General features: G+C 59.6%; 42 protein-coding genes. 24 read left to right on the top strand and 18 right to left on the bottom strand.

The window, feature by feature from the left end:
* Positions 1-1,445 (bottom strand): DUF5979 domain-containing protein (locus ACFVSI_RS15055; RefSeq protein ID WP_387825131.1); only part of this gene is annotated, 1,445 nt, incomplete at its 3' end.
* A 559-nt stretch (positions 1,446-2,004) separates the two neighbouring features.
* Here ACFVSI_RS15055 and ACFVSI_RS15050 point away from each other — a divergent pair.
* A complete protein-coding gene (locus tag ACFVSI_RS15050) occupies positions 2,005-3,417 on the top strand; it encodes an MFS transporter (RefSeq protein WP_387825128.1) in 1,413 nt (470 codons plus the stop codon).
* A gap of 117 nt (positions 3,418-3,534) precedes the next feature.
* Here ACFVSI_RS15050 and ACFVSI_RS15045 read toward each other — a convergent pair whose 3' ends face one another.
* From ACFVSI_RS15045 to pdhA, 3 genes are read right to left on the bottom strand one after another with little or no spacing between them, the layout of a single operon-like run.
* Positions 3,535-4,983 carry a dihydrolipoamide acetyltransferase family protein gene (locus ACFVSI_RS15045; protein WP_387825125.1) on the bottom strand — a complete coding sequence of 483 codons (1,449 nt, stop codon included), beginning with the start codon at positions 4,981-4,983 and terminating at the stop codon, positions 3,535-3,537.
* A gap of 2 nt (positions 4,984-4,985) precedes the next feature.
* Positions 4,986-6,074 (bottom strand): alpha-ketoacid dehydrogenase subunit beta, encoded by a 1,089-nt coding sequence (locus tag ACFVSI_RS15040; protein WP_387825122.1) that lies wholly within the window; start codon positions 6,072-6,074, stop codon positions 4,986-4,988.
* Entirely contained in the window at positions 6,071-7,264 is a 1,194-nt protein-coding gene (gene pdhA / locus ACFVSI_RS15035; protein ID WP_387825119.1) for a pyruvate dehydrogenase (acetyl-transferring) E1 component subunit alpha, read from the bottom strand. Before pdhA ends, ACFVSI_RS15040 begins: the two co-directional genes overlap by 4 nt.
* Positions 7,265-7,436: 172 nt before the next feature.
* On the opposite strand from pdhA, the gene ACFVSI_RS15030 reads away from it, so the two are divergent.
* The 5 genes from ACFVSI_RS15030 to ACFVSI_RS15010 all read left to right on the top strand — a co-directional run bounded on the left by ACFVSI_RS15030 (position 7,437) and on the right by ACFVSI_RS15010 (position 12,940).
* A complete protein-coding gene (locus tag ACFVSI_RS15030; RefSeq protein ID WP_144659252.1) occupies positions 7,437-7,901 on the top strand; it encodes an Lrp/AsnC family transcriptional regulator in 465 nt (154 codons plus the stop codon).
* A complete protein-coding gene (locus ACFVSI_RS15025) occupies positions 7,898-8,446 on the top strand; it encodes a YdcF family protein (protein ID WP_387825116.1) in 549 nt (182 codons plus the stop codon). Before ACFVSI_RS15030 ends, ACFVSI_RS15025 begins: the two co-directional genes overlap by 4 nt.
* Positions 8,447-8,545: 99 nt before the next feature.
* On the top strand, positions 8,546-9,688 hold the full coding sequence (gene wecB / locus ACFVSI_RS15020) for a non-hydrolyzing UDP-N-acetylglucosamine 2-epimerase (protein WP_387825206.1): 1,143 nt from the start codon (positions 8,546-8,548) through the stop codon (positions 9,686-9,688).
* Positions 9,689-9,948: 260 nt separating this feature from the next.
* Complete coding sequence (locus tag ACFVSI_RS15015) at positions 9,949-11,433, top strand: polysaccharide biosynthesis tyrosine autokinase (RefSeq protein ID WP_387825113.1); 1,485 nt, start codon at positions 9,949-9,951, stop codon at positions 11,431-11,433.
* Positions 11,434-11,611: 178 nt separating this feature from the next.
* A complete protein-coding gene (locus ACFVSI_RS15010; protein WP_387825202.1) occupies positions 11,612-12,940 on the top strand; it encodes an oligosaccharide flippase family protein in 1,329 nt (442 codons plus the stop codon).
* 340 nt (positions 12,941-13,280) lie between these two features.
* Here ACFVSI_RS15010 and ACFVSI_RS15005 read toward each other — a convergent pair whose 3' ends face one another.
* The 3 genes from ACFVSI_RS15005 to ACFVSI_RS14995 are packed head-to-tail and all read right to left on the bottom strand — an operon-like array spanning position 13,281 to position 16,751.
* Complete coding sequence (locus ACFVSI_RS15005) at positions 13,281-14,624, bottom strand: O-antigen ligase family protein (RefSeq protein WP_387825110.1); 1,344 nt, start codon at positions 14,622-14,624, stop codon at positions 13,281-13,283.
* A 34-nt stretch (positions 14,625-14,658) separates the two neighbouring features.
* Positions 14,659-15,750 (bottom strand): glycosyltransferase family 4 protein, encoded by a 1,092-nt coding sequence (locus ACFVSI_RS15000; protein ID WP_387825107.1) that lies wholly within the window; start codon positions 15,748-15,750, stop codon positions 14,659-14,661.
* A 50-nt stretch (positions 15,751-15,800) separates the two neighbouring features.
* Positions 15,801-16,751: a glycosyltransferase family 2 protein gene (locus tag ACFVSI_RS14995; protein ID WP_387825104.1), complete on the bottom strand. Its 951-nt coding sequence runs from the start codon at positions 16,749-16,751 to the stop codon at positions 15,801-15,803.
* 508 nt (positions 16,752-17,259) lie between these two features.
* Here ACFVSI_RS14995 and ACFVSI_RS14990 point away from each other — a divergent pair.
* The 5 genes from ACFVSI_RS14990 (at position 17,260) to ACFVSI_RS14970 (ending at position 23,385) form a co-directional block, all read left to right on the top strand.
* Complete coding sequence (locus ACFVSI_RS14990; RefSeq protein WP_387825199.1) at positions 17,260-18,648, top strand: sugar transferase; 1,389 nt, start codon at positions 17,260-17,262, stop codon at positions 18,646-18,648.
* A 64-nt stretch (positions 18,649-18,712) separates the two neighbouring features.
* On the top strand, positions 18,713-20,026 hold the full coding sequence (locus ACFVSI_RS14985) for a UDP-glucose dehydrogenase family protein (RefSeq protein WP_387825101.1): 1,314 nt from the start codon (positions 18,713-18,715) through the stop codon (positions 20,024-20,026).
* Between the two features lie 12 nt (positions 20,027-20,038).
* A complete protein-coding gene (locus ACFVSI_RS14980) occupies positions 20,039-21,889 on the top strand; it encodes a DUF4012 domain-containing protein (RefSeq protein WP_387825098.1) in 1,851 nt (616 codons plus the stop codon).
* Between the two features lie 175 nt (positions 21,890-22,064).
* Complete coding sequence (locus ACFVSI_RS14975; RefSeq protein WP_387825095.1) at positions 22,065-22,691, top strand: LPXTG cell wall anchor domain-containing protein; 627 nt, start codon at positions 22,065-22,067, stop codon at positions 22,689-22,691.
* Between the two features lie 55 nt (positions 22,692-22,746).
* On the top strand, positions 22,747-23,385 hold the full coding sequence (locus tag ACFVSI_RS14970) for a VanZ family protein (RefSeq protein ID WP_387825092.1): 639 nt from the start codon (positions 22,747-22,749) through the stop codon (positions 23,383-23,385).
* A 252-nt stretch (positions 23,386-23,637) separates the two neighbouring features.
* Here the strand turns inward: ACFVSI_RS14970 and ACFVSI_RS14965 are convergent, their stop codons facing one another.
* Positions 23,638-24,243 carry a glycosyltransferase family 4 protein gene (locus tag ACFVSI_RS14965; protein ID WP_387825196.1) on the bottom strand — a complete coding sequence of 202 codons (606 nt, stop codon included), beginning with the start codon at positions 24,241-24,243 and terminating at the stop codon, positions 23,638-23,640.
* Positions 24,244-25,404: 1,161 nt separating this feature from the next.
* Here ACFVSI_RS14965 and ACFVSI_RS14960 point away from each other — a divergent pair.
* Positions 25,405-26,505: an acyltransferase family protein gene (locus ACFVSI_RS14960; protein ID WP_387825089.1), complete on the top strand. Its 1,101-nt coding sequence runs from the start codon at positions 25,405-25,407 to the stop codon at positions 26,503-26,505.
* A 642-nt stretch (positions 26,506-27,147) separates the two neighbouring features.
* Here the strand turns inward: ACFVSI_RS14960 and ACFVSI_RS14955 are convergent.
* Positions 27,148-27,969 carry an alpha/beta fold hydrolase gene (locus ACFVSI_RS14955; RefSeq protein WP_387825086.1) on the bottom strand — a complete coding sequence of 274 codons (822 nt, stop codon included), beginning with the start codon at positions 27,967-27,969 and terminating at the stop codon, positions 27,148-27,150.
* A gap of 44 nt (positions 27,970-28,013) precedes the next feature.
* Positions 28,014-28,925, bottom strand: coding sequence for an alpha/beta hydrolase (locus ACFVSI_RS14950; protein ID WP_387825083.1), 912 nt, complete (start codon positions 28,923-28,925; stop codon positions 28,014-28,016).
* 273 nt (positions 28,926-29,198) lie between these two features.
* On the opposite strand from ACFVSI_RS14950, the gene ACFVSI_RS14945 reads away from it, so the two are divergent.
* Positions 29,199-30,644, top strand: coding sequence for a hypothetical protein (locus ACFVSI_RS14945; RefSeq protein WP_387825080.1), 1,446 nt, complete (start codon positions 29,199-29,201; stop codon positions 30,642-30,644).
* Positions 30,645-30,708: 64 nt separating this feature from the next.
* Here ACFVSI_RS14945 and ACFVSI_RS14940 read toward each other — a convergent pair whose 3' ends face one another.
* Complete coding sequence (locus tag ACFVSI_RS14940) at positions 30,709-31,161, bottom strand: SRPBCC domain-containing protein (RefSeq protein WP_387825077.1); 453 nt, start codon at positions 31,159-31,161, stop codon at positions 30,709-30,711.
* Between the two features lie 72 nt (positions 31,162-31,233).
* Here ACFVSI_RS14940 and ACFVSI_RS14935 point away from each other — a divergent pair, with 72 nt between their 5' ends.
* On the top strand, positions 31,234-32,433 hold the full coding sequence (locus ACFVSI_RS14935; protein WP_387825074.1) for a glycoside hydrolase family 26 protein: 1,200 nt from the start codon (positions 31,234-31,236) through the stop codon (positions 32,431-32,433).
* 76 nt (positions 32,434-32,509) lie between these two features.
* A complete protein-coding gene (locus ACFVSI_RS14930; RefSeq protein ID WP_387825071.1) occupies positions 32,510-33,247 on the top strand; it encodes a GAF and ANTAR domain-containing protein in 738 nt (245 codons plus the stop codon).
* On the opposite strand, the gene ACFVSI_RS14925 is transcribed toward ACFVSI_RS14930, so the two are convergent.
* The 3 genes from ACFVSI_RS14925 to ACFVSI_RS14915 form a co-directional block, all read right to left on the bottom strand.
* Complete coding sequence (locus tag ACFVSI_RS14925; RefSeq protein WP_387825068.1) at positions 33,244-33,624, bottom strand: STAS/SEC14 domain-containing protein; 381 nt, start codon at positions 33,622-33,624, stop codon at positions 33,244-33,246. The genes ACFVSI_RS14930 and ACFVSI_RS14925 overlap by 4 nt on opposite strands.
* A 151-nt stretch (positions 33,625-33,775) precedes the next feature.
* Positions 33,776-34,153 (bottom strand): ArsR/SmtB family transcription factor, encoded by a 378-nt coding sequence (locus ACFVSI_RS14920; protein ID WP_387825065.1) that lies wholly within the window; start codon positions 34,151-34,153, stop codon positions 33,776-33,778.
* The gene (locus tag ACFVSI_RS14915; RefSeq protein WP_387825194.1) at positions 34,113-35,396 is read right to left on the bottom strand and encodes an MFS transporter; all 1,284 of its coding nucleotides are present in this window, start codon (positions 35,394-35,396) and stop codon (positions 34,113-34,115) included. Before ACFVSI_RS14915 ends, ACFVSI_RS14920 begins: the two co-directional genes overlap by 41 nt.
* Before the next feature lie 329 nt (positions 35,397-35,725).
* Between ACFVSI_RS14915 and ACFVSI_RS14910 the strand changes: the two genes are divergently transcribed.
* A complete protein-coding gene (locus ACFVSI_RS14910) occupies positions 35,726-36,193 on the top strand; it encodes a hypothetical protein (protein WP_387825062.1) in 468 nt (155 codons plus the stop codon).
* Positions 36,194-36,209: 16 nt separating this feature from the next.
* Here ACFVSI_RS14910 and ACFVSI_RS14905 read toward each other — a convergent pair whose 3' ends face one another.
* Positions 36,210-36,848: a hypothetical protein gene (locus ACFVSI_RS14905; RefSeq protein ID WP_387825059.1), complete on the bottom strand. Its 639-nt coding sequence runs from the start codon at positions 36,846-36,848 to the stop codon at positions 36,210-36,212.
* 209 nt (positions 36,849-37,057) lie between these two features.
* On the opposite strand from ACFVSI_RS14905, the gene ACFVSI_RS14900 reads away from it, so the two are divergent.
* Together ACFVSI_RS14900 and ACFVSI_RS14895 are read left to right on the top strand one after the other, a co-directional pair.
* Positions 37,058-37,462 (top strand): VOC family protein, encoded by a 405-nt coding sequence (locus ACFVSI_RS14900; RefSeq protein ID WP_387825056.1) that lies wholly within the window; start codon positions 37,058-37,060, stop codon positions 37,460-37,462.
* Entirely contained in the window at positions 37,459-37,737 is a 279-nt protein-coding gene (locus ACFVSI_RS14895) for a winged helix-turn-helix transcriptional regulator (RefSeq protein ID WP_387825053.1), read from the top strand. The genes ACFVSI_RS14900 and ACFVSI_RS14895 overlap by 4 nt, the downstream gene beginning before the upstream one ends.
* Positions 37,738-37,755: 18 nt before the next feature.
* Here the strand turns inward: ACFVSI_RS14895 and ACFVSI_RS14890 are convergent, their stop codons facing one another.
* The gene (locus ACFVSI_RS14890) at positions 37,756-38,370 is read right to left on the bottom strand and encodes a hypothetical protein (protein ID WP_387825051.1); all 615 of its coding nucleotides are present in this window, start codon (positions 38,368-38,370) and stop codon (positions 37,756-37,758) included.
* Positions 38,371-38,492: 122 nt separating this feature from the next.
* Here ACFVSI_RS14890 and ACFVSI_RS14885 point away from each other — a divergent pair, with 122 nt between their 5' ends.
* Both ACFVSI_RS14885 and ACFVSI_RS14880 read left to right on the top strand, forming a co-directional pair.
* Positions 38,493-38,900, top strand: coding sequence for a MarR family winged helix-turn-helix transcriptional regulator (locus ACFVSI_RS14885; RefSeq protein ID WP_387825048.1), 408 nt, complete (start codon positions 38,493-38,495; stop codon positions 38,898-38,900).
* A gap of 142 nt (positions 38,901-39,042) precedes the next feature.
* A complete protein-coding gene (locus ACFVSI_RS14880; protein WP_144659223.1) occupies positions 39,043-39,222 on the top strand; it encodes a hypothetical protein in 180 nt (59 codons plus the stop codon).
* A gap of 61 nt (positions 39,223-39,283) precedes the next feature.
* Here ACFVSI_RS14880 and ACFVSI_RS14875 read toward each other — a convergent pair whose 3' ends face one another.
* Positions 39,284-40,747 (bottom strand): YdiU family protein, encoded by a 1,464-nt coding sequence (locus tag ACFVSI_RS14875; RefSeq protein WP_387825043.1) that lies wholly within the window; start codon positions 40,745-40,747, stop codon positions 39,284-39,286.
* A 121-nt stretch (positions 40,748-40,868) separates the two neighbouring features.
* On the opposite strand from ACFVSI_RS14875, the gene ACFVSI_RS14870 reads away from it, so the two are divergent.
* Positions 40,869-41,120 carry a hypothetical protein gene (locus ACFVSI_RS14870; protein ID WP_387825040.1) on the top strand — a complete coding sequence of 84 codons (252 nt, stop codon included), beginning with the start codon at positions 40,869-40,871 and terminating at the stop codon, positions 41,118-41,120.
* A 116-nt stretch (positions 41,121-41,236) separates the two neighbouring features.
* Here the strand turns inward: ACFVSI_RS14870 and ACFVSI_RS14865 are convergent, their stop codons facing one another.
* Positions 41,237-43,093, bottom strand: a complete 1,857-nt coding sequence (locus tag ACFVSI_RS14865) for an FG-GAP-like repeat-containing protein (protein WP_387825037.1) — start codon at positions 43,091-43,093, stop codon at positions 41,237-41,239.
* A gap of 525 nt (positions 43,094-43,618) precedes the next feature.
* On the opposite strand from ACFVSI_RS14865, the gene ACFVSI_RS14860 reads away from it, so the two are divergent.
* The 3 genes from ACFVSI_RS14860 to ACFVSI_RS14850 form a co-directional block, all read left to right on the top strand.
* Positions 43,619-44,068 (top strand): hypothetical protein, encoded by a 450-nt coding sequence (locus tag ACFVSI_RS14860; protein WP_387825034.1) that lies wholly within the window; start codon positions 43,619-43,621, stop codon positions 44,066-44,068.
* Between the two features lie 126 nt (positions 44,069-44,194).
* Complete coding sequence (locus ACFVSI_RS14855; protein ID WP_387825031.1) at positions 44,195-45,985, top strand: NAD(P)-binding domain-containing protein; 1,791 nt, start codon at positions 44,195-44,197, stop codon at positions 45,983-45,985.
* A gap of 291 nt (positions 45,986-46,276) precedes the next feature.
* On the top strand, positions 46,277-47,760 hold a 1,484-nt coding region (locus tag ACFVSI_RS14850; protein ID WP_387825028.1), incomplete at its 3' end, for an FG-GAP-like repeat-containing protein.

The raw sequence follows: 47,760 nt of genomic DNA, 5'->3' as shown, positions 1-47,760 counted from the left end.
TCCGTCGGAGTCGGGGTCGGCGTCGGCGTCGGGCTGGGCGGGTTCTTCACTGCGGTGTTCGTCAGCGACACAGCAACCGGAGTGGTCACAGCAGCGTCAGTAATCGCAACCGTGAACTTATCCCCGGTGACATCACCCGGAGTCCACACCGGAGCAGACCAGGTACCGTCAGCCGGAGCAGTCAAAGCCTGCTCGGTCAGCTCACACGAGGTACCCACCGGCAAATCAGTGACTTCCTGGGAAGTACCCGGAACCAGAACCAGCGAACCCGTCGAACCGTTGGTGCAGTCATAACCGACCGTGTAATCCGAAGGAACCGTCAGACCACCATCATTGACAACAGTCTTCGTGACATTGAACGAACCCTTCGGTGGAGCGGGCGCGTCAAAGGTGATCTCGGCTGAGGCCGTGATCGTCTGAGCGTCGACTCGGGCGAATACCGCGAACACCTGGCAACCTGCGTCGCCATTGCTGTACCAGTTCAGGCTGTCTTCCGTTACGGGAAGGACCGAAGCATCAATGGACACTGTTCCGGCAGTCAGACTGGTGGTGCAGAGGTCGACGTCCACAGAAGATCCAGCTGTTGACGGAGTATTGACCGTCAGGACATTGCCGTTCAAACTGCCGTCAGACTCTCCTGAGCAGAGCGCAAAGGTTCCGTTCGTTGCTGTGAGATCGATCGGTGTTTGTGCGATGTTCGTCGACACCGTAACACGGGCTTCCTGACCTGCCACCTGCGATTGGGAAGCTGGCGAGACGGTCAGCTGCGGCACGAATGGCTGCTTTAGGAAGGCGAACGTGGCGTCGATCTTGTCCGGGCTCAGACCACCATTGATGCAGGCGGCTTGATAGTTGGCCGGCATGTCGTCGTAGTCTTTGACGCACCATGCCAGTTCCTGCAGTTTGAATCGATCATTTGTAGTCGAGTCTGCCGTGACAAAGCGGTTGGTTGTGCCATCGTTGAACTGATAGCCGTTCTGAACCAGGTACGCGAACACGCGACGCTGGAAATCGGTCATGCCGGCGTTCTTCTCAGGGTCCTCGTCCAACGGACGCCCGTCGAAGCAAGAGTGCAAGGTGAAGTCTGTGCAGAACATCCATGCACTGACGGCGCCGCCACCCACGGGTCCACCCTCCGCTTCGGTTTCGTAGCGGGTTCCGCACAGCGGCGGCAATGTGGAAGTACCATCCGTTCCTTGGCCGCTTACGTTATAGAGCTCCACCACCAAGCCCTTGTTGTAGTTATCAAGATTCGCACCTGTCACCGTGGTCTTGGGGTTGGCCACAAGATCAGTCGTGCCCGGGCACGCAGGAGCTACAAAAGTGGTAGCAGCCACCGGGGGTGTCGAGGCCACCGCAGATGGTGGCAGTGCGAGCTGTGCCGCGAACACCCCCGCGGCTAATGTCGTGGTCGCGGCGAAGGCCGCGACAAATCTCTTCAGCATTTTGTTTCCTTCATCGATGAGTTGCGAAACGAATGGACGAAGCACCCTCACCAAGTCCATGTGCTGAGTCCGGGCAGCGGGGACCCTGGCGTTGACGCTTCAACCAGTTATGAAGAGTGGGCCGAGGCCCTAACGTGTCGCGAAAAGTACGAATTATGACCAAGGTCACAGCTGAGTCGCTGTCGGTGGCGAGGACGCCGACGGGCCGAGTCGTGCCGGCGGTGGCGCTTGGCGGGCTTGGGTGGGCCCGGCGGTGAGAACTAATTAACGCGCAGGCTATTGACCGAGACCGATCGCACCTCTAGAGTTCTGATATATGAGTCGTATGTCACATTTTTGATGCGCCCGGGTTCGAGGCGCTGATCTCAATGGGTCTGCGCGGGAGTGCTGGGCATCAAAGCGTGGCTCCGGCGTCGGGGGCCCAGCGCGGCATCTGCTGGCATCAAGCCAGCCGGCCTCGTCCACGGGTCGCTAAGGTCTGCGACTGTCCGCACGTCTAGAAAACGGCGCTCTGGTGCCGTCAGCGTTTTTCGCTGAAGCCAGAAGGGAACACACCTCCATGATCCACCCGACCAAGACGACGGCCGCCGTCGACGCCCCCGTACCAAAAGAGACCAGCTCGACATTCAAACGCCGCTTCATGTTTCGGCTGGTCGCAGTGTTCATCGGCGGGATGTTCCTCGACGGTTACATCCTGGGAATCATCGGCCCCGTCACCGGACTCATGCGCTCAGATCTCCAGCTCGACGCGCTGTCCCTGGGTTTGATCGCTGCCGGACCGCTGGTTGGCATCTTCGTCGGCTCCCCGATTGCCGGGTGGGCTGCTGACAAGTTCGGACGTAAGCCCATGTTCCTCGTGGACATGGGCTTGTTCCTGGCGGCCTCAGCTGCCCAGTTCTTTGTAACCTCCGGGGACGGCGCAGTGATCCAGCTGGCCATCATCCGGTTCTTCATGGGCGTCGCGATCGGTGGCGAGTACTCAATCGGCGGGCCGTTGCTGTCAGAGTTCTCCCCTCCCAAGCTGCGCGGGCGGTTGCTCGGGCTGACTCTGATCGCTTGGTATGTCGGCTTCATGATGGCATTCATCATCGGCACGGTCCTGCACGACGCCGGCGCCCCGTGGCGCATCGTCATAGGCACGAGCACGATACTCGCCGCGGTCCTGTTCGTAGCCCGAATCGGCCTCCCCGAGTCGCCGAGCTGGCTCATCACAAAGGGGCGGCGCGATGAAGCACTGGCGATCGCACGCAAGTACGTCGAATCACCGCAGATGCATGACAGCATCACCGAAGAGATCAACCTGAGGATGGTCCAGGAGGCGCAGGCCGCAAAGGACAGAAGCACCATCAAGAATCCGTCCTTCTCAATGCTGTTCTCGAAGCAGTACTGGCGAACCACCCTCTTCACCGCAGGTTTCTGGTTCTGCGCGGTCACCCCCTACTTCGCGATCGCGACGTTCGCCGACGAGGTGCTCAACCAATTCGGCTTCGGCGGAGGCTGGGCTGGCGGAGTCGGCCTGTCCGCACTCGCGGCCGCTGGTGTTGTCACAACTGTGCTGCTGATCGACAGGCTCGGCCGCCGGATCCTCACCGTCCCGGGGCAGTGGCTCTGTGCGGGAATCCTGCTGGTCATTGGGGTCTGGGCGGACGCACCGGCCATCCTGGTTCTGGCCCTGTTCCTGGCTTTCTCCTTCTTCAACGCCGGCTACACCACAATGACCCAGGTCTATCCGGCCGAAGTCTTCCCTGGTCACCTGCGCGGCGTCGGCATGGGCTTCGCCGCGGCCTTCAGCCGCATCGGAGCCGCGCTCGGCACCTTCGCCCTGCCGTGGGCGATCGCCAACATCGGCATGGGCCCCAGCATGGTGGTGGCCGCCGTCGTCGCATTCCTTGGGGCAATCCTTTCGCAATGGCTCGCACCTGAGACCAAGGGCCGCACCCTCGCCGAGATCTCTGCAGACTTCAAGCACTGACACTGAGCTCAAACGGAGAAGGACCCCGACTTTTCAAGTCGGGGTCCTTTTCACATGTTCAGCCACACGTTAGTAAGCGAGCGTGCGGCTCAAACCCTTGGGATGTGAGCGAGGGTGCTACATGTCCGCGAGGGCGCCGCCGGGGTTTTCGATGGCGTCGGCGACGTAGCGGAGGAAGCCCGCGGCGGTTTCGCCGTCGCACACGCGGTGGTCGAACGCCAGGGTCAGCTCGGTCACCTTGCGGACGGCCAGCTCGCCGTTGACCACCCAGGGCTTGTCGATAATGCGGCCCACTCCGAGCATCGCGACCTCGGGATAGTTGATGATCGCCGCGGAACCGTCGACGCCGAACACGCCATAGTTGTTCAGCGTGAAGGTGCCGGAGCCCAGTTCGGTCGGGGTCGCCTTTCCGTCACGCGCGACGGCGGTGAGTCGCCGGATCTCTGCGTCCAGTTCGCGGGCACTCATCGCGTGCGCGTTCCGTACGGACGGGACCACGAGCCCCCGGTCGGTCTGGGCAGCGAAGCCGAGGTTGATTCCGTCGAATCCTATGATCTGCTGCGAGCCATCGGCAGCGGTCTCAAAGCGCGTGTTCAAGGCCGGATACTTTTTTAACCCAGCCGTGACAAAACGCGCGATGAAGGCCAGCAGACCGGGGGTATCGTGCGGCGCGCGCTTCTTCAGTTCGGCGCGCATCTCGAGCAACGCCGTTGCATCGACGTCCACCCACACGGTCGCTTCGGGGATCTCGGAGCGACTCCTCGTCATGTTCGCCGCCACGGCCTTGCGCACTCCACGAACGGGCGTCCGCTCCGACACAGCCAAGCCGGTCCGGCCATCAACGGAGCCCTCGGCAGCGGAGGCAGCAGCGGGAACAACAGCCGGAGCCACCGGCGCAGAAATAGCAGCCTCAACGTCCCTGCGCATGATCAGCCCACTGGCACCGGAACCCTCGATCGAGTCCAGCGAAACTCCGTGGTCGCGCGCCATCTTCCGCACCAGCGGGGAGATGACGGCACTGAGCTTGCCCGGGATGCGCGTCCCGGCCACAGCCGGCTCAAACGACACCTCAGGAACGGCAGGAGGCTCGACGACGGCGACACTCGCCTTCCGCGGCCGGGTCCGGCCACCCGTGGCTCCCCCAGGGGTGCCGTAGCCGATGAGCACGTTCCCCGAGCCCGCCTTCTCCTCGGTCCGGTACGTCTCCGCAGCTGCGGAAACCTCGGCCGAGGCCACCACACCAATAGACACAGCATCATCCGCAGCCGCGGCAGCAGCCGGCACCGAGTCAGCTACCGGACCAGGACCCGAACCCGCACCAACGCGAGCAATCGAGATCAGTGGCTTGCCGACGTCGAGCGTTTGGCCGGCCTCCCCGTGCAGTTCGGCGACGGTACCGGCGTACGGCGAGGGCACCTCCACCATGGACTTGGCGGTTTCGACCTCGGCGATGGGCTGGTCGACCTTGACCTCGTCCCCCACGGCCACGAGCCAGTTGACGAGTTCGGCTTCGGTGAGTCCTTCGCCGAGGTCGGGCAGACGGAATACCTGCAGATCTGAGCTCATGGTTAGTCCTCCCACTGAAGGTCGTCGACGGCGTCGAGAATGCGGTCGACGCTCGGCAGGTAGTAGTGCTCCAACTTGGGAGACGGGAACGGGACGTCGAAGCCGGTCACGCGGCGGATCGGTGCGGCCAGATAGTGGAACGCTCGTTCCTGGACGCGGGCCACGATTTCGGAGGACACGGACGCGAAGCCGTGGGCCTCGGCAATCACGACGGCGCGTCCCGTCTTGCGTACGGACGCGCAGAGGGTTTCGTCGTCGAAGGGGACGATGGTGCGGACGTCGATGACTTCGAGCGAGCGCCCCTCCTCAGCGGCGGCAGCTGCGGCGGCGAGCGCCGTGGGAACGGACGGGCCGTAGGCGATGAGCGTCGCGTCCGTGCCGGGACGGGCGACAGCCGCGCGGCCCTCGGTGGAGGTTCCGGCGTCGTGCTCTGCGCGCAAGGCACCCAGGTCCACCTGGTCCTTGGACCAGTAGAGCTTCTTGGGTTCCATGAACATCACGGGGTCATCGGAGTCGATGGCTTCGCGGAGCATACGGTAGCCGTCGGCGACGGTGGCCGGGGTGTAGACCTTCAGGCCAGCGGTGTGCGCGTAGTAGGACTCGGAGGAGTCGCAGTGGTGCTCCACTCCCCCGATGCCGCCGGCGTAAGGAACACGGATGACCATGGGCATTTTGAGCTTGCCCTTGGTGCGGTTGTGCATCTTGGCGACGTGGCTGACGATCTGTTCGAAGGCCGGGTAAGCGAAGGCGTCGAACTGCATTTCGATGACGGGCCGCATGCCGTTGATGGCCATGCCCACGGCCATGCCGACGATGCCGGACTCGGCCAGCGGGGTGTCGAAGCAGCGCTGTTCGCCGAATTCGGCCATGAGGCCGTCGGTGATGCGGAAGACGCCGCCGAGCATGCCGACGTCTTCGCCGAAGACCAGGACTGAAGAGTCGGCGCGCATGGCGTCGGCCATCGCCGTGTTGAGTGCCTTGGCCATGGTGAGGCTCTGGGGCCCGCTCGCCTCGGCGGTCGCTGCGGCTGATGCGGCGGCGCTGGCGGTGGCGGCGCTGACGTTTCCGTTTACGGACGTGGTGATGGTCATTTTGCACCCTCCTCGCGGGCGAGTTCGTCAGCCAGCAGCTCAGACTGTTCTTTCAACTGCGGGGTTTGCTTGTCGAAGACGTACTTAAAGAGGTCCAGCGGCTGCACCGGCACGTCCTCCCCGAGGCCTTCGCGGAGCTGCGTGGCAACGTCTTCCGCATGCTCGGCGATGCGCGAGGATGCTGCGTCATCCAACAGACCCTTGTCCGTCAGGTACGACTTCATGCGGGTCAGCGGGTCCTTGGCCTGCCACTCGGCGACTTCGCTGTCCGGGCGGTAGCGGGTGGCGTCGTCGGCGTTGGTGTGGGCCTGCATGCGGTAGGTGTGGGCCTCGATCAGCAGCGGTCCGGATCCTTCGCGCGCCAGCTTCACGGCGCGGTCCATGACGGCGAGCAGGGCGACGAGGTCGTTGCCGTCAACGCGCTCACCGGCCATGCCGTAGCCGACAGCCTTGTGGGCGAGCGACGGCGCTACGGACTGGTGGCTGAGCGGAACCGAAATGGCGTACTTGTTGTTCTGCACGAAGAAGATCACCGGCAGATGGAAGACGGCGGCGAAGTTCAGTGCCTCGTGGAAGTCGCCTTCGCTGGTGGCGCCGTCGCCGCACATGGCCATGACCACGGTGTCTTCACCGCGCAGCTTGGCGGCATGGGCGACGCCGACGGCGTGCAGCAGCTGGGTGGTGAGCGGCGTGCACTGGATGCCGACATTGTGCTGTTTGGGGTCGTACCCGCCGTGCCAGTCGCCGCGGAAGATGGTCATCACCTCTACCGGGTCCACGCCGCGGGTCATGACCGCGACGGCGTCACGGTAGGTGGGGAACAGCCAGTCGCCTTCCTTGAGGCACATGGCAGCTGCCACCTGGCAGGCTTCCTGGCCGTGGCTTGAGGGGTAGACGGCCATGCGGCCCTGCCGGACCAGCGCTGAGTTCTGGTCGTTGACGCGACGTCCGACGACGAGCTGCTCGTAAGCGGCCATCAATTCAGCATCGCTGGGCGTGGGGTACTCGTGGCCGGGTTCGGTGCCTTGCTCGTCGTGCGGGCGGAGGGTGCCGTCCGGGTTCACCATTTGGATCTGGTGCCGGGCGGGGAGCATGTAGTCCTCAACGCTGATGCCGAATTTTGTCCGAACGTCAGCAGCCTGGTCCTCTACAACCGTTTCGGGCGCAGAGTGGTCTGCGTGGATCGTCATTGGTCCGTCCTTCTCTAGCCACTATGTGCTTCCAGTATGTTCCCCGGCGAAGTTTCGTATCCAGCTTTCCGCCAAATCATGGAAGCCCTTGCCTAAACTAGGTACTCTGAAAGACAGATTGTAATTGTGAGCTGGGTTACGCGCCCGTGCTGTAGACGAATTGGAGCCTGCTTTGAGTGAGACGGAGGCGGAGCAGACCGCCGTACCGCTGGACAGTGTGGATCGGGACATCATCCGCGAGCTCACCACCGACGGGCGCATGTCCATCACCCAGGTGGCGGAGAACGTGCACATCAGCCGCGCGCACGCCTATACCCGGATTGCCCGGCTCACTGGCGAGGGCGTCCTGACCAAGTTCACGGCGCTGGTGGATCCCATCAAAGCCGGCCTGCGCTCCTCCGCGTACGTGACGTTGAAGGTCCAGCAGCATTCGTGGCGTGAGCTGAAGGAGCAGCTGCGGGCCATCCCGGAGATCCACCACATTGCCTTGGTGGGCGGCGACTTCGACGTCATCCTCCTGGTCCGCGCCACCGACAACATCCATCTGCGCCGCGTCATCTTCGACCAGCTGCAGTCCATGGAGGGCATCCTGGATACGCAGACGTTCCTGGTGTTCGAAGACGTCGATACCCGGTGACGTTCCGACGGAAGGTTGTCTGGACCCTTATAGCCGGCGCGCTCGCCGGGCTGCTGTGGTTGATTGGGGCGTACCAGCTCTTCCATAACCCGCCCCATGCCACACCCCAGCGGACCGACGCGATTGTGGTGCTGGGCGGGATGAGCGACGAGCGGCTCCCGGTGGGGTTGTCATTGCGGGAGCAGTTGGACATTCCGGACCTGGTGGTGGTCACCACGGGCCTGCCCGCCAACGCCGGTTCGGATGAGTACTGCCAAACGCACGACGGCGACGCTCACCTTGACTGCTTCCGTCCGGATCCGCTGAACACCCGTGGTGAAGCTGCCCGCCTCAGGGAGCTGGCAGCGGAGCGCGGCTGGAAGTCGGTGACTGTGGTGACGTCCGATTATCACCTGCTCAGAGCCGGCACTTTGATGAAGCAATGCATCCCTGCCGACGTGCAGATGGTGGGCACCGAACCGCGGCTCTCCCCCGCCGGTTGGCTGTGGCGGTTCGTGGTGGAAACCGGTGGGCTTTTTGATGTCTGGATTCGCCCGGAATGCTAAGGGTTCTGGTGAATTTCCGGGGTTTTTGAGCGGTTAGGATTGCACTAGTTTCTGGTGCCTTCGGGCCGGTCTTTATGGGGGTAATACGTGCACACCATCATGCCTATTTTTGGGACGCGGCCGGAAGCCATCAAAATGGCGCCAATTGTGCGCGCATTGATGGAGTCGGAGCTGTTCGAGTGCGTAGTTACGGTCACCGGACAACACCGTGAAATGCTTGACCAGGTCAATGAGCTCTTCGGGATTACCCCGGACCACGACCTCAACATTCTACAGCCCGGCCAATCCCTCACGGACATCATGACCCGCACGATGAGTGGGCTCGACACCCTGTTTGCTTCCGGCCGGCCGGCCGCGGTGATTGTCCAGGGCGACACCACTACCTCTACTGCCGGTGCCATCGCGGCCTTCTATCACAGCATTCCCGTGGTCCACGTGGAAGCCGGCCTCCGCAGCGGGAACCTTCTGTCCCCCTTCCCCGAGGAAGCGAACCGCAAGATCACCAGCCAGATCGCCTCCTTGCACCTGGCACCGACCACCACCAGCCGGGCGAACCTGCTGGCCGAAGGTGTGTCAGCGGCGGACATCGTGGTGACGGGCAACTCGGTGATCGACGCGTTGCTGACCACGGTGGACAAGCAGGTGCCGTTCTCTGATCCTGCGTTGGAGTCGCTTGCTGAGAGTGGGCGCCGTATCTTGTTGGTGACGACGCACCGCCGCGAGAACCAGGGTGATGCCATGCGCGGGGTCGGCCGGGCGCTGGCCCGCATTGCCGACGCCGAGCCTGAGCTGACGATCGTCCTGCCGGCGCACAAGAACCCCGTGGTCCGCGAGGCTGTGCTTCCTGCTTTGTCCGGGAAGCCGAATGTCCTGGTCACGGAGCCCTTGGCCTACGGCGAGTTCACGCGGATGCTCTCCCTCGCCCATGTTGTCCTGACCGACTCGGGCGGTGTCCAGGAAGAAGCACCGAGCCTGGGCAAGCCCGTCCTGGTAATGCGCGACAACACCGAGCGCCCCGAAGCCGTTGAGGCTGGGACCGTGGCGTTGATTGGCACGGATGAGGAGCGGATCGTGGCCGAGGTGACCCGGCTGCTTCACGACACTTCCCACTTTGAGGCCATGGCGAACGCGGTGAACCCGTACGGGGATGGCCTGGCTGCGGAGCGGACTATTGCCGCTATTGCTGAGCTGCTGGGTGTGGGCAGGCGCGTGGAGGAGTTCGGGATGGAGCGGGTTTACTGAGCGACGCTACCGACACGTGAAATGACGTTCCCCTAGGTTCGTCCGCTGTATTTCATTTCGGTGAGCTACGAACAGAAGTCAAGCGCTCAGAACTTCTAAGGCAAAGCAGGTAGACGGCTGCACACAATTGCTCCTGAAGGCACTCCTGGTGAGTGAGACCACCGCCAACCCGCTATGATTGCGTAGTCCGCACGAATACCGAAGTTCTGGGGCGTGCCTCTGCTGGCAGGTCTCTGACGACAGCCACAGGGGGGCCAGCTTTGGACATAAGAGACTATCTGCGCATTTTGCGCCGCAATTGGATGATTGTCGCCATCCTGACTTTGACCGGTTTGCTAGTCGGCGGAGCCGCTTCAATTATAGTCCCACCCACTTATACTGCGGGAACTCAATTATTTGTAGCAATTCAGAATTCTGGATCTGCACAGGAATTGCAACAGGGAAATACGTTCACTCAGGCTCGCGTGCAGTCCTATGTGAAAACGGTGACAACCCCAATCGTACTCCAGCCAGCCATTGATGAACTCGGACTCGGCATCACACCAACAAAGCTGGCTGAAAAAGTGAAGGTTAGTACCGACCTAAATACTGTTTTGATAAAGATCGACGTCTCAGATCATTCTCCAGTTCAGGCAGCAGCGGTCGCCCAGGCCATCTCCAACAGCCTCATAAGAGCAGTCGAATCGCTTGAGCGACCGAAGAACGGCGGGTCTTCGCCTGTCAGCTTGTCCATAATTGCGCCGGCGGAGGCCCCCACCGAACCGTCAGCCCCCAACACAAAGCTCAATCTTGCACTCGGCTTCCTCCTAGGTCTTGCTGGTGGTTTAGGCGCCGCACTTATCCGCGGCACTTTTGACACGCGAATCCGAGGAGAAGCCGACCTTCGTCAGATTACGGATGCCCCTGTTTTGGGAGGCATCGCTTATGACGCAGATTCCTCCAAACAACCGTTGCTGACTGAAGCTCACCATCAAACTCCCAGAGCGGAATCGTTCAGGACACTTCGAACCAATCTTCGATTTGCCAATGTGTCCGTTCGTGCAGACTCCTTCATCGTCACGTCCGCACTTCCGGGTGAGGGAAAGAGCACAACGGCCACAAACCTAGCAATCTCCTTGGCGCAGGCTGGACAGAGGGTCTGCTTGGTCGACGCAGACCTGCGTCGACCAATGGTGGACCAGTATTTGGGTCTCGAACGCAGCGTCGGACTAACCACAGCCCTTGTGGGGGTCGCCGACCTCGAAGATCTGCTCCAGCCTTGGGGTAACGAACAACTGTCCGTGCTTACTTCTGGATCAATTCCTCCCAACCCCAGTGAATTGTTGGGCTCAACGGAAATGCAACGTCTGATTCAGCGGCTGGAAGCGCAATTCGACACCGTCGTGATTGATGCACCACCCCTCCTCCCCGTAACTGACGCGGCCGTCCTGTCCCAGCACGTGGGAGGTGTTGTGGTGGTGGTCAGTGCACAGAAGACCCGGCAGCCGTCCCTAGAGAAGGCATTGCAAGCACTTAGCCTGGTGAAGGCTAACGTCCTGGGCGTCGTACTGAATCGCCTTCCCACAAAAGGTCCGGACGCCTACGCATACGGATACTACAGCTATGACAGGCATGAAAAGTCTGCTTCCGCCAACGCCGATGTCCAGAGGCCCGCCCGGACGTTTGGAGAGCGCCGGCGCCGCTCTGGCGCCGAAGATACTCAATCGGATAGTGAATTTATGCGCGTGCTTGAAGGAAAAAAGTAGCAACGGCAGTCCTGCTGAATTCAGACGACTGGTGATCCCGGCTCCCTGGTGAAGCTGCGTCGCGGGCAGTCATAAGGCACTTCACAGCCGCTCAGCTTCTATCGCCAAGACAGCTGCACAACTATGCGTGCACACCTCCCTATACCAGCCCGACCGAGGACAATCTTTGTCGACAAACATGCCCGCTTTTCGCAGGAGCATTGCAGGCCTTCTGGCAGGACAACTGTCCCGACTAGCATTGCAAGCTGCATACTTTGTGATCTTGGCACGAATGCTCGGAGCATCAGGGTATGGAGCTTTCGCCTCCGCGCTCGCGCTGGCCGCCCTTGTGACACCCTTCACAAGCTTAGGGACTAATACCTTGATGCTGAAGAATGTGGCTCGAAACAATGCTTCGGCAAGCGAAGAATGGAAACGGGCGCTAGCCTACTCCGTAGGCGGCGGGCTGATCCTTGCACTGGCTCTCACCGTCATATCAGGCATAATTGCCCCTCCTGAGCTGTCCAGGATAGCGCTTTTCCAAATTGCAGGCGCAGAACTAGTGGGCATGCGGCTTATTGAGCTGACGGGAAGCCTCTGGCAAGGAATGGGTAAAAGCAAACCCCTGGTTATCCTACCTTCACTTGTGAATCTGGTCAGGTTAGTAGCAGCGGGTACGGCTTTCTTCCTCCTAGGAGAAACATCGTTGGAGCTGTGGGCAACTCTGTACATGTTGGCCACAGTCCCACTTGGGATCGCTGTCGCAGCGAGGACCACCATTAAATTGGGCTACTCCAAGGGCAACCTGCGGCTACAACCTTCTGAGATGAAAGAAGGGCTTCTTTATTCTGTTGCCCTCTCCTCACAGAACGTTTATAACGACATCGATAAAGCAATGCTTGCTCGACTTTCTTCTGTCAATGCCGCCGGCCTCTATTCTGCAGCATTCAGAATCGTCGATATGGCCTATGCGCCCATCAGAGCGGTGGCGGCGGCCGCATATCCCCACTTCTTCAAGGAAGGCGAAGGCGGCCTCCAAGCGGCACTTAGGCTCACACGAAAGATCTCTCCCATCGTCGCGTTGATTGGAGTCGCGTCGACCGCAGGGGTAGCCCTTTTGGCACCTCTTGGACCCTTGGTGCTTGGCAGCAATTTCGGCGAATCCGTCGAGATAATACGGCTGCTAGCACCGCTTATAATCCTCCGGGCTGCAACGTTCTTGGCGGCGGACACACTCACCGGCAGTGGGCGTCAAGGCCTCCGAACATTTGCTCAAATTACAATTGCAGCTGTCAATGTAATAATTAACTTTGCCCTCATCCCCTCTCTCGGCATTATGGGTGCGGTAATCTCAACGTTGATCTGTGAGCTACTCTTAGCCAGCTGCCTATGGTCAATCATTGGAATTACCGTCTTTCGCATCAGACGGCGTGGAAAAGGGAGAAGAAGTATCAAGCGGCGTGAAATTGGCGTGGAGCGTCGCGCTAAAACCAGATCCCGGTCAAAGTCCGATGCTCCTACCCATTGAATAGATCTGGCTGCTGCCGACAAGCGCACCGATCCCGCCTCGCGATGCCGGTCGTCGCCCATATAGAAGCTGCGCTCGTCGGACAAATAGCAAGTCGCCAGGGACATCTTAACAGATTTCTGTGAATGTGCTATGGAATGCACGGTTGCATCCGGTATGACAACGGAGCCATGGGATAGCTATGAGGGCGTAGGGGCTCCGCTGCCGGCTTCCTTTAGGAAGGTGATTTCTTCGCCACCGGGACGGCGAGATGGGCCCACGTTGAGCCGCAACGCCGAGCGCCGGCGGTCAAGCCTCCGCCTAATATGCCCGAGTCACGCACCTGCCTTAAGGTTTTCAGCTACTCGGAGGGCCGTGGGCTAGCCATACCGGCACCCGCCGTTAAGCCCGTTGCCGCCTCTGCGTCAGCGGGGACCGACGGATCAGAAATAGCTAGAATAACGAGCGGGATAACAAGCAGCGTGTGGCCATCGAATGCAATGGGATTCCAATAAGCCTCCGTCAGTCCAAGCACTAACAGGAAAACAATATATGCAACGGTAAACGACAGGACCTTTGCACTTCTGCGAGCGGCAGCAATAAGGCCCCCAGAAAACAGGACGAGCATGAGCCCGACTGCAACTACTCCACCGCCAAAAAGCAGCAAGAGGTACTGGCTGTGAGGAAACAATGGCGGGAGTATCCCGATCGTCTGCAGGTAGGTCCAACGGTCGAGCCCGAGACCGCTAGGCCAGTCTGATCCAAGAGCATATAAACCCCTAATCCACACGTTACCCCTATTACTAAACGAAGATGGATTAGCAGTCATCAAGAGAATGAAACCGAGCCCAAAAACGCCTACCACCACCACGGAAAAGAAGGTTGCCTGAGCGAATAAGGTGGTCTCCTGACGTCCATGACGACGGCGCGGCAGCGACTTCGCTAACTTCCTCCAAAGTATGGAGCCAGCCCAAGCGCCGAGCGAGATGAACAGGGCTGTTTGAGATGTTCGAGACTCAGTTGCGTATAGCACAACAGAGAACGGTATTAGCGACAGCACAAGATTCAAGCGAGTATTTACGAAGAGAGCGAAAAGTATGGCAACGCATGCGAAAATAGCCAGCGCATTCTCCGAGGGGAACGGCCCCGTATAAATCGCCTCAAAAGGGCCACATTTGAATATGTCACATGACCGCCAATTCTGCCCCAGGGTGGGTGAGATAATCAGGATTATGAGCAGTGAGCACATCATTACTCGCCCAAAATCCTTCAAGTTCATCCGCCCAAAGGAGGAAATCAGAGCGGACATGACCAGAATCGCTACGGCAAGAAGTCGACCGAAAGATTGCTCAAAGGGCAAACTGACGTTCATGACGGCATTTACGACGAAAAGGCAACTGCCGATTAGAGCAGGAAATAGCGCTAGGGCTGAGAATTTTCTTGAAAAGGACACAGTACTGCGTCGGGACTTCAGAAGAGTCAAAAGAAGCAGTGCCATCATGATCCCCAGAATCACGAATAGGACCGGCGGCCCACCCGGAATGACTCGGGCTTCGTATAGGAGGCCGCCCAGAACCACGACAACCAGAGCCAACCAACCTGTCAAATCCCGATGGACCGCTGCACTTCGCCGCAAAGCTTTGAGGTTGAACAGGAGAGCAATTGCCGCCGTTATGGCAATGGCGTACTCAATGTAATCTCTCATGAACCCTCGAATTGCGAAATAGGACTAATACGGTTTAACGACTGTTGAGTGTCTCGAGCAGCTCGGACCACTTCGATAAAACAGCATGAGGACCAAAGTGTGACTCTCTTCGACTCTCAGCTTCCAGCTTGCAATCCTCACTCGGCGGATTGTCTTGGTGGCGAACTATGCTTTCTGCGATGGACGTCGCCTGGGGTTCACATATCCATCCCGGCACAAAGCCAGGAATCATCTCTTCGGAGACGCTGCTGCGCGTAGATAGTACGGGCAGGCCAGCCTGCGCCGCTTCAACGTAGACCAACCCAAACGTTTCCGCGACGGCCGAATGAACCATCATGTCGGAATCCGTGTAGAGCTTTCGCAATTCCGAAGATTCCAAATATCCAGAAAAGTTTACCCGTGACTGTACGCCGAGCGATGTCGCGAGTTCCCGTAACCTCTGCAGTTCAGCTCCATTACCAACGATTGTTAGGACAAATCGGTCGTCAAGAAGTGATACAGCTTCGATAAGAAGGTGTTGCGCCTTCAGCGGTGTCAGCGAACCAACGTTCAGAAGACGGTACTCAGTCTGCTTCGTCGAACCGCGCACGAACTCGCCACCAAGGTTCTTGCTCTTTGCCACAGCATTGGGGATAGTCAGTACGTTTGCATGACCGAGTAGCTCCCTCATGTAGGAGCCCAAGGCCTCACTCACAGTAACGACGGCCGCTGCCTTGGAGTAAAGCACTGCTGCGGCACCCGCAAGTAGCCGCATTTGGCTAGAGACTGAAAATCTCTCTTTGAGGAGCGAGTGCTCCCAGACCACAGATTTCGCAGCAAGCTTGCCAGCTACCAACAGCCAAGGAAGTGCAACCCACGTGCCGGCCAGGATGATGACATCCGCGTCTATTTTGCTCCGGACTTTGAACAGCCTCCATATGGTCCGAAGTCGACCCATGTCCCTAAGCGGCGAGCCAAGAACTAGGGCGTCCCGGCATACTTCCAAGTCTCTTGTCGAGCCCCCAACGCAGATCATCTCGACGCTATATTTGGATCGAAGCAATTGCATTGTGCTGAGGGAGATCGCTTCCAACCCGTAAGCGGGAGAGAGATGTGAAACAATCATTGCGATTTTTAGTGGCTTCATTTCCGCATGACTCCCACTTGCAGCGGCTAACTGATGAGCGGTATCTCGTCTCATTTGAACTTACGCATAAGATTTTGAAAGGTGCCTCTGGGCAGCAGACCGGCCGCGCCTATGACAAACGGTCCAAGAGCTGGCAAACGGCCTGCTTTCAGGATGCTCTTCACAACAGCCGAGACTCCTAACCAGTCGCGTTTCTGGAGTGCATATCTCATGGTCTGCGCGGAAATAAAGTCGACGAACACACCTGTGTCCAGATGCTGTAGAACGGCTGTTGCCCAGTTGTGTGAAGCCTTCCAATCGGCACCGGCCGAAATGGAACCTTCAGTCCCCACATAGTAGGTAACAAGTGTTTCTTCCGTTTGTATGAATGAAACAGGCGGCACCCTACCCGCTCGAACAAGCCAGTCCCAATCCTGATGACGTGAAAGGGTCGAGTCCCAAGGGACCTCAAGGCACAGGCTCCGTTCAACCAAGATCGTCGAAGTAAAAAATGAGGCTCTCAGAGCGCCCGGGCGACGTCTGCGGAAAAGATACTCCTCAATGGACTCACCATCACGGATGAGTTTTGCCGGTATGCCGGAGACTTCGTGGCGCACTGCACCTTTAGTGACGATCTGCCGAACGCGACAACCGACTATCGGAGTCCTACCCTGGTTCTTAGCAGTGAGCGCGTGGTTCATTTGCACGCGGAGCTTTTCCGGGCTCCACTCATCGTCGTCGTCTAGAAATGCGATCCATGTGCCCGATGCGCTTTCGATGCCGAGGTTCCTCGCAAAACCTCCACGCCGCTGACCACCGGTGAAGACCTTCACATCGGCAGTTCGAGCCGCTGCAATTGCGTCTGGCGGCACCTTCGACTCGTCTAGGTCAAATGAAATGACGATCTCAACTCGCCCCGCGTAATCTTGCTTAACGACACTGTCGATGGCGCGCGCAAGTTCCTCCCGGCCTATTGACGGGATGACGACGGAAACGTCGGGCAGTTCATCCTCAAAGTCCACAACCCACCCCTTCGCTTACCTTGATTGCTTGGCATGTTCCAGCGTCCAGCATCGGCAAGTAACCGGACGTGCTGTCTCTTGCTTGTCACGTTTCCTATGACAACGAATGCGCTTCTCTGCCGCCAAGGCCCTACAGCATGGACGTGCCGCACTCCCCAATGATAGTTCAGGTGAGCTTTGCGAAATTCCTTTCATGACCGATCACAGGGCTCACCGCTGTGACACACCTGGGAATAACCCTATAATCGGTTCGGGCACTCTCTTCGAAGGCTGATGCTTGGGTAGCTTGGCCGTTTTCTAGGCATGCTGTCGACAATGTGCTACAGCAATAGAGGAGGCAGTGGCACGTCCGGCTTCGGTCTGGGATGCTATCTGGTTGCTCAAGCCGACATGCAACAACCTCGCAGAGATGGCAGCAAGTGAGTGCTGCCTTACGTATCACCTTGGGGGCTTCTTGACCAGTCAAAGCACGGAATGGCATGTCCGCTATACCCGGAGATTGCGTGTCATCGACGGCTTGGTTGTCGTATGGGCTGTAGCCGGTGCATATGCGATTCGCTTCGGCTTTTCTGACCTCAGCACCGGCAATAACCGCGATCTTGACTACGCAGTTCTATCTGTCGCCTTAGTAGTGGGCTGGTGGATCATGCTTGAGTTTTGGGGTTCACGCGAGTCGAAAATACTTGGCGCGGGTTCCGAAGAATATAAGCGTGTTCTTGCAGCGTCTGGTTGGCTGTTTGGTCTCTTGGCCATCGTCTCCTATGCCACGCGAGTCGACACTGCACGAGGTTTTGTAGGCCTGGCGTTCCCAGCAGGGGCACTGGGACTACTTGCGGCGCGGTGGCTTGTGCGACAGCATTTGAGCCTTGAACGCACAAGGGGACGGAGCAACTCGAAGGTCCTAATTATTGGAGGCCTTCATTCTGCCGCCCACCTGGTGCGCTCGTTGAACAGCGCTCCAGCCGCCGGATACTTCCCCGTTGCGGTCCACATTCCTGGAACGATTACGGAACTAAGTGACGCTGCACAAATTTCTGTTCCTGTAACCGGTCATGAAACGGACATTGACTCTATCCTTTCCGTCATCGACAAAACCGGTGTTGACGCTGTGGCTGTCTCCGCAGGCGTACAGATGCACCCGCAGGATCTTCGACGTCTGGGATGGGAGTTGGCTGCCAGGGACATAGGAATGATTCTCGCCCCCGCTCTAACAGACGTAGCCGGCCCAAGGATACACACACAGCCAGTGGCTGGTTTGCCGCTTATCCATGTCTCCACCCCGAAGCTAACAGGTGGTCGAAAGGTGGCCAAGAGGGCATTCGATATCGCCATCGCTGGCAGCTTGGTAGTCTTGTTTTCACCAATCTTTGTAGGACTTGCGCTTGTCGTAAAGCTGACCAGCCCCGGCCCTGTCCTCTATCGGCAAGAGCGAATTGGACTCAAGGGCACCACCTTCAACATGCTTAAGTTCCGCTCGATGAAAGTGAACGCGGATTCTGAACTAGCGTCGCTTTTACAGCAACAGGGAACGGCTGAGAAGCCTTTGTTCAAGATTGTTAATGATCCAAGAGTGACTCCAGTCGGCAAGATCTTGCGGAAATACTCGTTAGATGAGCTGCCTCAGCTCCTGAACGTACTCGGCGGAAGCATGAGTCTGGTCGGTCCTCGACCACAGCGTGCAGGCGAGGTGGCTCTCTATGATGACGCTGCTCAGCGCCGCCTATATGTAAGCCCAGGGATGAGCGGCCTATGGCAAGTGAGCGGAAGGTCGAATCTCAGTTGGGAAGAGAGCATTCGGCTCGACCTTTACTATGTTGAAAACTGGTCACTCATGGGTGACGTCGTGATTTTGTTCAAAACATTTAAAGCAGTCTTCGCTAGCACGGGGGCGATCTAATCAGAAACTGGATATGTCTTGGGCCAGTAAAATGGCCCTTGCTTACTAGGGGAGAGCAATAAGGATGCGTATTTCAGTGATCGGCTGCGGATATCTCGGCGCGGTGCACGCAGCTTGTATGGCGAAACTCGGACATGAAGTCGTGGGAATCGACCTCGACGAACGCAAGATCCGAGAGCTTTCCGCTGGTCGGGCTCCGTTCTTCGAGCCCGAGCTAGAAGAACTCCTCTTAGATGTGCAGGGAACAGGACGGCTTAAGTTCTCTAGTGACATATCTGAGGCCTCTGACGCAAGCGTGCATTTCATTTGCGTTGGAACTCCGCAGAAAAAGGGAGAGAACGCAGCTGACCTTCGCTTCGTGGACGCTGCAGTTAACTCACTACTACCGCACATTTCGGCCCACGATGTCGTCGTCGGCAAGTCTACTGTCCCCGTCGGCACAGCAGCACGGCTCGCGGAAGTAGTCACGAATCATGAGCCCGAAGCACACCTGGTTTGGAACCCGGAATTTTTACGTGAGGGACACGCCGTTTCTGATACCTTGCACCCAGATAGGTTCGTTTACGGAGTCGCAGATGGTTCAGAAGACCACCCCGCAGTCGCCATTCTGGACAGTCTGTACGCAGTACCCCTCTCTGAGGGAACCCCGCGCCTAGTAGCCGACCTGCCAACTGCGGAGCTCGTCAAAACCGCTGCTAATTCCTTTCTTGCGACAAAGATTTCCTTTATTAACGCCATGGCGGAACTGTGCGAGGCAGCAGGGGCCGACGTTACACGATTGGCCGACGCCATCGGCCTGGATGACAGAATCGGGCGTAAGTTCCTTCAAGCGGGAATTGGATTCGGCGGCGGCTGTCTCCCCAAGGACATCCGAGCATTCATGGCCCGTGCAGGAGAGCTCGGGGCCGATCAGGCGCTCACTTTCCTGAGAGAGGTAGACGCTATCAACATGCGTCGCCGTACGCGCGTGGTCGAACTAACCCGCGAGCTATGTGGTGACGGTCTCCTGGGTAAGCGGATTACCGTCCTCGGAGCAGCATTCAAACCCGAAAGTGACGACGTACGCGACTCTCCAGCATTAAGCATCGCGGCACAGCTCCAGTTACAGGGAGCGGTGGTCACCGTCACTGACCCAAAGGCGATTGATAACGCGGCTAAGAGGTTCCCGGAACTTCAGTATGATCACGACACGGAGTCGGCGCTGGCCAACGCCCACGCAGTCCTTCTGCTGACAGAGTGGAAAGAGTACCGCGATTTGGATCCTCATTATCTAAGGAACATCGTTAGTAGCCCACGGGTTCTTGACGGACGAAACGTTCTCGACGCCGCAAAATGGCGCGCGGCCGGATGGCATTATCGTGGACTTGGACGGCCATAGACTGTGGATAGAATGAAAGGAACGCAAGGAAAAGGCAAGCTCAAGAAAGCGAGCCGTTCGCGTCGAAAACAAAAGCAACGACGGCTCAAATGGGCTGGCATCTGGACCGCTTGTATCGTCTTGATCTTTTTGGCGTCTGGGCTTTGGTTGAGTTCCACCGCAAAGACGATCCAGTCCGAGCTGCAGAGCGCATCCGACCTCTTGCCTACGCTAAAGGCTCAAATCGCAGAAAGTGACGCTGACGCCGCGGGGGCCACAATCCAAACACTGACCGAACACACGGCTGGTGCGCGCAAAGCAGCCAGTGATCCCCTATGGAAGATTGCTTCAGCATTGCCTTGGCTAGGTCCGAACTTTCAAGCTGCAGGTGAGGTTGCCACATCTGCTGATGACGTTGCGCGCCTCGGCGCTATGCCCCTTGTCCAAGCCTATCGATCTCTGGACTGGACCGCGCTGACACCAGGCCCCGCCGGCATGAACCTGCAGCCGCTGGAGGCGGCTGCACCGAAAGTGTCGGCGGCGGCTCACGCCGTGCGCGAATCAGCCAAGCGCTTGAATCGGATCAACGACAAGGACCTGTTGCCGGAGATTGCCCAACCCCTGGTTAAGGCGCGTGATGAGCTAACAGACCTCAGCTCCGAGCTCAATTCGGCAGCGGACGCTGCCACTCTTGCGCCTGACATGCTCGGTGCAGAAACGCCGCGTCGCTATCTCTTGCTGATGCAGAACAACGCGGAGTCGAGGGCGACCGGCGGGATTCCAGGCGCGTTGGCCGTTCTCAGTGTGGACAAGGGAAAGCTCAAGCTTGAATCACAGACCAGCGCCGGAGCGATGGGTACTTTCAACCCGCCCATTGAGATAGACCCAGAGCAGCGAGCGATCTACTCCGCTCGGGTCGGCAAGTTCATGCAGGACGTGAATCTCACCCCGGACTTCTCTACTGCCGCGAGAACTGCGCACTCGATGTGGCAGCTGAGAACGGGCGAGCGCCTGAACGGTGTGCTATCGCTTGACCCGGTTGCATTGAGTTATCTGCTTAAGGCCACGGGACCTGTCTCTATTACGGACCCTATGCTCCAGAATCTAGGTTCAGGTCTGCCAAAGCAGCTCACAGGTGACAACGTCGTACGCACCTTGCTCTCCGACGCATACGCCGCTATCAAGGACCCGAACCTTCAGGACATCTACTTCGCTGGCGCAGCAAAAGAAATATTTTCCGCTCTTTCCACCGGCAAGAGCAATCCTAAAGCGCTGATGGAAGCGATTTCGAAGGGCGTCACCGAGAAAAGAGTCCTCCTTTGGTCCGACGCCGAATCAGAGCAGTCCGTGCTTGGAAAGTACCCACTCGGCGGCTTGGTCTCAGGAGTTGGAGTCTCCCCATCGCAGTTTGGGATCTACTTCAATGACGGCACTGGGGCAAAGATGGATTACTGGGTGAAGAGGAGTGTTCAAGTAGTAAAAGACTGTACTCGCGACGGCTACCGTCAGATAACAGTACGCGTCACAAGCACTAACACAGCACCGGCGGACGCTGCGACATCTCTACCCGACTACGTGACCGGGGTAGGAACTTATGGAGTCCCTCCAGGTAGCGTGCAAACGAACGTGGTGGTATACGGGCCCGCCCAATCGAATATCGACACTGTTGTCAAGGACGGTGAAAAGATCGCATTTGCTGCGCAGGTTCACAGTGAGAGAGCTGTAGGCTCAACGACCGTCAGGCTAGCCCCCGGTCAAAGCACTTCTCTTGATTTCAACTTCGGTCACATCGTTCAACACGCAGCGCCCGAAATAGTTGTCACACCGACGACACAGGCAGATGAAGATGTGATCAGGGCCGCGTCAACCGACTCATGTGAATGAACAAAGACGCTCACGTTAATCCTTTGTAACGGGTTTGGATTTTCTTTGCTGCCGACAACCATTGAATGGTAAGTTCTATGTGGGCAGCACACTGAGATTTCTCTTACGGTTACGTAGGGTCTCGGAAATCTCCAAACACCACGTCGTACCACTTAGGGTCTCAGGGGGGACACACATGAGGAAATCTCTTGCAGCACTTACGCTTGCAGGCTCCATTGCACTGCTCGGCGCAGTTCCGGCCGTAGCTAACAACGCCAACTATCCGGCACCGAATACCAGCGTTGCGGTTTCCGATGCTTCCGTGGCACCAGGTGAACCATTCGTCTTCAGCGGCACGGGTTTCACCCCCGGTGAAGGCATCACAATTACCGTGACTCCGACCGGAACTCCTGCGGCGAGTGGCGGTAGCGTTTCCGCTGGAAGCTTGTCGGTCTCTAGCCGCATCCCGCTGGCTCCGTCCACACTTTCCGCTACGGCTGACGGAAACGGTGCCTTCTCGGCATCTATCGTTATCAACGAGCCGGGTACTTACTCGGTCACAGCCACAGGTAACTCGTCAGGCGTAACGGCCGGTCCGGTCACAGTCGTTGTCGGCGGTGCGGCACTTTCCAACACGGGTGGCAGCACTGGAACTGGCACGGGCACGGGATTGGCCAACACTGGGGGCGTTCCCTTGGCGAACACCGGTGCAGACTCGAGCCTTGTTCTGTGGTCGCTCGTGGGCGCAGGTGCATTGGCAGCCGGCACGGCGTCAGTTGTAGTAGCTCGTCGTCGCGCGAAGAGCGCCGAGGTTTCGGCGTAATAATCACCTAACCCAAAAGGGTGGATTGCCTAGGCAATCCACCCTTTTCGGTGTTGTGTGTTTCCAGTTCGTAGGCCGTCGTGGTATTCCTGTGAATTATGGGGCGACACCTGAAACGGCGCAGACATTTGATAGCTCTAGGCCTTCCTGGACTCAGCCGAGTTACTGTGCCACAGAAGTTCTGCCAGTATGCCTTGTTGTCAGCTTTAGCTGCCGCCTCGCTCGGCGTGAGCGCGTGGGCCATCATTCAAACTTCTTGAGGGACGGCTTGAAAGTTACCACTGCTTGGCGATTGGGACTGATCACCTATCTACTATGCATAGCTGTCGTAGGCTTTTGGCCGGTACCAGTGGATCAGCCGGTCCAGGGAACTCTCAGATCACTCCTCCGCTATCTATATAGCTACGGCTGGCCCACTTGGATAAGCTATGCTCTGCTCGAGGCAGCTGCTAATGTTGCGATGTTCGTTCCCTTTGGAGTTATCACGGCTAAGGCGCTGCCTGATCGTCCCGGCTGGTCCCTGTCGTTCCTTGGCCTACTAACTTCCGTCTGTATGGAAGCTGGCCAGTTATTCTTCCTCAGTGCACGGTTTCCGAGCCTTCTCGATGTTGCCGCGAATAGCCTTGGCTTTGTAGTCGGGTTAGCGCTAGTACGGGTACGTGTGGTGAAAACATTCAGCGCGTGCCGGAGTTGAACAAGGCGAACTAAGTCCCATTGATATATCAAGTTAAAAACCTCACTACGCTGGCCTTCACGCTGGTCTTGGGAGGCTACTTTGCCCTTAATCCTCGGGCGGCAGACACAGTCCACAATGACCACTTCGGGGCGCAGGATTAATGCATTCGCCCTGGACAAGGCCCAAAGTCAACCGGCCTATTTCTGCTTGGTTATTCGGTACGGGCCGTCGGTTTCAACCATGGCTCGGTCAGGTACCGCGCGGAAACCACTAGAGGCCTGCCCCAGGACGAGAGGGCTTCAGAACGACCTCGCACGCTTGAACCACTTTGCGCGCACATGCTTTCCAAGTGAACTCCGCTTCGTAGCGTCGTCGAGCAGACGCGCTCATAACTTCATATACGTCCGGTTCCAATACTGATCGAACGGCTCGAACGTAGTCGTCGATGGTCGCCTCCTCTACGAGAGTCACCCCAGTTACACCGTTTTGGACGACTTCGGGGACACCCCCCACACTGGAGGTAACAGAGGGTAGGGCGTAGGCAGCTGCTTCTTGGAAGACTATGCCAAATGGTTCGTTTCGAGTGGGCAGGAGAAAGAGGTCTGCTGATGCGTAGAGATCTGAAAGCCTATCGCGGCCCTCACGACGATCCTTGCGGAGATGTCCATGGTAAGTTACGTTACGTCGATGCCAAGTCGTATCAGGGGGCTGTGTACCCACGACGTTCAGATGCACGTCAAGCCCGTGCGACCCGAGAGCGTCCACTATATTGACGGCACGGTCGATCCCCTTGCGGTGCCACTTCACACCGACGGTGAGGACTTCCACTCTCCCTGAGCCATGAAGACGCCTGCTCCTTTCCCCCGGGTCTGGCATATTGGCTGCAAACGGCATTATCATGGTCCCGCGCAAATCGTAGCGTTGAACTGCGTCGCGAGCGGCCCATTTCGTTGCCCAGAACGTCAAAGCCAAGCTCTGCAGTCCCTCCTTTTCCACCTTCGCCACTCGCCTTCGCGTGCGGTTTGACAGGCCGCTCCAATGCGGGGCTAGATCAACCCTTTGACCAATCGTGGCATCACCCCAATAGATGATGGGTATGTTGCTTCGGGAATGCAGCGGATACCAGCCCATGACAATTACAACATCTGGTTGGAGCTTGTCGATCTCGCGGTCGAAAAGCTTGGTGAAGAATCGAAGTGCTGCCGGTTCGACCTCCCAATTGACCTTTCGACCAAGTCGCCCCGACACGCCTGCAAACTTGTTCAGGAGTTGGTAGGCGAATGGAGCCAGTGGCCCAATTGTGACTACGTCGTCATGAACGCTTCGCAGTCCGTCCAGAAAATGGGCTGGCGTGCCCGACCAGACGCGAACGTCATCGGGTGACCCAGGCAATGTGCACACGGCGATTCTCATATATCGAGATTAACAGGCCAGCGAGATTTTCCGGGTCCGTTACTGTCCCGTACCTATCTTGTCTCATCTGTCACCTCAGCACACACTTTGTACCGGCAGCGAACCTCAGCGATCATTCATTGGGCGGCACGGCGGAGTCGGCTCCTGCCGAAATATTGTAAGAATCACGGATAATTAAAAAGTAGCCTTATGATGGTGCCGGCGGCACGCTCCTATTTACTGTTGCCCAACATGGGGCGTGTCGCTACCAGCAGCCCAAAGGTACACGCCCGGGCAAGTCCAAACTCCTCGCACCTGAACCCCAGTGCTAGTCCTTGAAGGGATATGACCTCACTTGCCGTACATCGACATTAACCCTCAAAAGACGGGGCCCAAGTGGCCCACGTATGTTGGTTTGGCCATCCTCTTAGTTGCAACGGTCGCCATCGTTGCTCTCGCTCTAACGAGGCACTGAAGACTTGCTGCACGGCGGCCTCGGGGGCGTGACAACATGCGACCTCCGCCGCACTTGCTGCCTACGCACGAATCGGTCATTGTAGACGCGATTACACAAGAGGCTAACAAGCTCTTGGAGTGCCCTTAGAATTAGGCCCGTCTCGTATTGCAATTAGTTGGGGGAACCAGATGTCTACCACTACCACCGTGCGCACAAATCTTGCGAGCCTAACAGGTCTAAGATTCTTTGCTGCGTTCATCGTTGTCCTCTACCACGTCTGGCGGATCTACGACCCCGCGCAATGGCTCGCACCAGTGGCCGGGTTCGGCTACGTGGGAGTGACCTTCTTCTTCATCCTGTCCGGTTTTATTCTTACCTGGACCTCCAAAGTTGATGACACACCGATGAACTTTTACTGGCGGCGATTCTCTCGAGTCTGGCCCCTGCATCTTTTGACAACCATCGCTGCCATTGGTCTGGGAATCGCGCTCGGAGCAAAGCTAATGTGGTCGTCGTTGCCCTTCGTCGTAACCCTGACTCAAGCGTGGGTTCCTGGAGATACCCGCTTCGCATTCAATGGACCTTCTTGGTCTCTAGCGAATGAGGCATTCTTCTACCTGCTGTTTCCATTGATTATCGGGTACATGGCCAGAAGGGGAAGACCCTTACGCTGGATGGGGGTAGCCTTTGGTGCGATGGCCCTGGTTGGCATCGTAGCCAGCGTCGTTATCATGACCGTCTCCCCGGAACGAATAGGGTACTTCACTTACACCATGCCCCCGTTTCGAATGGGGGAATTCGTCATCGGCATCTTCCTGGCTCTTGCTATGCGCAAGGGATGGCGTCCCAATTTTAATCTTGCACAAGCGCTCGGCGTCACCGTTCTGATGTATGTCACCATGAGCACAGTGGTGACGGCAATTGGGCAGCAACCCAGTGCAATACCTAACGTCATCGGCGACCTCTGGATGGCTCCGGCGTTTGTTGCCGTTGTCGCTGCGGGCGCCAGCGGCGACTTGCAGGGTAAGTCTGGCTTATTCCGCTCCTCTTTAGCAGTTAAACTTGGCCAGTGGTCTTTTGCCCTGTACTTAATCCATGAACTTGTCCTACGAGCCACCGAACCGCTGGCAGACGGAGCTTCAGCGTCCATGGCACTAGTTATCGCTGCCGGCGCAATATTGATTTCAATAGTCTTAGCCGCAGTGGCCTTCGAATATTTCGAGCGTCCGGTGGAAGCCAAACTTCGAGCCATGGCCAAACCAAAACGAGTGCCCGCCCACGCGGCCTGAGAACGCAACAGACCGCCCTTTCTGGAGCTGTCATCTTCGGCAAAGGCAGGAAACCTCTCCGTATTTGTTGCGAAAACAAAGTTCCTGAGAACGCACAGGGAAGCTGGGGCGGCATCGCCGTCGTAAGCCTTCTTCCTCGCCGGGGAACCTCATCCGCCCCCCCCGCCCAACCACATCCGCGATTACCCCTCTCGTGCGTGTTGTAGAGGTACCCGCCGTAAGAGGCACGCGGTGCCGTCGGCGACCCTTGGGGGCCGGCTGTGGCGCAGCTCGAGGCACTCCGGTGTCTTCCTGTTCTCCACCACAACGAAGAGCAGCCGGGTCCTTCGGGAAGCTGGTACGAGGGCCCGCTTAAAGTTCGTGGAAATGTGAGCCATCACGTTGAGGTACGTGGGCAGCATGGAATTCCGATGGGCGAGCAACTGCACACAGGCGAAGTGGGTGTAGACAGACTGTCCTCCGCGGAAGTCAAAGCCGTAAACAATCGGAGCCGGCCAAGGTTTTTGGCCGCCGGCATCAAGCCCGCCAGGTACCCGTAGCCATTCCTGTTGAACGCAAACAGACGCCAACAGACGCACGCACTTCCCCCGGGTAGCGGCTGGCGAAGTCGATCCCGTAAAGGCGGGCAAACGGTCGGCGAAGTTACGGGCGTTTGGACAGCCCTCCGAGGAAACTCCTCAAGTCCTCCGCCACTCTCTCCGGGCACTCCCAGAGCACCAGATGGCCTGTCCCCTCGTAGATCTGGAGTCGTGCGCCCTGAATACGGTCCACCAGGGTTTCCTGATGCTGTCTCGGCACAAGGTGATCGTGAGCGCCCCAAAGCATCAGCGTCGGGATAGAAATGTCGCCGGTCTCCGTCGGAGGGTCGGCCTCGTAGAATCCCCGCAACGAGGCCTTCCAAATCGAGGCGGGCATGGCCAGAGCGTCCTGTACTCGGTCCTCAATGTATGAGGTTGGCACTGCGTGCAGCATTCTGTACCAAGCCAAAGAATCACGAACCCAGTCCTCTGAGATCGGATCGGTGAGCTGCTCCACCTCGGCCGCAAATGGTGGCCTGCCGTGGAGCGTCAGGGGTGCGCCTACCAACGACAAGGATGCAACAAGGTCCGGATGCGAGACAGCGAGGTGCTGGGCAACATAGCCACCGCTGGATGAACCCAGGACATGTGCCTGTTTGACGCCGAGTGCCGACAGCACGCCCGCTACGTCCTCAACAACGTCAGGAAGCGAGTAGCCGTCTGTCGGCTTGTCGGCCGCACCATGACCCCGCAAGTCTGGCGCCATAATCACAAACCTAGGCAGCGCCGCAATGAGGCGATCGAAACTCCGCCAGGATTCGCCCCAGGCGTGCAAGAGCAGCAGTGGCCTGCCGCCGTCGTCGACTGCTTGTTCCAGGCTCCCCTGCACAAAACACGGCACGCTGATCCCGGTTTTCAACGACACGGTCCTGACTTCGGACTCCATGGCCTCAGCGTACGCTCGCCCGGCCGCTGGCAGGAAGGCAACTGCTACCCCCGCCCAACCTCCCAGGCCCGCACTCCATCCGCGATCTCCCCCGCGTGCGTGTGGTGGAGATAGTGCTCGCCGGCGATGGGCACCACCGTGCCATCGGTGACGCTCGCGGCCTGGCTCTGGTGCAGCTCGAGCCACTCCGGGTTCTGTTTGTTCTCCGCAACGGCGAACAGCAGCAGCGGCAACTCCTTCGGGAAGCCGGTTCCCAGGGCACGCTGGAAGTTCGTGCCTATGTGCTCCATCTCGTTGAGGTACGTGGGCGCCATCGAATTCCGGTTGGTGAGCATCTGCATTTGATCGCTCGCATAGTCCGAGTAGGCGGGGTTGTTGTCGTCCGCGAACGCGATAGCAGTGACCACCCGGAGCAGGCCAAGGTTTTTCGCCACTGACATCAGGGCCGTGGGGAATTGTGTATCGGTGCCCGGTTGCCCGGGAACGGAAGTATCGATGCCGACGAATGCGCTCACCTCGTCCGGGTAGCGTTTGACGTAGTCGATGCCGTAGATGCCGGCGATCGAGTGTCCCATCAGGACGTAGCGGTTGACGTGGAGGGACTGCAGCGCGCCATGGACTTCCTGCACGATGTTCTCAGTGGTCCGCTCACGGTCCGTTCCGTCGCTCAACCCATAGCCCAGAGGTTCCACCACAATCACCCGGTGGTCCTTGGCAAGCTCCCTCACCAAGGGCGCGAAGTCGAGAACTGGCGACGACGTTCCAAACCCGGGCAGGAGGACGACGTCTTTGAGCCCGCTGCCCGTCACCAGAACGTTCATCTTGCTGCCGTTCACATCCACCCGCTGACCGTAAGACTCGATCTTGCTGCTCTCGGCGTTGCTCGCCACCACGTTCGCCGCGGTGGTGGTCGCCAACCCCAGCGCCACGACGGCTCCAATGGCGGAGACTGTCACGAGCAATTTCTTAACTGACCTCTTCAAAGATCCCTTTCCAGTGCGCGCCGTGCGCCCTGTATCCAGCCTCGTGTTTTCCGGCCGGGAGCGCGTCACCCCAGGGTTCTGACTTGGGTACGCCATTCGAGGTACGTGGGGACAGCCCTCAGGATGAGATGGTCGGGGTAGTCGTCAAACTTGATGGCAAAGCAGGTAAAGAGCGTGTTCCCATGGGAGGCTTGGGGAGGTCGGCGCCGCTGCCACCAACAAGCCTGATCAGGAAGTGAACCCAGAATGCCACCGCGCCAAAGCCCCGCCCAAAAATTGGCCGCCAAGCTGTTGCTCGGTGGCGAATGGGCCCCTGTGACGAACAAAATGGCGTTCGTCAAACGACCGGTGGACCAGGCCGCCGTCGAGTGGCGAAAATGGGTCCAGCGGAGCAATTCTCAGAGCATTGCCGGCATCGGCGTCACCGAACATCACGGCACTCTGACAGAGCTCCTTAGCAAACTCCTGCCGCTGGGTTACGGGACGAGGTGGCTGCTTCTGGAGACAGCCAATCCTGAGTGGACCGCTGTCATGGAAAACACCACCGGTAACCCGCATTTCCAGCACGCGCTGCGTTACCACCTGTCGGAGGGCGAGGGGATTCCCACCATTGAGGTGGAAGACGAGCCCAAGAACATGAAACGCATGCCTACTGAGATGGCCCGTGGACGTTGGGGTGGTAGGAACCTGACCGTCTACGATGAAGCCGGTTTCCGGAGGTTTCTAAGCCTCTACCACTCTGAACCTTGGAAGTTCCACCACAACGGAGAACCGTACGATTTCGAAGACGTGGAGCAGTATTCAGCGCCTCGTCCGTTGGATTGTTTTCCTCATGAGACGCTGGTTCACATTTGCCGGAATCTTGGATTGGATCCGTTCGAGGAGGACTTCTATGTTCCCAATGGGCGGGCTTTTATTGTAGAGCTGCTTCACGATGGAAAGGCCTCGGACGAAAAGAAATACACGCTGGCTGAAGCGAGGGCAGGACGCGAGGACGTCACTGTTCCACGCGTTGACGACCCCGTCATTGGCAATGCCCTCTATCCTTCCGGCTCGGCCAATCCGAATCCCGATGCTATCTTCCCGGCGACCGGCTTCAAGCCCTACACAAAGCCAACGCCTTGGGACCAGGCAGTGAAGGAGTTCGAGGATTGCCTGAAACGGTACAGCAGCTACCCTGTGAGGGCGTCCTTCAGTGACGGCTTGGAAAAGTACGGCGTACTGGCCTCACCGATGCACGCTTCGGGTGGGACTGGAAGCACCGAAATCAGCGTGATGGCTTCGGCTACGTTGTTGGAATCTCCGTCGGCTATCCGCGAGTACACAGCGGCCTTCATGATTCTGCAGTGGCGGCAGGCGGATGGCTCGTCCGCTTACGAGTCGTTCTATCCCAACCGGAAGCAAATGGCCGTGATCCGGCGGATTTACAAAGAGCAAGGGCTCTACCCCTTCGACGTGGGTCCCAATGGCGTTTACTTCAACCTTGCTGTGGACAAAATGATCCGCACCGTGACAGACCTCCGCCTAACGCGCGAACTCGTTGAGTGGGAAGAATCCCACCCGGCATCCAGCACTGCGGAAGCATCTTCCAGGGCGAATCGTTCCTGTGCCTGGGACATCCGGATGCACATCCAAGAACGTGAAGACGAGATCTGGAACAGCGACTTGGACGATCGTGCGTCAAAGCCCTAGGCAGAAGTTCACAGAGTCCGACGCCTCCCCACAAAAGGCGGCGGCAGCACCGCCGTCGTGATACTTAAGCTTTTTCGGCGGCGGCCTTCAGGTCGGCCGCGAACCGGGTAAAGCTGTCATCAAATGACGGGATCTTGCTGGCAAAAAGGGGAAAGACCGGGCCGCCGATTTTCTCGGCCATCTCGAAACGGGAGCGGCCGTCGTTGGTTTCCGTGATGGTGTACGTCCGGGTTCCCAGGGCGTCGCCCCATGCAAGCTTGGTGGGCGCTTGGAATTCCTTCACTTTCAGTTTGAACGTGCGGCTGGGGTCCAAAGTGGAAACCAAGGTGATCTTGGAGCCCGGGGCGATGTCACCATCAATGGAGACCACTGTGGAATTCCAGTTCGGGTAGTTTTTGGCGTCCGTCAACAATCCCCACACCGTGGATGGAGATGCGTCGATGACAGTGGCGACGCGCGTTTCCCGGCTAAAAGTCTTGCTGGTAGTGGTGGCAATTCCATCGGATATTTCAGGCATGGCTTACGGCTCCTCTACGCGGGAATGCGGTGATAGTGATGATGGTACAGCTGCGCTGCTACATTGAAACCCATGACTTGGGGTCCACAAAAGATCGGTGCTGTCATTGCTGCGGGCATTGTGCTGGGAAGCTGCTTGAGTGCGTGCGTTGGGTCGCAGCCGGGTGCCACCCCTCCCCCGCTCCCCACCTGCCAGCCCACGCCGCCGTCGGCTCCCAAGGACGGCATCCTGGCCGGCGTAAACCTCGACTGGGAACACGAGACCTTGGAGCAATACGCCAAGAACCTCGGCGAGCGCCCGGCAGTCACCGTGACCTTTACGGACTTCCCCATGGCGGATACCGACAAACGGAACGTCGACGCAGCTTACGAACAGATCCGCGCCAACGGCGGCACAATGCTGCTCACCCTTGAACCCAAGCTGGGACTGGCCGCGGTCACCCCGGAGGTCGCCGAAGAACTGGCATCCACGCTGGCACGCTTCAACAATGCCGGGGTACCCGTGATCGTCAGGTTCGCCCACGAAATGAACGGCTCCTGGTACGCCTGGGGCCAGCAACCCACTGCCTACGTGGCCGCCTATCAGCGTGTGGCCGCCGCAATCCACGCAAAGGCTCCGGGCAGCGCCATGATGTGGGCGCCGAACTACGGCGGCGGTTACCCCTTCAGCGGCGGCAAATACGAAGCAGTGGCCGGAACACCGGATTACGCGCTGCTGGACACCGACAAAGACGGCCAAGTCACCGGGGCCGACGATCCGTATGCGCCCTACTACCCCGGCGATGCAGCAGTCGACTGGGTCGGCATGTCCCTCTACCACTGGGGCAACACCTATCCCTGGGGTGCCAACGTCATTCCCGAGCCCGGAAAGTTCATCCAGCAGCTCACCGGCAACTACAACGGTGCCGGCGGAAACGACCTCGCCGTCCCAGACTTCTATACGGAGTACGGCTCCAAGCGCAACAAACCCGTCGCCATCCCCGAAACAGCTGCCCTCACCACGGCATCCGGCGAAGGCGCCAACCCTTTGGCCATCAAGGAAGCATGGTGGGGCCAGCTCTTCGACCCCGCAATTCCACGGGACTACCCGGAACTGAAAATGATCAACTGGTTCGAGTGGGACAAGAACGAGGTAGAGGTCAGGGGCGTCGTGGACTGGACCTCCACAAAGGATCCCCAGGTGCGTGAGGCCTACACCTCAGCTCTGCCGGACTGGTTCACGTTTGCCCCCGCACCCGAGGCCTGCACGCCCGCCCAAGATGGGGGCTCCTGAGACCACTGACGGTCCATCCGCGTAACCCGGCAAAAGCAGGGACCAGTCTTGTGGGGAGTGGCCTACCATTGGCCCCATGGAGAGCTTTGATCATGGCGAACACATCCGCGGGCTGCACGAACTGGTAGCCGGCTCCGCCGACATCAAAGGGACCCTCGATGGCCTGACCAGATTTGCCGCAACTGCCATCAGCCAAAGCAGCGGGGCTCCCATCGACTGCGCGGTGACACTTCGCCGTCGAAAGCGCACAGCCACTGTTGCGGGCAGCAGCAAGAAAGCGGTGGAACTCGACAACCTTGAGCAGACGCTCCAGGAAGGCCCCTGCCTGGATGCCTTGGACAAGGGTCGTACGGTACTCCTTGCCGACGTCGAGACTGACACGAACTGGCCCGAATACAGCAAGCTCCTGGCCGGACACGGCTGCCACAGCGCACTTGGCGTGCCCCTGCCGCTGGGCGAAACCTCGGAGGCCGTGCTGAACTTCTTCGCGCCGGCCCCTGGGCTTTTTACCGAGGAAGTCATTAAGGAAGCAGAAGCCTTCGCCGAAGTCGCCGGCAGCACCCTGCGCCTGGCCATCCGGATCGAGGCCATGGAACAGCTCAACGCGGACCTGAAAGCTGCAATGGCCAGCAGAACCGCCATCGACCTGGCCTGTGGTGTGATCATGGCCCAAAGCCGTATTAGCCAAGACGAAGCATTCCGGCTTTTGACCCAGGCCTCCAGCCATCGCAACCAGAAACTGCGTACCGTGGCTGAGGAGATCGTGGAAAAGGTGACCGGGAGCGCCGACGCCAAGCTGAACTTTGAGGACTAGCCCGGGATCGCCTGCACAGCCTCCGCAAGCCATGCCAAGGCCTCAAGCCGCGATGTGAAGAACCTGGTGGGACACGGGACGTGGCTGGTTTGGAGTTGATACTGGACCACGGTTCTGTCCACGGGACTCTCTCCGAGCAGCGCGATCCTCGACGCCGCGCACGGTTCTTCGAAGATTTCACGCGCCTGATGACTCAGGAATCCGGTCTGGGCCATGTCCACCAACAACGGCAAGGATCGGCCGCCGGCAAGCATATTGACGGCATCCATGGCCTCCCGGGCATTGCCCGCATCGATGTGCACACCATGGTTCCACACCAGGTGCAGTAGTCCGTGCTCGAAACTGAGGACGCTGTCGTCCAACTCAATCCGGTCCATCCTGCACCTCCTTGTGTCCGACTATGGTTTGAATCCGCTGGACTCAGTAAAGGGCAAATATCCGCCCGGCGCACGGGTAGCCTGTACTCACCTTTTGCCTATGACAACGAGCGAACTACCTGCCCGATTCCAGCGTCCGAAGTCGTGTGGGTTAGTCGTGGGTGGGTTCGCCGGTGATCTGGTGGTCGGCGTGGTTGATGGTTTCCTGGATCAGACGGACAAGGTGCCCATCATGCAGGGAATAGATGACGTGCCGTCCGTCCTTGCGGGTGTCGACCAGGCCCGAGAGGCGGAGCTTGGCCAGGTGTTGGCTGACCACGGTGCGGGGCATGGAGGCCGTGTCGACGAGCTCCCCGACGGTCTTCGGTCCTTGGGCAAGTTGCCAGAGTAGGTGCAGGCGGGTCGGTTCGGCCAGCATTCGCAGCGTTCCCGCGGCGCTCTCCAGCAGCTCCGCATCCGGGGTGACCGGGTGGAACAGCGAGGGTGTTTCAGATGCGGCGCGGAACGGGCGCTCCGGTTGGCTGCTCACCGCTGTCCTCCTTGCTCACGGGTTCCCCGGCAATGACAACATCGTGACGGGGCCAGGAGAGGAATGCTCCTGCAGTACCCAGTATCGCAAGAACTGTCAGTGCAATGGCAGCAGGACCCAGGCCCGCGGCCGCACCGAGCCACCCGGCCAACGGATACGCCACGATGTAGCAGGCGTGCGAGAGGGAAAACTGCGCAGTGAAAACATACGAGCGGGTGTGCTCGTCCGAGGCGTCACGCAGCAGCCTCGCGGACGGGGTCAGGATCGTGGAATTGCCTGCGCCAAGCAAGAACCACAGCACCAGCAGCGCCGGCCAGCCCCACAAGGCCGGGCCGGTTAATGTCATCACGGTAACTCCTGCCAGCGTGGCCGGGATCAGGACGGCACCGCTCAGCATCACCGTGCGTTCCCCGAAGCGCTCCAGGACACGGGATGCGGACAGGGCAACGATCATCGACCCAATACCGAAACACGCCAACGCCAGGGCAAGATCCGTATCCGGGCGTCCCAGGACGGTGCGGACGTAGACCACGGTATTGACCAGCACCAACGCCGTCGGGGCCGCGACCACCAGATTCAGCGCCAACAAGGAACGCAGCCGACGGTTCCGCCAGAACAACCACACCCCGAGCGTGGTCCGGTGCCACAACGATCCCGTCGCCGACCCTGCAGCCACCTTCGGCAACGCGGTGAAAACCACCATGCCGGCCGAAAACAGGAAACCGGCCACCGTGCCCAGAAACAGGTTGTTGTAACTGACCACCGTCAGCAATAACGCCGCCAACGCCGGGCTGACCAACGCTTCCATGTCATAAGCCAGGCGAGACAACGACAACGCATGCGTGTAAGCACGCTCTTCCCGCAACACCGTCGGGATCAACGACTGGAACGCCGGGGTGAACGTCGCCGAGGCGGACTGCAGCAGGAGAATCACCACATAGATCTGCCACGCCTCCGTGATGAACGGCAGACACAACGCCATCGCGGCCCGGACCAGATCCGCGCCGATCAGCACCGGCTTCTTCGGCAACCGCGCCACCAAAGCATTGATCACCGGCGCGAAACCCACATACGCGCCCATCTTGATCAACAACGCCGTGCCCATCACCGCACCGGCATTACTGCCCGCCAGATCAAACGCCAGCAACCCCAAGGCCACCGTCAACAGTCCTGTGCCCACCAGCGCAATGACCTGCGCAAGGAACAACCGGCGGTACGTCCCGTCCCGCAACACCGAAAGCACCAGTAAACCCATCCCATCAGTTAAGTACATATGTGCATGTATGTGCACTTAAAGATAGTACTGTTCCGATCACCGACGCGGCACGAAACTCGGGCAGCGAACGGAAGGATGGCGACCACGGCGTGCCGGGCAGCCGATGTTCAGCCTCAACGTCAACGGGTGACGACCGACTTGCGGGGTGGGGACTTCATGAGATTATGGAGACTTCCGCAGCTAGCCGTCGACGGCGGTTGCGAACCCAGTCGGCTCCGTAACAGTCCTATGGGGGGCACATCACGGTGGAAGATACTGCAAGTCTTTGGCGTACTGACCCTTCGACATTCCGCGACGTGGTGATCAACCGCGCCGCACTCGAAGCTGCACTGGAAGGCGACTGTCCGCCTGTGGAGCGCGTGAGGTACCTTGGCTTGCTGCGACGTGACAGCCAAGCCCTGGAGGAAGGCCTCAAGCTGCTGCCCGACTCCGACTCCCCCGATCGCCGTGAGCTGCTCCTGATCCTGGCGCAGATCCATCAACGGCAGTACCACTGGCACGACGCCGCCGTGCTGCACGAAAAGGCACTCCGGACAGTCCGTACCCCTGAAGAGGAAGCGTACGTCCGCCACCACATTGGCCGCCGCCTCTTTGACGAAGCCCGCTTCCGGTCTGCAGCCGACGAGTTCCAATGGGCCGCCGACCTCTACCGTGTCGCCGGCCAACCTGAAGCCGTGGAAGAAAACCGCCAGGCCATGCGCCGCGCACTTCAGGTCCACAGTGACGAACGAAATGGCGGACGGCCGGCGTACGAACTGTCCTGATTCTGGGCTCCTGCGCTTAGGCCCCTGCCCAACGGCGGAGGGTCGAGTTGACCAGGCCGATCAACACCGCCGTCCACCAGCAGGTTTGGGAGACAGTAAGGGCGATTAACAACCTCATGCGGAGGCGTCGGCCCAGTTCACCGAAACGCGTTTGCGGCGGGAGGGCCAGCAGTTGGTGCATGGCAGGGGCTATACCCAGCCCGTTGAGCATCAACACGAGAACGCACACGAGCTTAATCACCGTGACCGGATTGCCCAGGTCCGGATCAATCAGGGCACCCGAAGCCAGCAGCAACGCCAGGCCACCCCAGATCAGGGGCTTGGCGGTGGCTTCCAGCCTTCCGGATTCATGCATCTGGACCTTGCCCAGCAGCCACAGCAGCCCCAGCCAATCGACCACCAGGATGGTGCCGAAAGACAGGACCAAGGCAAGGATGTGGACCGCAAGCCCGACGCGGTGCAGTTCAGGGCCACAGTCCACAAAGTGCCCCACCAGCAGTGAGGCGACCCATCCCGCCGTGCACAAGAGCCCGAGCAGTGCCAGCTTGAAGCGGCCCCGGCTTAGGCCCCGACCGGCTCCTGAACCGTCCTGGGTCGGGCTGGGGACAACGGGAAGCGGGGCTGCCCGGACGGGGGCAGGGGGCAGTACGGACATAGGGGCCTCTCGAGGGACGGGTGCCGTGTCGGTCCTTGGGGAGGCGGCACTCGATGCGGTGACGTGATGCGGAGTTTAGGTGTACCTAAGTGGGGAGATTACAGCCCCTTCTCGGAATTACGCAATCTTTGCGTGGCCTAATTACTCCAACGAATCTTTGATCTCCAGAAACCCTTGACGGCGTACTTGCATTTTGCAAGTATGGCCGCATGAGCCTCTTTATCACCTGCCCCGTTGAGAGCGTCGAGCGCTCCACCGACTTCTACAACGCCCTTGGCTGGACCCTCAATGCCAAGATGTCAGACCACAACGTCTCATGCTTCGAGATCGCGCCGGAGCAATACGTCATGCTCGGCAGCCGCGAGATGTACGCGAGCGTAGGTGGTTTCGAGGAACTGGTCGGCGGACCCAACACGCCGTCGAAAGTCACCGTTTCATTCGACCTCGGCAGCCGTGAGGCGGTCGACGAGCTCACCGAACGCGCCGGTTCCGCCGGCGGGCGGATCGGCGACACCGACGACTACCCGTTCATGTACCAGCGCCAATTCGACGACCCCGACGGCTACCACTACTCACCCTTCTGGATGAAGCCGGACACCGAACCGACTGCGTGAGCGACCTCGCCGCGGCCCTCGACAAAGTCGGAGCACGATGGGCCCTGCTTATCGTGGAACGGTTGCTCGACGGGCCCCAGCGATACGGCGATCTGCAGCGCGACCTGGGAGTGCCGACCAACATCCTCGCAACCCGCCTGCGTGAGCTCGAAACCGCCGGAGTTTTGTTCCGACTGCCACTCAAGCACAACACCCGGGCCTACGCACTGACCGATCGCGGGCTCGCCTTACGCGAGCCGATCGAAGCGCTGGCACGGTGGGTCGACGAGAAGTGATCATGGGGCCTCGTGCACTCATGAGTGACGGTGCTGCACAATCGTCGGGTCGATGACCTGGATGATCAGTGGCGCGCTATCCGCCCCTGGCACCCGCCAAACGAGCACGTCAGAACCAACGCCGGGGACCTGCGGCTGAAGCGGCAGCCTTGACGACGCCTTCGCCGGGCGCCAGCGGCCTCTGACATTTGAGCCGTCCTCTAGAGCAACAGTCAGGTCGAACGAAGATACTGATCCTTCCTCGGCCAGCTGAATATCTCTTGCCACGACCGAACCGCGCCACGCCCGGGCTGACTCACGGGTTTCTTCCCATTCGGCTTCTCGTTGGACATCAGACTTCGCCTCCACACCGGAGCCGAGCAGGATGATCCACAAGACCAGCGGAATGGCGGCAGTGACCACCGTGAAGAGCACGTTGAACCACAGCCCGGGAGTCTCTTCCGTCCAGAGGAGATACACAGCCCACCCCGCACCCACGGTAGCGAGCGCATTGACCACGGCGAAGAAGAGCCGACCGAACACACCAAGGTGCTCCGGGAGCATCAGAGACTGGGGTGCCGGCCCTGTTGCATCAAGGCGTTCGACGAAGTGCACAACGTGCCCGACGGTATCTTCCACGAAAGGCTTCGACATAGCGAAACCCTAGCCCACCAGCGCATACGTGAGGTGATCAACTTCCCCCGGGCAGCAATTCATGTAATGTAATAAGCAACCTGATCATTAGCGATAAGGCCGGGGGTGCCTGAATGCCTGATATGGAACGTTGGCCAACCAGCCGGTTGCTGTCCACTGCAGCAAGGCTGGTGGAGCTTGCCTGGAATGAGAAACTTCGCCCGCTGGGACTGACCTATCCGGCGGTGCTGACACTCGACGCCGTTGCGACGGCCGGCCCCATCGCCCCGGGGAAACTGGCCCAGAACATCCGCGTCCAAGCCCAGACCATCGGGCCGCTCCTCACCAGGCTCGAGCTACGGGGCTTCGTTGTCCGGGAAGCCAACCGCTTCGACCGCCGCGGCCAACTGGTCTCGATCACCGCCCGCGGCAAGGAGCTGCTGGAACAGTCGCACGGCCTGGAGAACGCAGTACTTGCAAACGTCAACCTGGACTCCGAAAGCTTGCGCAATGAACTCATGGCAATCGTGAGGGACACCGAAATCAGCTAGGCAAGCAACGGCCCACGTGGACGGGAGCCATCCAACAAGGCAGTATGGAGTTATCGCTGATGAAGTCCGGCGTGCACAGGAGAAGTCTCTCCAAAATCCCGGGCCAGCGAACAAAGCGATGCCCGGACAAACAAAGGGCATCATGACTGAACTTCACATAGGCGACAGCCTCCCAGTAGACCTTCTGAGCTTCCAAGCCGCCGAGTGCTTGGTATCCACCGGGCCGCCCGAGGCCGAGGACGTTTGCGTTCTCGACGCAGGACACACAGGCAACCATCTTGCTGCGGGCGCAGACATGGTGGTCAGGGCAGTCTGGAGTTAAAGGCTAAAGAGACGCCAAGGGCAAGCGATTCCCTCCGGGACGCTTGCCCTTGGCATTTAACTCAGGTGCCGCAGAACGTCCGGTAGGGGCCAAAGCTCTCAGGCGCCGGAGTCGCGAACTTCTCCAAACCAGGGCGTTCAACGAAAGGTGAAGCGAGCGCCTCAAGCAGTTCCGCCGTCGGGCCCATATCCCCGGCCGTTGCAGCCGCAAGGGCCTCTTCCACCAGATGGTTGCGCGGAATGTAGATCGGGTTCACCCGGTCCATGGCATCAGCATCCGGCCCTACGGCCCGCCAGCGCTCCAGCCAGTCATCGAAGGCAGGAAGGTCAAGGACCGCGCCTCGGACGGGTTCGGCGTCGCCTCGGGCGGCCTTGCTGAGATTACGGAAGAACGAGGTGTAATCGGCCCGCGCCTCCTTGACCAACTCAAGGAGGTCATCCACCAGAGGCGAGGCGCCGGCGTCGTCCATTCCCTCAGGCAGCCCAAGCTTGGCCTGCATACCGCCGAACCAGGCCGCGCTGTACTGCTGCCGGAACCCGCCCAACGCCTCCACCGCGAGCGCCACCGCCTGCTCCTCATCCTCGTGGATCAGGGGCACCAGCGACTCCGCGAACCGGGCGAGGTTCCACTCCGCCACCACCGGCTGGTTGCGGTAGGCGTAGCGGCCCTGCTCATCGATCGAGCTGTACACCGCGCCGGGATCGAAACCGTCGATAAAGGCGCACGGACCGTAGTCGATGGTCTCGCCCGAAACCGTCATGTTGTCCGTGTTCATCACGCCGTGGACGAATCCCACCAGCATCCACTGGGCCACGAGCCGCGCCTGGACCGCTATGACCCCCTTGAGCAGGGCGAGGTACGGGTTGTCCTCAGTGCTCGACGACGGGTGGTGGCGTTCGATTGCATGGTCGGCCAGCCGGCGCAGCAGTTCGATGTCGTTGCTGGCCCTCGCGTACTGGAAGCTGCCAACCCGGATGTGGCTGCTCGCCACGCGGGTAAGGACCGCGCCGGGCAGGACCGTCTCGCGTGGAACCGAGCGACCGGTCGCGACGACCGCCAGGGACCTGGTAGTCGGGATATTCAGGGCGTGCATCGCTTCACTGACGATGTACTCGCGCAGCATGGGCCCGACGACGGCCCGGCCATCACCGTTCCGCGCGAACGGCGTCCGGCCCGACCCCTTCAGGTGGATGTCGCGGAGCCTCCCATCAGCGTCGGCGACTTCGCCCAAAAGGAGTGCACGCCCGTCGCCCAACCGCGGCGAATACCAGCCGAACTGGTGTCCCGCATAACCCTGCGCAACAGGGGTAGCGGCCTCCGGGACGGCATTGCCCACCAGCAGCCGCACGCCCTCCGGGCTCCGCAGGAAGTCAGGATCAAAACCAAGTTCGACGGCGAGTGGCTGGTTGAGCAGCAAAAGCTGCGGATCCGGGGCCTCCTCCGCGCGCCACGGGATGGCCAGCTCGGGGAAGTCGCGGGCGAACTGGCCCTCGAAGGCGATGGTGGATTCGGCGGAGTGGCTCATCAATTAAGGATAGGGCGGTTTCCGGGCGGGGTGGTAAGGATGCTTAGGTCCGGTGGCTGCGTGACTTGGGGCGTTAACGGGTTATCCTTCAACTCGAATGCCAACAAAATAGGGGGAAACCATGACGACCACTGCCGACGCCACTGAGATTGAAATTCAAAGAAGACTCGGTCTGTCATACAAGAAGACGTCGATCGTCCTGGGCGTCATTGGGTTGTTCATCCTGGGAATTCCGTTGGGGATCGCGGCCTTTATCTTTGCCCGCAAGGCGGAGACACAGGGCGTCAAGGCTACCGCCGGGATCGTGCTGGCGGTGCTGGATATTGTGCTGTCGATCGTGATCATGGTGGTGATGAGGCCGTTCAACATTTAGTCACGGGTGATCCGCCGGCTGGACCGCGGTCTGCGGATCGCAACAGCTGCTCCGTCCTAAAGACATTAAAGTCAATGGCGGCCTCCCTTGCAGGAGGCCGCCATTGACACACGTTCCTAGAGCACTGCCGTCATGGCATCCCAGCCCCAACCAACACCGAAGCGTGGCATCCAGCCACCCTTGCCATCGCCCGGGTAGTGCCAGAGCAAGCCTTGGGCGTCGCGGGCAAGGAGGTCGGCTGTCCCGTCCGGCGGGAAGTTGCTGTTGAAGTCACCGGGGCCAACGATGGCGGTCATCGAGTTCCAGCCGGTACCCACCTGCACGCGGGGGAGCCACCCAGCCTTGCCGTTGCCGGGATACAGCCACAGCGTCCCCGCAGTATCGGTAGCCAGGACATCATGCGTGCCGTCGCCGTTGAAGTCACCGGGACCCACAATCTTGTCCATGACGTTCCAGCCTGAACCCACTTGAAGGCGGGGAAGCCACCCAGCCGAACCATTGCCCGGGTAGAGCCACAGCGCACCGGAAGCGTCCCTGGCCAGAACGTCGTGTTTGCCATCTCCGTTGAAGTCACCGGGACCCACAATTGAGGTCATGATGTTCCAACCGGACCCCACCTGAATACGCGGGTACCACTCGCCGTAGCCATTACCGGGATAGAGCCACAAAACGCCGTTGGTGTCACGAGCCAGCACGTCCGGGCGGCCGTCGCCGTTGAGATCACCGGGGGCCAGGATTGAAGTCATTACATTCCAGCCGGCACCAACCTGGACTCTCGGGCGGAACTGGCTGCCTGTGTTTCCGGCGTAAAGCCACAGATTTCCTACCCCGTCGCGGGCAAGTGTGTCGGCCTTTCCATCAGAAGTAAAGTCGTTCTTGGCCGGGTTCACGACGATCGTAAGCCATTTGGTGAGCGCTGAAGGACTAACGCCGTTAGCTGCACTGACCTGGACGTTGTACGTCCCCGTCTTTGAAGCGATTCCGGACAGGTTGCCTGTCTTCCCGTCCAAAGTCAGGCCCGGAGGCAGCGTGCCTGCCTGGACGGCGAAGGAGGACGCAGGTGAACCGGTCGCCTTGAACGTGTAGTTGTAGAGGGAGCCAACAGTTCCGATCCCCGGAGGCTCGGCGGCAGAGAAAGCTGGCGGAGCATCTGCACCGTCGATCAACGTAACAGAACCACTCTGCTGGTTGGAGACGTAGGTCTTGTTGGTCGCCTCATTGACCGCTGCCATTTGGGGCCATCTACCGGTCTGAATGAGGTCCATGTCGCCAACGGCAGCACGAAGAACACTGACTTTGCCCGCACTTGGATGCACGGCGTAAACCCTATTCGTGGTTTCGTTGACCGCCAGGTTGGTGGGACCGTCCAGGAAGGCGCCATATTCGACTTTTGAAACACGATTTGTGGCTAGATCGACAACCGACAAGTAGTGACCTCCCGAAGCCACGTACAGCGTGTCAGTCTTGCTATTGACAACCAAGGCCCCCGGCAATTCGAAAAACGGAAGGGGCGTAACCGAGTTACTGACACCATCAATCACCCGCAGGCTTTTACCACCGTCGCTGCTGTTTTCGTTGCTGACGTAGACCTTGTTGGTCTCGGAGTTTAATGCCAGGCGATAAGGGCGCAGGCCGGCCGGTAGGGAAATCGACGTCTTGGAGGTCCCATCAACAACATAAACGACGTCACTATCCACGTCGGTCACGTAGACCTTGTTGGTTGCAGAATTCAGGACCATATCGGAGGGGTAACTCCCAACCGGGACCGTTGTACTCGTATTGGTCGAGATGTCAAAGATCAGAATGCTGTTGGGGCCCCCGCCCAAGGCGAAGATTTGGTTCGTGGCCTCGTTTACCTCCAGCCGCCAAACGCCAGGCCCCGAATAGACCACGGACGCGGCGTTGGTGGCCCCATCGATAGCAACAATGGTGCCATCGACCGAGACATAGATCTTGTTCGTGACAGTGTTCACGGCTAATCCAGATGGATATCCAGTCAGCTGGACGGAGGATGCCGCATTAGTCGCTCCATCAATGATTGAAAGGTGACGACTACCCAAATTGGCGACGTAGACCTTATTCGTCACCGGATTCACCACCGTGTTGGTCGGCCCGCTTCCTGTCACGATGTCCGTGACCCGCACATCCGCTTGAGCTGGAGAGGCCACCCCGAATAAGGCTGCGGCCACAAGACAGACGGTAATTAGGACTGCTGAAACAGATCTATGTCGCCCGGTGGAGCGATCAGATAGTGGTTCTTGCTTTCTAAACGGCAGATTGGTCACTGCAGCCCCCTCATTTATGTGTCAGCGACCACATTCGTGGGCCGGGGAGAAGTCTACAGTCATGCGGCGGGCTACTCTGCGAACATAAGTTCCCCCAAGACTTACAAAGCCTTAGGCCTTGGCCGGGCTCCAGCGGCCGGTGCCACGACCGCCGTCGAACGCTTCCGCCCCTGCGGGTACATTGAAAGGACGTCAACAACCTTGGGGGTATGCATGCTAAAGCGCAAGCGTTCAGTGGCCATTGGAATTGCGTGCCTGGTTCTTGCCGGCATCACCGCGTGCACAGGGCAACAAAAGCCCGCCGCTGACCTCCCCTCTTTCAACTCCATCGATGAGGCGTTTGCCGCCGTGGACGACGTCCTGGAATGCGATCCGCAGCCCGTCGGCGATCCGATAGTTCCGATGAGCGACGGCCGCAAATTGGTCTCGGCCCAGCGGCTGTGTTCCGAGCACGTGCAGGTGGACCTCTACCCGGACCCTGAAAGCGTTGAGAAGAGTTACAAGATCCTGGCCGACTCCCGGCAGGGCGACATCAGCATTGTGCGAGGCAGGAACTGGATGGTGGTCGATTTCAGCGCGATGACCTCCGGAAGTCCGTCAACGAAGGACATCGAACGCCTGTCCACGAAACTGAAGAGCGAATACTCGGTTGTTGGGACCTAGCTTCCACCGGCAACGCATCGTGTAACCCTCTTGTAACCCCCTCCGCCCTTTACTTGTGACGTGGGCCACTTTCCAGCCAATGACGTGCCGGATGGTGTCCCCTCGCCAGCAACGGAAAGAGGAATCATGCCTGACACAGCCAACGGTGCCGTGGAAGCCTGGTTGACGCAGTTCGACGACGCTCTGCGCAGCCAGGACATCAACGCCGCATTGGAACTCTTCGAAGACGAGTCGTATTGGCGCGACTTCGTCTCCTTCACCTGGAATCTCAAAACCCTTGAGGGCAAGGCCGACATCAAGGACATGCTGGAAGCCGTTCTCGCAGACGTCCAGCCTGCCCAGTGGACCCTTGCCGAAGACGCCGCCGGCGACCCCGCCGCCCCCGAAGCCTGGGTGAATTTCGAAACACTGCAAGGCAGGGGCTATGCGCACCTGCGGCTCCGCAACGGCAAATGCTGGACCCTCCTGACCACCATGCAGGAGCTCAAGGGATTCGAAGAAAAGAAGGGACCCAACCGCGAACAAGGGGTCACCCACAGCATCGAAAAGGGCCGGAAATCGTGGCTGGAACGCAAAGAGGAGGAGGCTGCCCGCCTCGGCTATGAGGACCAGCCGTACGCGGTGGTCATCGGCGGCGGCCAGGGTGGCATCGGCCTTGGCGCGAGGCTTCGCCGGCTGGGCGTCCCCACCATCATCGTGGACAAGAACGCCCGTCCCGGCGACGCCTGGCGCAACCGCTACAAGTCCCTTCACCTCCACGACCCTGTCTGGTACGACCACCTGCCGTACCTGAATTTCCCCGACGACTGGCCCGTGTTTGCAGCCAAGGACAAGATCGGCGACTGGCTGGAGCACTACACCTCCATCATGGAGCTCAATTACTGGTCCAACACCGAATGCACCAAGGCGCGCTGGGACGAGGAAAGCGGCACCTGGGAGGTCAATGTCATTCGCGACGGCGAACGCGTCACCTTGCGCCCCCGGCAACTCGTCTTCGCGCTGGGCGTTTCCGGCTACCCGAACATCCCTGTTTTCGACGGCGCAGAGACCTTCCTCGGCGAGCAATACCACTCCTCCAAGCACCCCGGCGGCGGAGACTGGACCGGCAAGAAAGCGGTGGTTATCGGCTCCAACAACTCGGCCCACGACATTTGCGCCGACCTTTGGGAGCACGGCGCCGACGTCACCATGGTCCAACGGTCCTCCACCCACATCGCCCGCAGCGAATCGCTGATGGACCTTGCCCTCGGGGACCTCTACTCCGAAAGGGCCCTGGCCAACGGCGTAACCACCGAAAAGGCCGACCTCCTGTTCGCTTCGCTCCCCTACCGCGTCCTTCCGGACGCACAAGTCCCGGTGTACCAAGAGATGGCAAACCGCGACGCCGGGTTCTACTCCCAGCTCGAAGCCGCCGGATTTGAGCTGGACTTCGGGGTGGACGGTTCAGGCCTGTTCCTCAAGTACCTGCGACGCGGCTCCGGCTACTACATCGACGTCGGCGCTTCGCAGCTGATCATCGACGGCCGCGTGAAACTCGCCAACGGTCAGGTCAGCAAAATCACCGGGAACGCCGTGATCATGGACAAAGGCGACGAACTCGAAGCCGACGTCATCATTTACGCCACCGGCTATGGCTCCATGAACGGCTGGCTCGCGGACCTCGTCTCCCCCGAAGTAGCCGACCAGGTGGGTAAGTGCTGGGGCTACGGCTCCGACACCCCCAAGGACCCGGGCCCGTGGGAGGGCGAACTGCGCAACATGTGGAAGCCCACCAACGTCGAGAACCTCTGGATCCACGGCGGCAACCTCCACCAGAGCCGGCACTACTCCAAGTACCTCGCCCTGCAGCTCAAGGCCCGCATGGAGGGACTCCCCACCCCCGTGTACAGCCTGCAGCCATCCCACCACGCGCGCTAAGGAGCCAGCTTTCAATGTCCGGAACGGTGTAGTCTGCAGGCAAGCTTGGGCAAAAGCAGTACGTAACTGGGGGGAGCTGCCATGGAGCACGAATATGCTTCAGGTAACGAGGCAATCGGCCTGGACGAACCAGGCCGGAAGACCAGGTCCGCTGGGAAAGGGGGCTCCCGGAGGCTTGTTGCGGCTTTAGCCACAGCAGTGACACTGGGATCCCTGTTGTTCGGAGGACTCGCCCAACCGGCGCGAGCGGATACCACGGTATACACGGGGCCCAGGTCGGCGGCAGTCGCGGTGAACCAAGCGACTGACAAAATTTACGTCAACAACTATGACGACACCGTGACAGTCATCGACGGGCCCACCAACAGCACTGAGACCATCCACACGACGAAGTCTGGCGATGGCCGGTCGATGGTTGTAAATCCGGAGACGAACAAAATCTACTTCACGAAAGGTGACGGTTCCGGCTGTGCCTGTGGCGCCTCCCTGGGGATGATTGACGGGGCCACCAACACCGTTTCCGACATCGGTTTCGCAGTCATCCCCGACGCGGGGATGCTGGCAGTGAACGAAGTGACCAACAAGGTTTACGCCGCCGGTGACGGCCGTCGTGTGGCGGTGATCGACGGGGACACCAACACCACAACAACCATTCCCATACCCACCGGGGTGGGCAAGCTGGCAGTGAACCCCGTGACCAACACCATCTACGTCGCCCCTTCCAACGGGGGAACCGTGGCAGTGATCGACGGAGACACCAACACCACAGCAACCATTCCCATAGCCACCGGATCCCACCCGATGTCCGTGGCGGTGAATCCGGAAACCGACAAAATTTACGTAGCCAATCGGGACAGCAACATTTTGACCGTGATCGACGGCGCCACCAACACGATCGACGCGGAACTTACTACTGCCAATTATCCGAGGGCGGTGGCGGTGAACCCGTGGACCAACAAAATCTACGTCTCCGGCGATGACGCTGTGACGGTGGTTGACGGTGACACCAACACCCCAACCACCGTGGCTGGAGGTGGAAGTGCGCTGGCTGTAAATCCGGCGACCAACAAAATCTACGTCACCGGCCCCGGCTATGGCAGCATGTTCAACGCCGTGACGGTGATCGACGGAGCGACAAACACCTCCGCGACCGTTGTCGCCGGAGGCCACCACTCGGTGGCAGTGAACCCGGAAACCAACAAAATCTACGTCACCAGCTTCAGCAATACTGTCAGGGTGCTCGACGGAGCCACACCCAGGAAGGACTACAACGGCGACGGCACGACGGACGTGCTCGCACACGACGCCGCCGGAACCTTGTGGCTGTACCCGGGCAACGGCTCAAGCGGGTGGTTGGACCGGGCCCAGGTCGGGCAGGGCTGGAACGTCATGACCGCCATCATCGGCTCAGGTGATTTCAACGGTGACAGCGCTGCTGACGTGCTGGCCCGGGACGCCGCCGGAACCTTGTGGCTGTACCCGGGCAACGGCTCGGGTGGCTGGTTGGGCCGGACCCAAGTCGGCCAAGGTTGGAACGTCATGACCGCCATCATCGGTCCGGGCGACTTCAACGGCGACGGGACCATGGACGTGCTCGCCCGGGACAGCGCAGGCGCCCTCTGGCTGTACCCCGGCAACGGCTCGGGTGGCTGGTTGGGCCGGACCCAAGTCGGCCAAGGCTGGAACGTCATGACCGCCATCATCGGTCCGGGCGACTTCAACGGCGACGGGACCATGGACGTGCTCGCCCGGGACAGCGCAGGCGCCCTCTGGCT

The organism is Paenarthrobacter sp. NPDC057981 (genome assembly GCF_042886835.1).
Lineage (GTDB): Bacteria > Actinomycetota > Actinomycetes > Actinomycetales > Micrococcaceae > Arthrobacter.
Note: the sequence above shows the minus strand (reverse complement) of the source record. Positions and strands in the feature narration are given on the sequence as shown.

Bases quoted from the DNA above. Each gene is read 5' to 3' on its own strand.
- ACFVSI_RS14925 (WP_387825068.1), bottom strand. From the start codon at position 33,624: ATGGACCGGATTGAGTTGGACGACAGCGTCCTCAGTTTCGAGCACGGA.
- ACFVSI_RS14980 (WP_387825098.1), top strand. From the start codon at position 20,039: ATGAAAGGAACGCAAGGAAAAGGCAAGCTCAAGAAAGCGAGCCGTTCG.
- ACFVSI_RS14855 (WP_387825031.1), top strand. From the start codon at position 44,195: ATGCCTGACACAGCCAACGGTGCCGTGGAAGCCTGGTTGACGCAGTTC.
- ACFVSI_RS14880 (WP_144659223.1), top strand. From the start codon at position 39,043: ATGACTGAACTTCACATAGGCGACAGCCTCCCAGTAGACCTTCTGAGC.
- ACFVSI_RS15005 (WP_387825110.1), bottom strand. From the start codon at position 14,624: ATGAGAGATTACATTGAGTACGCCATTGCCATAACGGCGGCAATTGCT.
- ACFVSI_RS15010 (WP_387825202.1), top strand. From the start codon at position 11,612: ATGCCCGCTTTTCGCAGGAGCATTGCAGGCCTTCTGGCAGGACAACTG.
- ACFVSI_RS15040 (WP_387825122.1), bottom strand. From the start codon at position 6,074: ATGACCATCACCACGTCCGTAAACGGAAACGTCAGCGCCGCCACCGCC.
- ACFVSI_RS14975 (WP_387825095.1), top strand. From the start codon at position 22,065: ATGAGGAAATCTCTTGCAGCACTTACGCTTGCAGGCTCCATTGCACTG.
- ACFVSI_RS14945 (WP_387825080.1), top strand. From the start codon at position 29,199: ATGCCACCGCGCCAAAGCCCCGCCCAAAAATTGGCCGCCAAGCTGTTG.
- ACFVSI_RS14890 (WP_387825051.1), bottom strand. From the start codon at position 38,370: ATGTCGAAGCCTTTCGTGGAAGATACCGTCGGGCACGTTGTGCACTTC.
- ACFVSI_RS14935 (WP_387825074.1), top strand. From the start codon at position 31,234: ATGACTTGGGGTCCACAAAAGATCGGTGCTGTCATTGCTGCGGGCATT.
- ACFVSI_RS14905 (WP_387825059.1), bottom strand. From the start codon at position 36,848: ATGTCCGTACTGCCCCCTGCCCCCGTCCGGGCAGCCCCGCTTCCCGTT.
- ACFVSI_RS14960 (WP_387825089.1), top strand. From the start codon at position 25,405: ATGTCTACCACTACCACCGTGCGCACAAATCTTGCGAGCCTAACAGGT.
- ACFVSI_RS15050 (WP_387825128.1), top strand. From the start codon at position 2,005: ATGATCCACCCGACCAAGACGACGGCCGCCGTCGACGCCCCCGTACCA.
- ACFVSI_RS15000 (WP_387825107.1), bottom strand. From the start codon at position 15,750: ATGAAGCCACTAAAAATCGCAATGATTGTTTCACATCTCTCTCCCGCT.
- wecB (WP_387825206.1), top strand. From the start codon at position 8,546: ATGCCTATTTTTGGGACGCGGCCGGAAGCCATCAAAATGGCGCCAATT.
- ACFVSI_RS14875 (WP_387825043.1), bottom strand. From the start codon at position 40,747: ATGAGCCACTCCGCCGAATCCACCATCGCCTTCGAGGGCCAGTTCGCC.
- ACFVSI_RS14885 (WP_387825048.1), top strand. From the start codon at position 38,493: ATGGAACGTTGGCCAACCAGCCGGTTGCTGTCCACTGCAGCAAGGCTG.
- ACFVSI_RS14870 (WP_387825040.1), top strand. From the start codon at position 40,869: ATGACGACCACTGCCGACGCCACTGAGATTGAAATTCAAAGAAGACTC.
- ACFVSI_RS14900 (WP_387825056.1), top strand. From the start codon at position 37,058: ATGAGCCTCTTTATCACCTGCCCCGTTGAGAGCGTCGAGCGCTCCACC.
- ACFVSI_RS14930 (WP_387825071.1), top strand. From the start codon at position 32,510: ATGGAGAGCTTTGATCATGGCGAACACATCCGCGGGCTGCACGAACTG.
- ACFVSI_RS14955 (WP_387825086.1), bottom strand. From the start codon at position 27,969: ATGGAGTCCGAAGTCAGGACCGTGTCGTTGAAAACCGGGATCAGCGTG.
- ACFVSI_RS15045 (WP_387825125.1), bottom strand. From the start codon at position 4,983: ATGAGCTCAGATCTGCAGGTATTCCGTCTGCCCGACCTCGGCGAAGGA.
- ACFVSI_RS14940 (WP_387825077.1), bottom strand. From the start codon at position 31,161: ATGCCTGAAATATCCGATGGAATTGCCACCACTACCAGCAAGACTTTT.
- ACFVSI_RS14985 (WP_387825101.1), top strand. From the start codon at position 18,713: ATGCGTATTTCAGTGATCGGCTGCGGATATCTCGGCGCGGTGCACGCA.
- pdhA (WP_387825119.1), bottom strand. From the start codon at position 7,264: ATGACGATCCACGCAGACCACTCTGCGCCCGAAACGGTTGTAGAGGAC.
- ACFVSI_RS14860 (WP_387825034.1), top strand. From the start codon at position 43,619: ATGCTAAAGCGCAAGCGTTCAGTGGCCATTGGAATTGCGTGCCTGGTT.
- ACFVSI_RS14965 (WP_387825196.1), bottom strand. From the start codon at position 24,243: ATGCCAGACCCGGGGGAAAGGAGCAGGCGTCTTCATGGCTCAGGGAGA.